General features: G+C 62.0%; 50 protein-coding genes (2 of these 50 running past the window's edge). 26 read left to right on the top strand and 24 right to left on the bottom strand.

The features are described 5' to 3' along the window. Positions 1 to 2,265, bottom strand: the 5' portion of a protein-coding gene (locus F3H98_RS12655; protein WP_149760515.1) for a DNA/RNA non-specific endonuclease. Its footprint begins 114 nt before the window's first position; only the first 2,265 of its 2,379 coding nucleotides appear in the window; the start codon lies at positions 2,263 to 2,265; its stop codon lies beyond the left edge, outside the window. Between the two features lie 348 nt (positions 2,266 to 2,613). On the opposite strand from F3H98_RS12655, the gene carB reads away from it, so the two are divergent. Further along, positions 2,614 to 6,102: a carbamoyl-phosphate synthase large subunit gene (gene carB, locus F3H98_RS12650; protein ID WP_149760514.1), complete on the top strand. Its 3,489-nt coding sequence runs from the start codon at positions 2,614 to 2,616 to the stop codon at positions 6,100 to 6,102. Positions 6,103 to 6,215: 113 nt separating this feature from the next. Here carB and F3H98_RS12645 read toward each other — a convergent pair whose 3' ends face one another. Further along, positions 6,216 to 8,111: an ATP-dependent nuclease gene (locus F3H98_RS12645; RefSeq protein WP_149760513.1), complete on the bottom strand. Its 1,896-nt coding sequence runs from the start codon at positions 8,109 to 8,111 to the stop codon at positions 6,216 to 6,218. 189 nt (positions 8,112 to 8,300) lie between these two features. Continuing rightward, complete coding sequence (locus F3H98_RS12640; RefSeq protein WP_149760512.1) at positions 8,301 to 8,756, bottom strand: GFA family protein; 456 nt, start codon at positions 8,754 to 8,756, stop codon at positions 8,301 to 8,303. 1,262 nt (positions 8,757 to 10,018) lie between these two features. On the opposite strand from F3H98_RS12640, the gene F3H98_RS12635 reads away from it, so the two are divergent. Next, a complete protein-coding gene (locus tag F3H98_RS12635) occupies positions 10,019 to 10,390 on the top strand; it encodes a nuclear transport factor 2 family protein (protein ID WP_149760511.1) in 372 nt (123 codons plus the stop codon). A gap of 134 nt (positions 10,391 to 10,524) precedes the next feature. On the opposite strand, the gene F3H98_RS12630 is transcribed toward F3H98_RS12635, so the two are convergent. Further along, positions 10,525 to 10,977, bottom strand: coding sequence for a hypothetical protein (locus F3H98_RS12630; protein ID WP_149760510.1), 453 nt, complete (start codon positions 10,975 to 10,977; stop codon positions 10,525 to 10,527). A gap of 280 nt (positions 10,978 to 11,257) precedes the next feature. Here F3H98_RS12630 and F3H98_RS12625 point away from each other — a divergent pair, with 280 nt between their 5' ends. Together F3H98_RS12625 and F3H98_RS12620 are read left to right on the top strand one after the other, a co-directional pair. After that, the gene (locus F3H98_RS12625; protein WP_149760509.1) at positions 11,258 to 11,902 is read left to right on the top strand and encodes a TetR/AcrR family transcriptional regulator; all 645 of its coding nucleotides are present in this window, start codon (positions 11,258 to 11,260) and stop codon (positions 11,900 to 11,902) included. 292 nt (positions 11,903 to 12,194) lie between these two features. Next, entirely contained in the window at positions 12,195 to 12,425 is a 231-nt protein-coding gene (locus F3H98_RS12620) for a hypothetical protein (RefSeq protein WP_149760508.1), read from the top strand. Between the two features lie 156 nt (positions 12,426 to 12,581). On the opposite strand, the gene F3H98_RS12615 is transcribed toward F3H98_RS12620, so the two are convergent. Further along, a complete protein-coding gene (locus tag F3H98_RS12615; protein ID WP_244621689.1) occupies positions 12,582 to 13,385 on the bottom strand; it encodes a lytic transglycosylase domain-containing protein in 804 nt (267 codons plus the stop codon). Positions 13,386 to 13,590: 205 nt separating this feature from the next. On the opposite strand from F3H98_RS12615, the gene F3H98_RS12610 reads away from it, so the two are divergent. After that, complete coding sequence (locus F3H98_RS12610; RefSeq protein WP_149760507.1) at positions 13,591 to 14,148, top strand: methylated-DNA--[protein]-cysteine S-methyltransferase; 558 nt, start codon at positions 13,591 to 13,593, stop codon at positions 14,146 to 14,148. Between the two features lie 15 nt (positions 14,149 to 14,163). Here F3H98_RS12610 and F3H98_RS12605 read toward each other — a convergent pair whose 3' ends face one another. Next, positions 14,164 to 14,493: a hypothetical protein gene (locus F3H98_RS12605; RefSeq protein WP_149760506.1), complete on the bottom strand. Its 330-nt coding sequence runs from the start codon at positions 14,491 to 14,493 to the stop codon at positions 14,164 to 14,166. Positions 14,494 to 14,795: 302 nt separating this feature from the next. Between F3H98_RS12605 and F3H98_RS12600 the strand changes: the two genes are divergently transcribed. Then, entirely contained in the window at positions 14,796 to 15,008 is a 213-nt protein-coding gene (locus tag F3H98_RS12600; protein WP_149760505.1) for a cold-shock protein, read from the top strand. A 250-nt stretch (positions 15,009 to 15,258) separates the two neighbouring features. Here the strand turns inward: F3H98_RS12600 and F3H98_RS12595 are convergent, their stop codons facing one another. Together F3H98_RS12595 and F3H98_RS12590 are read right to left on the bottom strand one after the other, a co-directional pair. Continuing rightward, entirely contained in the window at positions 15,259 to 16,137 is an 879-nt protein-coding gene (locus tag F3H98_RS12595; protein ID WP_149760504.1) for an EAL domain-containing protein, read from the bottom strand. Between the two features lie 221 nt (positions 16,138 to 16,358). Next, the gene (locus F3H98_RS12590; RefSeq protein WP_149760503.1) at positions 16,359 to 17,240 is read right to left on the bottom strand and encodes an EAL domain-containing protein; all 882 of its coding nucleotides are present in this window, start codon (positions 17,238 to 17,240) and stop codon (positions 16,359 to 16,361) included. A 216-nt stretch (positions 17,241 to 17,456) separates the two neighbouring features. Here F3H98_RS12590 and F3H98_RS12585 point away from each other — a divergent pair, with 216 nt between their 5' ends. Then, on the top strand, positions 17,457 to 18,659 hold the full coding sequence (locus F3H98_RS12585) for a pyridoxal phosphate-dependent aminotransferase (RefSeq protein WP_149760502.1): 1,203 nt from the start codon (positions 17,457 to 17,459) through the stop codon (positions 18,657 to 18,659). A gap of 75 nt (positions 18,660 to 18,734) precedes the next feature. Here the strand turns inward: F3H98_RS12585 and F3H98_RS12580 are convergent, their stop codons facing one another. Then, positions 18,735 to 19,130, bottom strand: coding sequence for a (R)-mandelonitrile lyase (locus F3H98_RS12580; protein ID WP_149760501.1), 396 nt, complete (start codon positions 19,128 to 19,130; stop codon positions 18,735 to 18,737). 203 nt (positions 19,131 to 19,333) lie between these two features. Here F3H98_RS12580 and F3H98_RS12575 point away from each other — a divergent pair, with 203 nt between their 5' ends. Then, positions 19,334 to 21,385 carry an elongation factor G gene (locus F3H98_RS12575; RefSeq protein WP_149760500.1) on the top strand — a complete coding sequence of 684 codons (2,052 nt, stop codon included), beginning with the start codon at positions 19,334 to 19,336 and terminating at the stop codon, positions 21,383 to 21,385. A 583-nt stretch (positions 21,386 to 21,968) separates the two neighbouring features. Here the strand turns inward: F3H98_RS12575 and F3H98_RS12570 are convergent. Then, complete coding sequence (locus F3H98_RS12570; RefSeq protein ID WP_149760499.1) at positions 21,969 to 22,865, bottom strand: LysR family transcriptional regulator; 897 nt, start codon at positions 22,863 to 22,865, stop codon at positions 21,969 to 21,971. A 25-nt stretch (positions 22,866 to 22,890) separates the two neighbouring features. After that, positions 22,891 to 23,865 carry a thioredoxin-disulfide reductase gene (trxB, locus tag F3H98_RS12565; RefSeq protein WP_149760498.1) on the bottom strand — a complete coding sequence of 325 codons (975 nt, stop codon included), beginning with the start codon at positions 23,863 to 23,865 and terminating at the stop codon, positions 22,891 to 22,893. 267 nt (positions 23,866 to 24,132) lie between these two features. On the opposite strand from trxB, the gene F3H98_RS12560 reads away from it, so the two are divergent. Both F3H98_RS12560 and F3H98_RS12555 read left to right on the top strand, forming a co-directional pair. Next, a complete protein-coding gene (locus tag F3H98_RS12560) occupies positions 24,133 to 24,615 on the top strand; it encodes an Lrp/AsnC family transcriptional regulator (protein WP_149760497.1) in 483 nt (160 codons plus the stop codon). Positions 24,616 to 24,624: 9 nt separating this feature from the next. Next, positions 24,625 to 25,422, top strand: coding sequence for a glycosyltransferase family 2 protein (locus F3H98_RS12555; protein WP_149760496.1), 798 nt, complete (start codon positions 24,625 to 24,627; stop codon positions 25,420 to 25,422). Positions 25,423 to 25,424: 2 nt separating this feature from the next. Here the strand turns inward: F3H98_RS12555 and F3H98_RS12550 are convergent, their stop codons facing one another. Together F3H98_RS12550 and greA are read right to left on the bottom strand one after the other, a co-directional pair. Next, on the bottom strand, positions 25,425 to 26,513 hold the full coding sequence (locus F3H98_RS12550; RefSeq protein ID WP_149760495.1) for a glycosyltransferase family 4 protein: 1,089 nt from the start codon (positions 26,511 to 26,513) through the stop codon (positions 25,425 to 25,427). Positions 26,514 to 26,535: 22 nt separating this feature from the next. Then, the gene (greA, locus tag F3H98_RS12545) at positions 26,536 to 27,009 is read right to left on the bottom strand and encodes a transcription elongation factor GreA (protein ID WP_149760494.1); all 474 of its coding nucleotides are present in this window, start codon (positions 27,007 to 27,009) and stop codon (positions 26,536 to 26,538) included. 300 nt (positions 27,010 to 27,309) lie between these two features. On the opposite strand from greA, the gene F3H98_RS12540 reads away from it, so the two are divergent. After that, complete coding sequence (locus F3H98_RS12540) at positions 27,310 to 28,449, top strand: PQQ-dependent sugar dehydrogenase (RefSeq protein ID WP_149760493.1); 1,140 nt, start codon at positions 27,310 to 27,312, stop codon at positions 28,447 to 28,449. Positions 28,450 to 28,499: 50 nt separating this feature from the next. On the opposite strand, the gene F3H98_RS12535 is transcribed toward F3H98_RS12540, so the two are convergent. Both F3H98_RS12535 and F3H98_RS31730 read right to left on the bottom strand, forming a co-directional pair. After that, positions 28,500 to 29,024 carry a tetratricopeptide repeat protein gene (locus F3H98_RS12535; protein ID WP_149760492.1) on the bottom strand — a complete coding sequence of 175 codons (525 nt, stop codon included), beginning with the start codon at positions 29,022 to 29,024 and terminating at the stop codon, positions 28,500 to 28,502. 100 nt (positions 29,025 to 29,124) lie between these two features. Continuing rightward, a complete protein-coding gene (locus tag F3H98_RS31730; protein ID WP_244621688.1) occupies positions 29,125 to 29,565 on the bottom strand; it encodes a tetratricopeptide repeat protein in 441 nt (146 codons plus the stop codon). 478 nt (positions 29,566 to 30,043) lie between these two features. Here F3H98_RS31730 and F3H98_RS12525 point away from each other — a divergent pair, with 478 nt between their 5' ends. The 6 genes from F3H98_RS12525 (at position 30,044) to F3H98_RS12500 (ending at position 36,003) form a co-directional block, all read left to right on the top strand. Next, positions 30,044 to 30,934: a DMT family transporter gene (locus tag F3H98_RS12525; RefSeq protein ID WP_149760490.1), complete on the top strand. Its 891-nt coding sequence runs from the start codon at positions 30,044 to 30,046 to the stop codon at positions 30,932 to 30,934. Between the two features lie 143 nt (positions 30,935 to 31,077). Continuing rightward, a complete protein-coding gene (locus tag F3H98_RS12520) occupies positions 31,078 to 31,503 on the top strand; it encodes a DUF3775 domain-containing protein (protein WP_149760489.1) in 426 nt (141 codons plus the stop codon). A gap of 364 nt (positions 31,504 to 31,867) precedes the next feature. Further along, on the top strand, positions 31,868 to 32,530 hold the full coding sequence (locus F3H98_RS12515; RefSeq protein ID WP_244621687.1) for an extensin-like domain-containing protein: 663 nt from the start codon (positions 31,868 to 31,870) through the stop codon (positions 32,528 to 32,530). Positions 32,531 to 32,976: 446 nt separating this feature from the next. Beyond that, positions 32,977 to 33,828, top strand: a complete 852-nt coding sequence (locus tag F3H98_RS12510; protein WP_244621707.1) for an extensin-like domain-containing protein — start codon at positions 32,977 to 32,979, stop codon at positions 33,826 to 33,828. Between the two features lie 114 nt (positions 33,829 to 33,942). After that, on the top strand, positions 33,943 to 34,599 hold the full coding sequence (locus F3H98_RS12505) for an LssY C-terminal domain-containing protein (protein ID WP_149760487.1): 657 nt from the start codon (positions 33,943 to 33,945) through the stop codon (positions 34,597 to 34,599). A gap of 96 nt (positions 34,600 to 34,695) precedes the next feature. Next, a complete protein-coding gene (locus tag F3H98_RS12500) occupies positions 34,696 to 36,003 on the top strand; it encodes a hemolysin family protein (protein WP_149760486.1) in 1,308 nt (435 codons plus the stop codon). Between the two features lie 821 nt (positions 36,004 to 36,824). Here the strand turns inward: F3H98_RS12500 and F3H98_RS12495 are convergent. After that, a complete protein-coding gene (locus F3H98_RS12495) occupies positions 36,825 to 37,430 on the bottom strand; it encodes an NADPH-dependent FMN reductase (protein WP_149760485.1) in 606 nt (201 codons plus the stop codon). Positions 37,431 to 37,516: 86 nt separating this feature from the next. On the opposite strand from F3H98_RS12495, the gene F3H98_RS12490 reads away from it, so the two are divergent. Further along, positions 37,517 to 37,933: a winged helix-turn-helix transcriptional regulator gene (locus tag F3H98_RS12490; protein ID WP_188130414.1), complete on the top strand. Its 417-nt coding sequence runs from the start codon at positions 37,517 to 37,519 to the stop codon at positions 37,931 to 37,933. A gap of 10 nt (positions 37,934 to 37,943) precedes the next feature. Here the strand turns inward: F3H98_RS12490 and F3H98_RS12485 are convergent, their stop codons facing one another. Beyond that, positions 37,944 to 38,339: an acyl-CoA thioesterase gene (locus F3H98_RS12485; RefSeq protein WP_149760484.1), complete on the bottom strand. Its 396-nt coding sequence runs from the start codon at positions 38,337 to 38,339 to the stop codon at positions 37,944 to 37,946. 194 nt (positions 38,340 to 38,533) lie between these two features. Between F3H98_RS12485 and F3H98_RS12480 the strand changes: the two genes are divergently transcribed. Both F3H98_RS12480 and F3H98_RS12475 read left to right on the top strand, forming a co-directional pair. Next, on the top strand, positions 38,534 to 40,150 hold the full coding sequence (locus tag F3H98_RS12480; protein ID WP_149760483.1) for a GMC family oxidoreductase: 1,617 nt from the start codon (positions 38,534 to 38,536) through the stop codon (positions 40,148 to 40,150). A 10-nt stretch (positions 40,151 to 40,160) separates the two neighbouring features. Continuing rightward, positions 40,161 to 41,372 (top strand): mandelate racemase/muconate lactonizing enzyme family protein, encoded by a 1,212-nt coding sequence (locus tag F3H98_RS12475; protein ID WP_149760482.1) that lies wholly within the window; start codon positions 40,161 to 40,163, stop codon positions 41,370 to 41,372. Between the two features lie 227 nt (positions 41,373 to 41,599). On the opposite strand, the gene F3H98_RS12470 is transcribed toward F3H98_RS12475, so the two are convergent. After that, positions 41,600 to 42,166, bottom strand: coding sequence for a helix-turn-helix transcriptional regulator (locus tag F3H98_RS12470; RefSeq protein WP_149760481.1), 567 nt, complete (start codon positions 42,164 to 42,166; stop codon positions 41,600 to 41,602). Between the two features lie 16 nt (positions 42,167 to 42,182). After that, a complete protein-coding gene (locus F3H98_RS12465; protein WP_149760480.1) occupies positions 42,183 to 43,055 on the bottom strand; it encodes a S1C family serine protease in 873 nt (290 codons plus the stop codon). Between the two features lie 164 nt (positions 43,056 to 43,219). Here F3H98_RS12465 and F3H98_RS12460 point away from each other — a divergent pair, with 164 nt between their 5' ends. Continuing rightward, positions 43,220 to 44,188, top strand: coding sequence for a S1C family serine protease (locus tag F3H98_RS12460; protein ID WP_149760479.1), 969 nt, complete (start codon positions 43,220 to 43,222; stop codon positions 44,186 to 44,188). Positions 44,189 to 44,333: 145 nt separating this feature from the next. Here F3H98_RS12460 and F3H98_RS12455 read toward each other — a convergent pair whose 3' ends face one another. Next, a complete protein-coding gene (locus F3H98_RS12455) occupies positions 44,334 to 44,999 on the bottom strand; it encodes a 5-formyltetrahydrofolate cyclo-ligase (RefSeq protein ID WP_149760478.1) in 666 nt (221 codons plus the stop codon). A 375-nt stretch (positions 45,000 to 45,374) separates the two neighbouring features. Between F3H98_RS12455 and F3H98_RS12450 the strand changes: the two genes are divergently transcribed. Further along, a complete protein-coding gene (locus F3H98_RS12450) occupies positions 45,375 to 46,856 on the top strand; it encodes a coiled-coil domain-containing protein (protein WP_149760477.1) in 1,482 nt (493 codons plus the stop codon). Between the two features lie 119 nt (positions 46,857 to 46,975). On the opposite strand, the gene F3H98_RS12445 is transcribed toward F3H98_RS12450, so the two are convergent. The 3 genes from F3H98_RS12445 to F3H98_RS12435 are packed head-to-tail and all read right to left on the bottom strand — an operon-like array spanning position 46,976 to position 49,936. After that, on the bottom strand, positions 46,976 to 47,869 hold the full coding sequence (locus F3H98_RS12445; protein WP_149760476.1) for an NAD-dependent epimerase/dehydratase family protein: 894 nt from the start codon (positions 47,867 to 47,869) through the stop codon (positions 46,976 to 46,978). Further along, positions 47,866 to 48,687, bottom strand: a complete 822-nt coding sequence (locus F3H98_RS12440) for a glycosyltransferase (protein WP_149760475.1) — start codon at positions 48,685 to 48,687, stop codon at positions 47,866 to 47,868. Before F3H98_RS12440 ends, F3H98_RS12445 begins: the two co-directional genes overlap by 4 nt. Before the next feature lie 28 nt (positions 48,688 to 48,715). Beyond that, a complete protein-coding gene (locus F3H98_RS12435; protein WP_149760474.1) occupies positions 48,716 to 49,936 on the bottom strand; it encodes an NAD-dependent epimerase/dehydratase family protein in 1,221 nt (406 codons plus the stop codon). A gap of 165 nt (positions 49,937 to 50,101) precedes the next feature. On the opposite strand from F3H98_RS12435, the gene mprF reads away from it, so the two are divergent. Both mprF and F3H98_RS12425 read left to right on the top strand, forming a co-directional pair. After that, the gene (mprF, locus tag F3H98_RS12430; RefSeq protein WP_244621686.1) at positions 50,102 to 52,756 is read left to right on the top strand and encodes a bifunctional lysylphosphatidylglycerol flippase/synthetase MprF; all 2,655 of its coding nucleotides are present in this window, start codon (positions 50,102 to 50,104) and stop codon (positions 52,754 to 52,756) included. Continuing rightward, entirely contained in the window at positions 52,753 to 54,126 is a 1,374-nt protein-coding gene (locus tag F3H98_RS12425; protein WP_244621685.1) for a virulence factor family protein, read from the top strand. The genes mprF and F3H98_RS12425 overlap by 4 nt, the downstream gene beginning before the upstream one ends. A 105-nt stretch (positions 54,127 to 54,231) precedes the next feature. Here F3H98_RS12425 and F3H98_RS12420 read toward each other — a convergent pair whose 3' ends face one another. Further along, entirely contained in the window at positions 54,232 to 54,792 is a 561-nt protein-coding gene (locus F3H98_RS12420) for a Kazal-type serine protease inhibitor domain-containing protein (RefSeq protein ID WP_149760473.1), read from the bottom strand. Positions 54,793 to 54,936: 144 nt separating this feature from the next. Here F3H98_RS12420 and F3H98_RS12415 point away from each other — a divergent pair, with 144 nt between their 5' ends. Then, positions 54,937 to 55,452, top strand: coding sequence for a hypothetical protein (locus F3H98_RS12415; protein WP_149760472.1), 516 nt, complete (start codon positions 54,937 to 54,939; stop codon positions 55,450 to 55,452). 83 nt (positions 55,453 to 55,535) lie between these two features. Continuing rightward, positions 55,536 to 57,278, top strand: partial view of an arylsulfatase gene (locus F3H98_RS12410; RefSeq protein ID WP_244621684.1) — the 5' portion only. The gene runs 669 nt beyond the window's last position; 1,743 of the gene's 2,412 nt are visible here — the first part of the coding sequence; it begins with the start codon at positions 55,536 to 55,538; the stop codon falls past the right edge of the window.

Here is a 57,278-nt window from a genome sequence, read left to right as displayed (position 1 = left end):
CGCCTCGGAACCGGCGCGAATATCGGCCTCGCGAAGTGCGGTCCCGAAATCCAGACCGGTCAGCTGTTCGATTTCCGCCACCGTCGAAAGGAACTCCGAGACCCGCGCCAGTTCCAGGGGGTCGTCGAAAGCCTCGGCTTGTGAATCGAAACCTTCCGGCATCACCTCGAGAACTGGCTTCTGGTCGGCAACAAGCCCTATCGAACGCAGATTGGAGCCATCGCTCCACGCCGCAATCTTCCAGAACTTCAACGGAATGCGGCTGTCGAAACGGTATGGGGGGTCGTCCTCGCGGAACACCGGCCCCGCGAAGACAGTTATCCGCCCACGCATCGTCACCGCATTGCGCAGCACATATGTCTCCACCGCGCGCCAGCGCAACTTGCCTTTGCTGCCAGGCCTGTTGAGGGCGCTGCCCTGGTTGAAGAACCCAACCTGCGGAGCGGCATTGGTATAAAAGAACGTGTCATGCTCCGCCGCCAGAGCCTCGTCGCTCGTTCCCCAGGCGGGATCGCCGCGCATGATGATATGGCCCTTTTGGAACATGCGAGCGATGCGCTCCTTGGATTGCGCGTCCGGAAAGCCGGGCACCTTCTGCTTTTCGTAGAAAGGCCTGTAAATCTGCTCGTTGAGGTCAATCCGGCGATCCGGGCTGAAATCGTCGCTCGCTTCGGCTCCTTCCGCTCCGATTGATTCCACGCCAAGATCCTTCAACGTCGGGTCGTCGATCACTGTCTTGTCTTCACGGTTGATCGCTTTGGTTCGAGAACCATCGATGTTGCAGGCAGTGAAATAGGCGAGCCGCCGATCGGCATTCATGACGATCGAAAAATGATGGTAGCGTAGCTCGAACTGGTCATTGCCGGCGTTAGCCAGCAGATTGCGCGCCGCCCGGCCCGGCGCCGCGTCATGATTTGGCAGGGGCAGCACGAAACCTGGAATGAAGCCCGGCTCGTAGCCGCCGCGGTCGCTGAAGTCTTCCTTCTGCCATTTCGCTGCCTCCGCTCGCCCGACACCGCCGCCCTTCGGCGCAATTGTTGCGAGGGGCTCACTCTCGATGATTGCCGGAAGGCTCGCCAGCGGCGCTCTGACACTGATTTCGATCGGAAAGGTCCAAGTGACCGAGCCATCTGCATTTGTCCGCGCACCGGGCGTTGCGGGCTCTTCGGCGATGCGAGCGTTCGGAGCGGCGTTGCCGCCGGCGGCTGGCGTTACCGGAGCCGCGGCCTCGCCCATACTACGAGCGGTCTCCTCCCAAAGCGCCAGCGCCTTCACGACCATCGTCCTTGTCGAGCCTTTCAAGCCTGCCACGCGGTCGCGCAGATCGCGCACGATTGCACTTATGCGGATTCCTTCGTTGATCTCGCGAGACAATGGCTGGCCGTCCTTACCCATCACTTCCCGCCATGGGCCTGCCCAATGATGCAGCGCGATCGGCTCCCACTCGTTGTTGAATACCGGAGAGCCGGACGAGCCTTGTTCGGTGTCGGCCACATAGTGCAGCACCTGGAGCGTTTCATCGCGCGCAACCAGGTGGTTTTCGCGCAGCACCACTTCTTTGAACCGCCCGTCGGGGTGCTGGATCACATTGGCGATCTCACCCAGCATGTGCTTGTCGCCGGCGTCGGAAAGCGAAATGAAGCCGAATTCATCAAGCTGCCGCGCGCCCGCGCGCCTTTCCCCCAGACCGATCAACGTGTAGTCCAGTCCTTCGATCCCATCGCTGACAAAGCAAAAATCGGGATCGAAGACGAAGTCCGTTGATGCGCGCGGGCGGTTGAAGCGGTCATATTCATAATCGAATTGAACCTGGAAGCGCGCCGCATCGGCCGGCGTCGAAATCACATGATGGTTGGTGAGAAAGAGCCGGGGCCCAACCAGAAATCCGGAGCCTTGCGGCCTTTCCTTGCGGAAGGCGACGCGCCCCACCGCATCGGCCGCGCGACGTCCCCGCTCCAGAAAAGCTATGCCGACGAAATCGAGGGTTGAACCGAGGATCGCTTCCGGTCCGGCCGCCTTCGCTGCCTCGGCCTTGCTGTCCTTGGCCGAAGCCATGTCGATTGCGGCCGCGATAATTTGCGCTTCGTCGCGCGACAGGTCGGCCTTGGCCTGCAAGCGGTTCACGCGCCGTATCGGACTTGGCTCGGACGCCAGGGGGTTGCCGCGGGCAATATGGCCAAGCGAGGTTTCAATTTCGGGCCGTGTCTTCGCCAGCCGCTGACGGACTACATTTTCGACTTCGGCGTAAGTGCGGATATCAACCATTTAGCGCCTCCACTTACTTTAAATAAACAGATAAAATTTGGAATAACTATGGCATGATCGCAGAATTTCTTCAATTAAACTAACAAGTGCGCAATTCTTTAATAAATTGCGATTTTATACACTGAACATCTCTGCCAAATGACGGTTTCCACAACGACTGGTCCCAGGGCCGCGATACCTGCAATTTCCGGGGTTCCCTAAGCCGCCTTGCTTCCCTATAAGGCCCTCCTAGCCTGACAACAGAATCTCTTCTGCGCCACCGGCCGGGGCTCCGCGACGCGTCAGCGCGTAAATGTGGAGAGTTCCGTCCCGGTTGTTCGCGCAAGCGCAAAGCCGACGGAACAACGCATGCCGAAACGTACCGACATCAAGTCGATCCTGATTATCGGGGCCGGCCCCATCGTCATCGGCCAGGCTTGCGAGTTCGATTATTCCGGCACCCAGGCCTGCAAGGCTCTCAAGGCGGAGGGCTACCGCATCATCCTGGTCAATTCCAATCCGGCCACCATCATGACCGACCCGGAACTGGCCGACGCCACCTATATCGAGCCGATCACCCCCGAGGTGGTCGCCAAGATCATCGCCCGCGAGCGCCCTGACGCGCTGTTGCCCACCATGGGCGGCCAGACCGCGCTCAACACCGCGCTGTCGCTGCGCCGCATGGGCGTGCTGGAGCGCTACAATGTCGAGATGATCGGCGCCGACGCGCAGGCGATCGACAAGGCCGAGGACCGCGCCCTGTTTCGCGAGGCGATGAAGAAGATCGGGCTCGAAACGCCGAAGTCGATGCTGGCCAACGCCACCGCCGTCAAGGAAGAGGACCGCCGCAAGCACGAGGCCGAACGCGCCAGCCTGAAGGCCGCCGCTCCCGCCGATCTCGACGCAGCGCTCGACGCGCTCGAGACCCGCTGGAACCTCGGCGAAGGCGACCGCAAGCAACGCTATATGAGCCACGCCTTGGGCGTAGCCGCGCAGGCGCTCGACACCGTCGGCCTGCCGGCGATCATCCGCCCTTCCTTCACGCTCGGCGGCACCGGCGGCGGCATCGCCTACAACCGCGCCGAATTCTACGACATCGTCAGTAGCGGCCTCGACGCCTCCCCCACCACCGAAGTGCTGATCGAGGAATCGGTGCTCGGCTGGAAGGAATACGAGATGGAGGTGGTGCGCGACAAAGCCGATAACTGCATCATCATCTGCTCGATCGAGAACATCGACCCGATGGGCGTGCACACCGGCGATTCCATCACCGTCGCGCCGGCGCTGACGCTCACCGACAAGGAATACCAGATCATGCGCAACGCCTCGATCGCGGTGCTGCGCGAGATCGGGGTGGAGACCGGCGGCTCCAACGTGCAGTTCGCCGTCAACCCCGCCGACGGTCGCCTGGTTGTCATCGAGATGAACCCTCGCGTCTCGCGTTCCTCGGCGCTTGCCTCGAAAGCCACCGGCTTCCCGATTGCCAAAATCGCCGCCAAGCTCGCGGTCGGCTACACGCTGGACGAACTGGACAACGACATCACCGGCGGCGCGACGCCCGCCTCGTTCGAGCCCTCCATCGACTATGTCGTGACCAAGATCCCGCGCTTCGCCTTCGAGAAATTCCCCGGCGCCGAGCCGGTGCTCACCACCGCCATGAAGTCGGTCGGCGAGGTCATGGCCATCGGCCGCACCTTCCAGGAGTCCCTGCAGAAGGCGCTGCGTGGCCTCGAAACAGGCCTTACGGGATTGGACGAGATCGAGATTCCCGGCCTCTCCCCAGCCGGCGGCCCCGACGACCGCAACGCCATTCGCGCCGCACTCGGCACGCCGACGCCCGACCGGCTGCGCATGGTGGCGCAGGCGATCCGCATGGGCACCTCGCTCGAAGACGTGCACGCCATGTGCCGCATCGACCCGTGGTTCCTCGAACAGATCGGCGGCATCCTTGCCATGGAGGAGCGCATCCGCGAGCACGGCTTGCCGCAGGATGCCGAAAACCTGCGCATGCTGAAGGCCATGGGCTTCTCCGACGCCCGCCTTGCCTCGCTGACCCGCAGCGAGCCGCAGGCGGTCCACGGACTGCGCGAAAAGCTCGGCGTCCACCCCGTCTACAAGCGCATCGACACCTGTGCCGCCGAATTCGCCTCGCCCACCGCCTACATGTACTCCTCCTACGAGGTGCCGTTCGCCGGCAGCCTCGCCGACGAGGCGCAGGTCTCGTCGCGCAAGAAGGTGGTCATCCTCGGCGGCGGCCCAAACCGCATCGGCCAGGGCATCGAGTTCGACTATTGCTGCTGCCACGCCTGCTTCGCGCTGGCCGAGGCCGGCTATGAATCGATCATGATCAACTGCAACCCGGAGACGGTCTCCACCGACTACGACACCTCCGACCGGCTCTATTTCGAGCCGCTGACGGCCGAGGACGTGCTGGAGATCCTGCGCGCCGAACAGGCATCAGGCGAACTGGTCGGCGTCATCGTGCAGTTCGGCGGCCAGACGCCGCTGAAGCTCGCCGCCGCCCTCGAAGCCGCCGGCATCCCGATCCTGGGCACCTCGCCCGACATGATCGACCTTGCCGAGGACCGCGACCGCTTCCAGAAGCTTCTCACCCGGCTCAACCTCAAGCAGCCGAAGAACGGCATCGCCTATTCGGTCGAGCAGGCCCGCCTCGTCGCCTCCGAGCTCGGCTTCCCGCTGGTCGTGCGCCCCTCCTATGTGCTGGGCGGCCGCGCCATGCAGATCATCCACGACGAGGGCATGCTGCAGAGCTACCTCCTCGACACCGTGCCCGGCCTGGTGCCGGAAGACATCAAGCAGAAATACCCCAACGACAAGACCGGCCAGATCAACACGCTGCTGGGCAAGAACCCGCTGCTCTTCGACACCTATCTGTCGGGCGCCATCGAGGTCGATGTCGACTGCCTGTGCGACGGCAAGGATACCTTCGTCGCCGGCATCATGGAGCATATCGAGGAGGCCGGCATCCATTCGGGCGATAGCGCCTGCTCGCTGCCGGTGCACACGCTTGCCCCCGACACCGTCGCCGAGCTGGAGCGCCAGACGGCAAGCCTTGCCAAGGCGCTCAATGTCGGCGGCCTGATGAACGTGCAGTTCGCCATCCAGGACGGCACCATCTTCATCCTCGAGGTCAACCCGCGAGCCTCGCGCACCGTGCCGTTCGTGGCAAAAACCATCGGCAAGCCGATCGCCAAGATCGCCGCGCGCATCATGGCCGGCGAAACGCTGGATGCCGCCTTCGCCGCTTATGGCGGCCTGCCGCTGCAGCCGAAGCGCCCGCACATCGCGGTCAAGGAAGCGGTGTTCCCGTTTGCCCGCTTCCCCGGCGTCGACATCCTGCTCGGGCCCGAAATGCGCTCCACAGGCGAGGTGATGGGGCTGGACTACGATTACGCGCTGGCCTTCGCCAAGAGCCAGCTCGGCGCCGGCGTCGACCTGCCGCGCGACGGCGCGCTGTTCGTCTCGGTGCGCGACGAGGACAAGGCGGGCGTGCTGCCGGCGGTGCAGCGGCTGGCCTCGCAGGGCTTCAAGGTGATCGCCACCTCGGGCACCCAGCGCTTCCTCGCCGAAAACGGCATCGTCGCCGAAAAGATCAACAAGGTGCTGGAGGGCCGCCCGCACATCGAGGACGCCATCCGCAACCGCCAGGTGCAGATCGTCTTCAACACGACGGACGGCCAGAAGGCGGTGTCGGACTCCAAATCGTTGCGCCGCGCCACGCTGATGCAGAAGGTGCCGTATTACACCACGCTCGCCGGCATGGGCGCGGTGGCCGAAGCCATCGCAGCACTCAAGGCAGGCAGCCTCGAAGTGCGCCCGCTGCAGGAGTATTTCTGAGCGTGATTAGCTTTCCTCTCCCCGTTCACGGGGAGAGGATGCCGGCAGGCAGGTGAGGGGCAGCGTCCCCTTGTCGTTTCAGGCCGAAACACTGCCGCGTGTCGTTTCCGGAGTCACGCCGACGATAACCTCTTCTCCAGTTCATCCAAAATTGCACCCGCCGTTGCCTCGCATTCACTTGTCAGCTTGACCTTAGTCTTGCTGGCCAATGATGTCTGAAAGAACGAAAGTATCTGCTTCTTTGAAGGAAGCTTCGTTGAGCCAACGTGCGATCCGATAAGCGCAAGATCAGCCGGCGCTAGTATCTTCTCGATTTCTTTTGCACCTGAAATGTCTCCAATCAGGAAGACTTCTTGATCGGATAGTCCAAGCAAGGTCAGATACCGTTCCCGCTCTTTCACACCAGCAGAATCAGAGTCGAGCATTACTCTAACCGGCAGTCCCCATCCCCTGCTTATCGCAATAAGAGCGTCCAGTGTTCCTGCTCCTAACCCAGGTAGCAACCGAAGCTGCTTCGACCAATGAACCTTGGCAAAATATTCAAGAATAAAATAGTCTGACTTTCCCTCTAATATGACGCTGGCCCTATCCATATCAAACCTCGACGGGACAACATCCAATCTATCGATAACCGGTTGAAAATAGCTGGTTTTCTTCGGATGTTCTGTAGCAAAGCGTCGATAGGGAACCGCTTGAACATCATAAGCATCCTCATCGACCGATGCTTGTTGCATAATCGAACTAAATTGATCGACAGGGTCGTTTTTGATGACGATCGTCTGCTCCAGCCAATGCGGGTTGATCATGTAGTGACTGTGGGTTGAATAAATGAGCGTATGAGGGTTGCGAGCAATCTCAGGGAAGCTGTCGATAAGTTTTTGCTGTGCTGCTGCATGCAAATTTGAGGCGGGTTCATCCAAGAGAAATAATATTGCCCGATCATCATTTCGCGCTGCCCGAAACTGTGTAAAAAGGAGAAAGGAAAAAAACCACCGGAATCCTAGAGAACGATCTTTAATCGGAAACCTCTTAACTCCATCCTTTACAAAAAACTCAATGTAAATATCATGATCCGTACTCTTCTCTTTCTTTACACCATCCTTAACTATATCCGGAGCCTCAGAAAGCGTAAATTCTATTACAACCTCCTTTCCAGATATATCTTCTCCAAATATCTTATTCCACCTTTCAAAAACAACATTTGTTACCGCGCGAGCAGCCCTATCAACTACTTGTTTTATTTTTTCAGATTCGTTTGATTTCGTATAAATAGGAAAAAACAAGAAAAATTCAACTTTATACTCATCCTTCCCTATCCTTTCTAATATATGAGTTTTAATGCTATGTCCTCTACCATCATAGTCAAGTATATCTTGAAAAAGCTTTCTATAAAAATCATTTACCTTATTAACATGACGATCAGATAAAAATATTTTATCCGGAAAATCAAATATAAACGTTGGAAAGTAAGCAATAACTGGAAATAATGATTCAATATAGTTTAGAATTGGCATCTCCTCAGATTTCCAATCTGGATCTCTAAGTGTCTTCTGCTTTCCACTCCTGACTTTCAGATTCAGCGAACATCCTCGGAATGGACCAACAAAATCGCCATCCTTGTAGCGTTGTATTCGTGAGTAGGTAAACTCATCGGTCAAACATGCGGGATCAATAGTGATACCCTTATTCCTTGAGAAGGTTATTATCTTATCCTTGTCTCCTTTATCCATCGTAAGTGCAGCAGATATAGAAATATCACCGGTAAAGTCGGATATTTTGTCTTTTGGAACTCTCTGGCGCCTCTGTTCTTCAATAGTAGAAACAGACCCAACCACTATTTGCGTATCTGCATCTGGGGAGAAACTATGAATTGCTTCCAGAATTGTTGTCTTCCCACTTTCATTTAATCCAACCAAAGAGTAAACTCTTGCATTTCCAAAAGGGTCGAATTCCAAAGTAGCGTTTCTAATTCCTTTGAAATTCTTTATTTCAAATTTCTTGTAGCGCATCTATGTTGCCCCTTCCTACGCATTCCTTTTATAGGTTTGCATAGGTGAAGATGATTATCCAGATACGATTTAAGCCCTTTCAATTCAGCAATACATGCAAACTATCTAATAAAAGCTTGGACACTCTCATCGCCGTTAAGGTTTTGGGAAGCGGATAAGCCCGTTTTTTCTGTTATGGAAGAAACACCCTCACCCCACCCACACCTTGTACTCCCCCATCAGCCCTTCCCACGCGTCCATCGGCGGCAGGGTTTCGAAGCTGTGCACCGCGCCGGTTTGGGCAAAGGCCAGTTTTTCCCCCGCAAAGGTGTCGATGAAGGGCGCAAAGCCGCTCGTGTCGTCGAGCATGGTCGGCCTGATGTTGACGAACCAGTCCATGCCCTCGGCCCTGGTGAACATCCACGACATGCAGTGGGGACAGAAATAATGGTGCGCGTCCGGCCCGTGCAGCCCGCCGATCACCGGCTCGCCCGCGGTCACCGCAAAACCCTCGGCGGGAATGGCGGCCGACAGCGAATAGGCCGAGGAACTCATCTTCTGGCAGCCGGTGCAGTGGCAGGCGGTGGTGGCGAGCGGTGGCGCAGTCACGGCAAAGCGCACCCGCCCGCAGCGGCAGCCACCCTCGCGCGGCAGTTTCCAGTCCATCGTCGTCCTCCCTGCTGAGGGCACAGGTCTAATGCATCGGCCCGGAAATCGGAATCGATTTTCGGGAGACCAGACGATGCGCGTCCTGCCCACCGCTCCTGTCATGACCGTCACGGCATGGATCCTCGGGTCAAGCCCGAGGATGACGAGGTCGAGAGGTTTTGCGCAGATCACCAACGTTGGCGATTGACGGCGACATCCTTCCCTTCGTCATCCACGGGCGGAGCAGGAGCGAAGGCCGTCGCGTAGACCCGGGGATCCATGCCGTGACGTTCGCGATGGATAGAACGGTGCAGAAAACACGCCTGCTGTTGAAACCCTCTCGTCCTGAACCGCTGCGACCTCGTTCAAGGCTGGATTCCCGACACTCTCCGCTCGTTCCTCGCTCACGAGGTCGGGAATGACGGATTTCGTTTTGGGACGACGCAAAAACGTCAATGCAGAGTTATACGGCGAGAGCCTCTGCGGCCTCGCAAATTTGGCGACGTGGGTTAAACACACCCGTCATTCCCGACCTCGTGAGCGAGGAACGAGCGGAGAGTGTCGGGAATCCATGCTGTGACAGGTCGGCAGTACGAAAGCGGTGCAGAACCAACCAGCCCGCCAGTCCAGCCATCCCCACATTGTCAGCATCTGTCAGCAGTCTTTCATTTTGTTTTGTCCACACCCCTTTGCCGCTGCCGCACACTCATCGGCAGTTTCTCCTGCGGGAACGCCGATCATGACGGTGGTTTGCGGGGAGGAACCGGCGCTTCGGGCAAGCGGCTAACGTGGCCGTGGAGACGGGGGGCTGTCCCGGAGTCTCTACGATTTCCCGCGTTGACGGGAACCAGGCGCGGTATGATCTGGCGCTGACACGTAGAAACCACCGGTGCATACCGGAAGGTCCGATGAAAACGCCGGCGGGGCGCTGGGAAGGCGCCAGATTACTTACTTACGAGGTGCTGACCCAGCGCCCCGCTTCCCACCTTTCTTTCAATGGCCAGACGCGAAAGCGGGCGTGGCAATGGAGAAGCTTGTGCTGATGAAAGGACCCCCTCTCCGTCTCGGCTTCGCCTCGACACCTCTCCCCCGCTTCGTGGGGGCGAGGAACCGCTGCCGCGATGCCAGCGCTTCTCCAGCTTGGGTTCCTCGCCCCTGCGAAGCGGGGGAGAGGTGTCGAGGCGAAGCCGAGACGGAGAGGGGGCGTTTTCAAACGAGGCAGCATCCCACCTGGAACCCACGCCCCTGCCCGGCTGTTTCCCCTCGAAGGAGGCCCAAAAATGTCCAGTGATCCAATCGCTATCGCCAAAAAATCCTACCAGGCCTATGTCGACAAGGACCGCGCCGCGATCGAGGCCGTCATCGCCGACGATTTCCATTTCACCAGCCCGCTCGACAACCGCATCGACCGAAAAACCTATTTCGAGCGCTGCTGGCCGAACAGCGAGACGATTTCGGGCTTCGAATACAAGCACCTGGTGCAGGAGGGCGACCGCGTCTTCGTCACCTATGAAGGCACGGGCACCACGGGAAAACGCTTCCGCAACACCGAGATCCTCACCGTTCGCGGCGGCAGGATCGTCGAGGCGGAAGTCTATTTCGGCTGGACCATCCCGCACGAGGCACGGGATGGCGGCTTTGTCGATGGCTGAGCGCCTGGCCGCGCGAGAGCGGCAGCGCTGCTTAGAGCATGATGCCAAAAAGTTGCAGATTTTTTGGATAACATCATGCGCCAAAACAACGGGTTAGAGCGGAAATGACGCTTCAGAACAAAGGCGCTTTCGCTCTAAGCGGCTGCCGATTGCGACCGGTGGTCCCAGTGATACTTGAATTTGCCCTCCACCGGCGTGCGCTGAATCTCGTGGCGCTCGAACATGGTGGTAAGCGCTGCGCCCACCTGGTTGACGTTGTGGGCGTGGCCCCGAGCTTCCAGCCCGTGCACGATGTCGCTGATGCCGCGGCGCTCGGCGAAAAAGCCTTCGTCGCGCAGCCGCTTCACCCGGTCGCGGCAGGATTCGCCCATCGGCGTCGGCGCCACCCGGCGCCTGGTGCGCGCCTTCGGCATGCCCTCCGCGTCGGGCGCGATCACCTCGCCATTTGCAATGATCGTTCCGGCGCCGAAGCGGGCGCGCTCTATGATGGGTATGAGCTTATCCAGATAGGTGCGGACGAAGGAGTCCTCACCCTCAAGCTCAATCGTTCCCGCTTGCGTGTTGATCAGTACTTTCGCGTTCGACATCCCATGCGTGCTCCCAAGCCTTCCCCAATGCAAATGTATCAAATAAATTCGCAAATGATAGTTTGCCGCGTCACAACTGTTATAAAACACTGTTTCGCTGCCTTTTACCCGTACCGATTTTGGCTGTTATTCTACCCACCGGCGAATTCACCAGCCGGCCTAGCTCCTTACGTTGCGTCAATCCTTTTCACGGCGCGTCGAATAGCTTCAACTTGTTGCCCGCCCGTACGGCGTATATAATTCGTGCAGGTACGAAAAAAGAATAGGCCGCCGGGGAGAAATGCCGATCACCGTTCAGACCCGCCGCGAACGTCAGAAGGCCGAGTTACGCTCAGAGCTGGTCGCGGCAGCGCACGCGCTGGTCAAGGAGGAAGGCTACGAAGGCCTGACCATCCGCAAGCTGGCCAAGCGCGTCGGTTATGCGCCGATGTCGGTCTATTCCTATTTTGCCGACAAGCAGGAGATCCTGATCGCGCTGGCCGAGGATGCGTTTGCGCAGCTGGCCGAGCGCGCCGGGCGCAACCAGCCTGCCGAGCCGCTCGACGCGCTGCGCCACGGCATGCGTGAATTCGCAGCCTTCGGCCGCGAGAACCCCAACGAATACCGAACCATCTTCATGACGCCCAAGGCCCACGAACACGACGCTGAAACGGCGGCCGAACTGGAGAAGAACAATCCGGCGCTGCTGTCGATGCGCAATTGCGTGCTGGCCTGTCTGGAGGCCGGCCTGCTGAAAGGCGACGAGCACGCCATCACCACCTTCCTGTGGACCACCGTGCACGGCGCCATCTCGGCGATGATCACTTTCCCGCAATATTCGTTCGGCGACCACAAGCACTATGCCGAGACCGTCATTGAGCTCGCGTTGACCGCAGTGCGAACCGAAGGGGCCGGGCCGCTGACGGCAGGCGCGAAATCCTGCTGACCGGCTTTTCCACGGGGCAACTGGCCGCCGTATAATCGGCGGCGTGACGATACCGGAAACCCCTCCCCCTCTCTTTTCTTCTCCTCTTTCCCCCGCCTCCGAGGGACGCCGAAGCGGCGAGGCTGATTGCGCCGGCGCGGCAGTCCTTCCCACTCCCATTTTCCATCACGAAAGGTTGTTCGAAAAAATTTTGTACGCGTACGATTTTCTATTGTAGGCACGCGAAACGGCTCGTATATGTACGTTGCAGCGTACACGTACATATTTTGAACGCCGCCAACGGAGAAAGACCATGAAGAAGATTGCTCTCGTGCTTGCCGCTCTTGCCGCCACCTCGGGCGCTGCTTTCGCCGGCGATTTCGCCGCGACGCTTCAATATCCCGAGGCGCCCCGCGTGAACCAGACGGCGCAGCAACTCGACCACAGCTCCACCGGCTCGATCCTGCGCAAGATCGTTTCGGGCAAGCCCGCAGCTGACGGCAAGACCGTCAAGAAGCCTGCAGCCGACGCGCTGAAGAACTGAACGTTCTGGTCCTGACAGCGAAAGCGCGGCAACTCGCATAATTCCTCAAATCGGAATCGATTTAAGGACAAAATTATGCAGAAAATCAAAGTGCTACAGCGAGCTTTGCGCGTCTGAAAAGACGCGCGGCGCTGTAGCGGCCGCCCTTTTTGTGGGTCAGGTGGGCGGCGTCATGCGCCGGCGCCGGTCCTTGCCAAGCCCCGTCTCGTCGAGCAGGCCCTTGCGTTTGGCGTCGTAATAATAGCCGCGCTGGTAAAGCCGGTCCGCCAGATCGTCATTGCCGTTGGCGACGAGCCAGGCGCCCTTCAGATATTTCACCGCATATTTGAGATTGGTCTCGGCATCGAGCAGGCCTTTTGCCGGGCCGTTGTAGCCCATGCCGCGCGCCGTCGCGTGCTTGATCTGCATCAGGCCCCAATGGCCGCGATTGTAGGCCTTGGGATTGAAGGTGCTCTCGCGCTTGACGACGCGCCGCACCAGGTCGACCGGCACCTCGTAGACCGCCGCATATTTGGCGATCAGGCCGTCGAGATCGCTGGCCGGCGCTTCGGCCTTGACGAAAGAATTGGGCGTGAAAACTGCCGGCGTCGCCGTCACATTGGCATCCGCGGGCGCCGCCTTGGCGTCGATTGCGGCCACCTGGACGCCCGCTGCGGCGGTCCGGGTTGCGGCCACCGGCGTTTTGGCGTCAGCCGCCTCAGGCATCGCGCCGGCAACAGTTGCATTCGCTTCGACCGCTGGGGCTACCTTGGCGGTAGCGGCGAAGGCTGACGGAGCGTCGGCATTGGGCGCGAAGGAAGTCGGCACCACCGAAACAGTGTCGGGCAGCGCCAGGTCGGCACTCGAGGCCATGGCGAGGCTTGCCGATACGTTGTCGCCGGTGGACGTCGACGTACAGCCCGACAATCCGATCGACGAAAACACGGCGCCAACCGCCAGGAAAACTCGAAGTTCGGGCAAAGCGCCCCCTCACATCCACCACAAATCAGCCGCTTCCGCCCAGACCTCCTTACATCATGCCCCCAATGTCAGCAACATGTCTGGAATCGGGTGTCGCAAAGCGCCAGCAAACCCTAGATTACCGAGTATGCGAATCCGGTCGGCGTTCTTGATTTGTGCCGCCGGCTCGGTTCATGATAAACAATCAGATCGTCGGGAATTTGCCATGTCTACTTCGCAAAACTACCACGTCTTCGAAACGCCGCTCGGATGGCTCGGCATTGCCTGGAGCGAGAACGGCCTGACCCAGCTGCAATTGCCTTCGCATGACCGCGCTGCGACCGAGCGGCGACTGCAGCGCCGCACGGTCGACGGCACCGAGGCTTCGCCACCGGCATGGGTCGCGGACATCGTCCAGATACTGAAACGCTATGCGGCCGGCGAGCAGGTCGATTTCTCTGAAGTGCCCGTTGATCTTGGGGGCGTCGACGCCTTCCGGCTCGCGATCTACGACGCGGCCCGCAAGCTCGGGTTTGGCGAGACCGTCACCTATGGTGAGCTGGCGGCCCGCGCCGGCTATCCCGGCGAGGCGCGCGACACCGGCCAGGCGCTTGGCCAGAACCCGGTGCCGATTGTGGTGCCATGCCACCGGATCCTCGCGGCGGGCAACAAGATCGGCGGTTTTTCAGCACCAGGCGGCAGCACCACAAAGGAAAAATTGCTCAAGATGGAAGGCGTACGCGTCGGCCCGCCGCCACCGGCGCAGGCAGCTTTCGGGTTCTGAGGCAGCTTGCCAGGCTCAGTCGCGCCGCAACCTCAGAATTGGGAAATCATCGTCGAAGTCGAATGTCTTGCACTCATAGACCGGGCAGGATTTGCGGTCGGCGGAAGGAATGAAGACGGTTTCGGCCATCTCCTCCTGCTGGCAGAAGCGATCGTCTCGCACATAGCGGCCATAGAGTTGCAGGGATGGATTGCGTTGCGAACGGTAACGCATGATCGCCGCACCATCCCGCCGGATGGTGGCCCTCACCTCGTCGCACCTCATGCTCGTCGAGTTGTAGCGCGTGATCGCGTGTGCCGGCATTGCCGAAAGAAATACGGTTGCCGCAAGCAGAAATCTCATCATCACCAACCTCCCTTTTCGGACGGCGTCACATTAATATACGAGCGGCGGCGCAAACTGTTTCATGGCCAGCATCTAGTCCGCGTCGCGTCATCCGCAATCCCGAGCCGAGGAATAATTTCCGTTCGCCCCTTGTGTTGGCTGGCTATCCGGCTTATATGCGTTCCGTTGATATTTCGGCCGATCGATCTAGTGGCCCCGCGGAACCCGCGTTTGCTGACGTCTATCTCCAAAATCTCGATACCAACCGGTCCGGCTTTCTTTGTCGGACTTACCACGTTGCAAACTTTGTAAGGAATACGCATATGGCTACTGGCACCGTTAAGTGGTTCAACAGCACCAAGGGCTTCGGCTTCATTCAGCCGGACAACGGCGGCGCGGACGTTTTCGTCCACATTTCCGCTGTCGAGCGCGCTGGCATGACGAACCTCGTTGAAGGCCAGAAAATCAACTTCGAGATCGAGCAGGACCGCCGCACCGGCAAGTCGTCCGCTGGGTCTCTCAGCAAGGCAGCCTGATTTTATCGCGCGCCCCGGTTTGACCGGAAGCGCGCGGCAAGTCACGGATGTACTGGCGGCCGCGCCAAGAGCGCGCGAACGCATGATGACGAACCGGAAATCGACGTAGCGGATTGCTGCCGATACCGGAACCGAGCATGTTACGATCAGGCTACCAAGCAGCGGAAGGCGGGATCAGTCCCGCCTTTTTTGCGTCTGCAGTGCCGCCAGCCTGTTCCGGCGCACAACGGTAGTGAACGGCGCGCCAGCGTCAGCCTTTCCGGTGTCGGCCAAACGGAACGATCTTGCGATCCTCCCGTGCAAGCAGCCTCGCGACCGGACGCGGGCTGTCGTCGACAACCGTGCCGACCAGAGCCGGGCCGGCCAACAGCCGCCCTTGCAGATAGTCGGCGCCCGCGTCGAGCGCGGCCTCCAATTCGGACGACGTTTCGATGCCTTGCACCAGAAGTTTCGCACCAAGGCCCTTGAATGCGGTCAGGACCGCCGGGAATAGCCTGGCCGTTTCGGCTTTGTCCTGCACGCCACGAAACCAGGCTCCATCGATCTTGATGACGTTGGGGCCAATCAGCGTGACGCGGTCGATGGCCGATTTTCCGGCCCTGAAGGCGGCGATGGAGATCTGCATGCCGCAGCAGCTGAGTTCGTTGGCGATGCCTGCAAGCCCGTCCATCGGGAGTTCGGGCGCATCGAGGATTTCGCAGATGATCATGGCCGGCGACAAATCGGCTTCTTCTGCAATCCTGGCGATCGAATCCAGCGATCCGACGCCCTGGTCGCGCATGTCGAGATCTGGGTCGATCGTCAGGTAAAGCCTGAGGTTTGCAACGTTGTCGACGCCGATGTTGCGATGATTGCGCAGGTGGAGAACCCTGGAGAGGGTTTCCACGAAACGCCGGTCGTCAGGCGCGACCTGTTCGAAGAATTCGGCGGCAGTGATCTGCTTGCCGGCAAGTTGCGGCGCCAAGCGGGCCTCAAGCGCAAACAGGGCGAGATTCGCTCCCTCGCGCCTGAAGATCGGCTGGTAGGACGTCTTCAACCGGTACTGGCCGTAAATACCTGTCTCCAGGCCGATTTCGTCGGCGAGGATAGCCTTTTCTACATCGGCAAGCCGCGGAAATGTCTCAGTCATGGCAGCCTGCTCCAGCCGCACGGCATGACCGGTGTTCGAAAAACTCCGTCGTCAGCGCCTCGAACGGATGCGCCGGGAGACCCGGATACTGATACACACGACTACCCTGTTTTTAGCTCTTATTCGGCTTTGTTCGAAGCCTAACAGGATGAGTTTGACCGCCAGTTAATGCGTCGGGGGTCGGAAAGCGATCCACCGGATATGGTAACCGGAATCCCAATCTATGGCGACTTGGTGCGCCGACCGAAAACGCCGCGGACTGGATCGGCCCGCCGATGCCTGCCGTTTTTCAACTGGTCGTCCGGCAACTCGACGAGGGTGGACGGCTTGCCGCTCGAATGGCGGCTGGGCGCCTGGCCGATCGAGGCAATCTGCGGTCTTGCCAGAACATAACCCTGCACCATCGACGCGCCGGATTTCTCGGCCAGTTCGAGCTGCCAGGTTTCCTCGATGCCTTCAAACACCGTCTTGATGCCTTGCTCGGCGAAGGCCGACACCATCGTCGACAGCAGTGCGAACCCCGGTCCGGTTTCCATGAGCCGTGTGATCCACTGCGCGTCGAATTTGACGATGTCTGGTTGCAAGCGCCTTATCCGGTCGACGTCGGAATCGGCGGAACCGTAGTCGTCGACGGCGATGCGAAAACCCTGCAGCTTCAGCGCCTGCACAAATCGGTGGAGCGCAGCCTCTGACGCGGATTTTTGTTCGGTGACCTCGCAGACAACACGGCGTGGATCGATCGCCGCTTCCCGCAGGACAAGCCGCATGTCGCGCAGGGCCGCATCGGCAACGCTTTTCTCGCCGAACACCGAAGGATCGAAATTGACGAAGATCGAGGTGTCGGGATCGAGGCAGGCGCCGGCATTACCCAGGTGCAAGGTGCGTGTCAGCGTTTCAACATGCAGCCGCTCGGCAAAGGGAACGGAAGCGAAGAAGGTGGCGGGCGGCACCGGCTCGCCGTCGCGGCTTGGCCGTATCAGCCCTTCGAACGCCACCACCGTGGCCCTGCCGTTGTAAAAAGCAAAGATCGGCTGAAAGGCCGACCGCAGCACATAAGGCCCCCACACGGCGGCGAAAGTGCCGTCGTCCTGTCGAATGATCATGCAAGGCCCATGGTGCCCGACAAACTGCTCTTGCTCCGGCCGTTCCGAGAAATTCGTGCGGCGAACCATAGTGGAGCAAGTTTTACCGCTCGTTAACGGATGGAGCGGCCTGGACGAACAAAGCCGTGCCGCCGGCCCTTGCGGAAGCGTTGATGTTCGGACATTAAGGCGCGCTGCTTGCGCAAGCGGCGCAAGCCTTACCTGGAGACAATCGTCATGGCCTTTCTCGCCGATGCCCTTTCCCGCGTTAAGCCTTCCGCGACCATCGCGGTCACGCAGAAAGCGCGCGAGCTGAAAAACGCCGGCCGTGACGTGATCGGGCTCGGCGCCGGCGAACCGGATTTCGACACGCCCGACAACATCAAGAACGCGGCGATCGACGCGATCCGCCGCGGCGAGACCAAGTATCCGCCGGTGTCGGGCATCGCGCCGCTGCGCGAGGCGATTGCGAAGAAGTTCAAGCGCGAGAACAATCTCGACTACAAGCCAGAGCAGACGATCGTCGGCACCGGCGGCAAGCAGATCCTGTTCAACGCCTTCATGGCGACGCTCAACCCTGGCGACGAAGTGATCATCCCGCGTCCCTACTGGGTCAGCTATCCCGAAATGGTGGCGATCTGCGGTGGAACATCGGTGTTTGCCGAAACATCGATCGAAAACGGTTTCAAGCTGACGGCGGCCGCCCTCGACAAGGCGATCACTCCGAAGACGAAGTGGCTGCTGATGAACTCGCCGTCCAACCCCTCGGGCGCCGCGTACACGCAGGCCGAACTGCGCGCGCTGGCCGACGTGCTCCTGAAGCATCCGAATGTCTGGGTGCTGACCGACGACATGTACGAGCACCTGACCTATGGCGATTTCGTCTTCAAGACCATCGCCGAGGTGGAGCCACAGCTTTACACGCGCACGCTGACCATGAACGGCGTGTCGAAAGCCTATGCCATGACCGGCTGGCGCATCGGCTACGCGGCTGGTCCGGTGGCGCTGATCAAGGCGATGGACATGATCCAAGGCCAGCAGACTTCTGGCGCCTGCACCATCGCGCAATGGGCTTCGGTGGAGGCGCTCAACGGACCGCAGGACTTCATTGCCAAAAACAAGGCGATCTTCCAGGGCCGCCGCGACCTCGTGGTGTCGATGCTCAACCAGGCGCGAGGCATTTCCTGCCCATCACCTGAAGGCGCTTTTTACGTCTATCCGTCCTGCGCAGGTCTGATCGGCAAGAAGACGGCGTCCGGAAAGGTCATCGACAATGACGAGACGTTCTGCTCGGAATTGCTGGAGGCCGAAGGTGTGGCGGTGGTGTTCGGCTCGGCCTTCGGGCTTGGACCCAACTTCCGCATCTCCTACGCCACGTCGGAAGCATTGCTTGAGGAAGCCTGCACACGCATCCAACGCTTCACCGCAAGCCTGAGCTGATCCGTCCAATCATTCGAAAATCAAAAAGCCCGGCAGCAATGCCGGGCTTTTTGATTGCATGGCGTTGGGTCGGACCTAGCCGCCATATTGCTCGTCGCTAACCTTTTCCAGCCATTCGACCGCAACGCCGTCGAGGGCCTCCTGCATGGCAATGTGAACCATCGCCGTTTTGGCGCCGGCGCCGTGCCAGTGCTTTTCGCCCGGCGAGAACCATATCGTGTCGCCAGCCCTGATCTCCTGGATCGGCCCGCCCCAGCTTTGCGCTCTGCCCGCTCCCGAGAGCACATGCAGTGTCTGGCCGAGTGGGTGCGTGTGCCAGGCCGTGCGGGCGCCGGGTTCGAACGTGACCGTCGTGGCGCGCAGCCGCGCCGGCGCTTCCGTTTCGATGATCGGGTTCTGCGTGACCCGCCCGGTGAAATAGGCATCCGGCGCAAGGATGGTTGGTACGTCGCCGCAAGCAATGATCTTCATGGGGTGGTTCTCCCTTTTCAGAAAGCCGACTGTGCAGCCTTTGTCGAACATGTGGAGCCGTCAGTCATCTATTTTCCTTGCCCTGCCTCCCAACCCATGTTTCGATGAATTCTGGCAGGTGGCTAAGCACCCTGCCCTGCGACGGCCGGAGGAGGCCGGCCGCCGCCTCAAGTGGTCATGCATGAGGAGGAGGTCGGGTTACCATGGGAAAACGCGCCGGAGGCAGGCTTGCGGGACCGAAATGCATCGCCATTGTCGGTCCCTTTGCCAGCGGAAAAACCACACTTCTTGAAGCAATCCTTGCCCGAACGGGCGCTATCCCACGCCAGAACCCAGTTTCGTCGGGCAATACCGTCGGCGATCATTCGCCGGAGGCCCGCGCCCACCAGATGAGCGTCGAGGCGGTCGTGGCAACCACCGAGTTCATGGGCGACAGCCTGACCTTCATCGACTGCCCCGGCTCCATCGAGTTTTCTTTCGAGGCCGAACCGGTTCTCGCAGCCTGCGACATCGCCGTGGTCGTTGCCGAAGCCGACGAGAAAAAAATACCCGCCTTGCAGCTCATCATGCGCAAGCTGGACGATCTCGGTGTGCCGCGCATCCTGTTCCTCAACAAGATCGACAGGGGCGACGCCGGCGTTCGCGAAACGCTTAAACTGCTGCAGCCGACGAGCAGCGCGCCGCTCCTCTTGCGTCAGATCCCGCTGCGCAAGGAAGGCATCATCATCGGCTCGATCGACCTGGCGCTGGAGCGCGCCTACATCTACCGCGAATATGCCGAGAGCGAGGTCGCCGAAATTCCAAGCGACGACAAGGCGCGGGAAATCGAGGCGCGCTTCTCAATGCTCGAAACGCTGGCCGACCACGACGACCTTCTGATGGAGCAATTGCTGGACGAGATTGAGCCGCCAAAGGACGAAGTGTTCGACGACCTCGCCGCCGACGTCCGCGACGGACTGGTGACGCCGGTTCTGATCGGCACCGCCGAAAAGGGCAATGGCGTTCTGCGTCTGCTCAAGGCCATTCGCCACGACGCGCCGGATGTGGCCGCGACCCGCAAGCGGCTTGGCGTGCCGGAAAACAACAACACCGTTGCGCAGGTCATGAAGACGCTGCACACGGCACATGGCGGCAAGCTGTCGATCTCGCGCATCCTGTCCGGCACGGTGACGGACAGCGCCGAATTCAATATCTCCGGTAGCGGCGTCGCCAAGGTTTCGGGCATCTACCGCATGCTCGGCAAGGACCAGACAAAACTCCCGTCTGCCAAGGCGGGCGAGACCGTCGCGCTGGGCAAACTCGACGACGTCAAGACCGGCGCCACGCTGAGTTCAGTCAAGGGCGGCATCCCGGCACTGATCGGGCTCGAAGTTCCGCAGCCGGTGTTCGCGCTGGCGCTGCGGTCGAAGGAACGCAAGGACGACGTCAAGCTTTCCGCCGCCATCCACCGCATCGCGGAAGAGGACCCGTCGCTGCGTGTCCAGCACCACCAGGATTCCAGCGAGATGGTCATCTCGGGGCACGGTGAGATGCATCTGCGCGTCACCGTCGAGCATCTCGAAGGCCGCAACCAGATCCCCGTCGAAGGCCATGCTCCGGCAGTTCCCTACCGCGAAACGATCCGCAAGTCGGTGTCGCAGCGCGGTCGCCATAAGAAGCAGTCCGGCGGCCACGGGCAGTTCGGCGATGTGGTGCTCGACATCAAGCCGCTGCCGCGCGGCAGCGGCTTCCAGTTTACCGATACGATCACCGGCGGCGTGGTGCCGAAGACCTACATCCAGTCGGTCGAAGCCGGCGTTCGCGACTATCTGAAATCGGGGCCGATGGGCTTTCCGGTCGTCGACGTGGCGGTCAACCTCTCCGACGGCTCCTACCATTCGGTCGATTCCTCCGACATGGCGTTTCAGATGGCCGCCAAGCTCGCCATGAAGGAAGGCATGGCGGCATGCTCGCCGGTTCTGCTCGAGCCGGTCATGAAGGTGGATATCTACACGCCCAACGACGCGACCGCGAAAGTGACGGCAATCGTGCCGCAGCGGCGCGGCCAGATCCTGGGCTTCGATGCACGGCCCGGCTGGCCGGGCTGGGACGTGGTGGAGGCCACCATGCCGCAATCGGCGATCGGCGACCTGATTGTCGAGTTGCGTTCGGCCACCGCTGGCGTCGCCAGCTACAGCGCCCGTTTCGACCACATGGCCGAATTGACCGGCAGGCTGGCGGATGAGGCGATGAATGCCAACGGCAAGGCAGCCTGAGAACCTGCCCGGAATAAAAAACGGCGTCCGGTCCCCGGACGCCGTTTTTTGCGGACCGTAACCGCGGGAGGCGGTACGGCAGGTCCGCCGCGGTGTGCCGCCTGGTCTCAGGCGGTCGAAAGAGCGGGACGCAACGGCTGCCGAGACCATCCTTCGAGTGATGCCCCCATCTCCCGAACGGATAACGTCGCGTCCTAGCGTCATGTTTAGCGGGTGGATTTGCCAGCCATAAGGTTACCCAGGGTTACATGTGACCGTTACGTCAAGGCATGCACGGGTTTTGGCGAACGTCGCCGCCGGGTCGCTGGCTGCAACGAAACCGTTACGTCTGCACGCCAATCGGGCAACAAAAAAGCCGGATCGAAACGATCCGGCTGAGTTGATTGGAAGTGCCTGTTAAGGCGAAACCTCCAGAGGGGAACACTCACCGGGAGCTAATGGGAGGAGGAACGCGCCCGGGAGATGATTGTGATATGGGCGTCTCCTGCCCAAAAAACAAGCTTCCTCCTTGCATTCCACCCATGCATTTTTGCATGAGTATTCATTTTCAGCAATTTACGTAGAAAAATTAGGCAGTTAGCCGTCAGAACGACCAGCTGCGCGCCTTCGAGAATACGAAGTCGCGGAAGGCCTTGAGCTTTGCCTGATTTTTCATCGCTTCCGGGTAACAGAAGAACGTATCGAAGGAGGGCACCTCGATCTCCGGCAGGATTTGCACCAAGCCTGAATCCTTGTCGGCCATGTAGTCCGGCAGCATTGCGATGCCGACACCCCGCTTGACCACGCGGCGCACCGACATCAGGTCGTTGATCTGCACCGTCGCCATGCGGCGGTCGCCTTCCGGGCGGCCGAGCGTCTCCAGCGAGTTGAGCTCACGCAGGAAGCCCGGCACCGGCTCGCCGAACGTCACGATGCGATGCTTGTCGAGGTCCTTGGTTGTGGCCGGTCGGCCATAACGCTCGAGATAGGACGGCGCGGCGAACAGATGCAGATGCACCGTGAATAGCCGGCGCTGGATCAAGTCCGGCTGCTGCGGCTGACGCAAGCGTATGGCGCAGTCGGCCTGGCGCATCGTCAGGTCGAGCTCTTCGTTGGCAAACACCAGCTGGAGCTGGATATCCGGATAGAGGTCGGTGAATTCCTGCACGCGGTCGGTCAGCCAACCGGTGCCGAGGCCGACCGTGGTGGTGACCCGCAGCACGCCGGAGGGGCGATCCTTGGCCTCGGTCAGCCGCGAGCGCACATTCTCCAGCTTCATCAAAACGTCGTGGGCGGTGCGGTAGAGGATCTCGCCCTGCTCGGTCAGCACAAGGCCGCGCGCATGCCTGTGGAACAGCGGCACACCGACATCGTTCTCCAGCGCACTGACCTGCCGGGAGATCGCTGATTGCGACAGCCGCAACGTCTCGGCGGCATGGGTGAACGACCCAGCCTCCGCCGCGGCGTGAAACACGCGTAACTTGTCCCAATCCAGCGACATGCCGACCCCTCAGTCTACCGGCGGCTTATTCTGCCGCTTCACGATGCACGTCCATTTCCGCAAGATATTTTTCCGCCTCCAGCGCTGCCATGCAGCCCAGACCGGCGGCGGTCACAGCCTGGCGATAAACGTCATCGGTGACATCGCCCGCGGCGAACACGCCAGGCACGTCCGTCTTGGTGGAATCGGGCGCCGTCCACAGATAGCCATTCGGTTTCTGCTTGAGCTTGCCGACAAAAAGCTCGACGGCCGGCGCGTGGCCGATCGCCACGAACACGCCGTCGACGGGGAGTTCGGAAACAGTTCCGCTTTTGGCGTTCCTCACACGAATGCCGGTGACCGACGGCGGCAGCGGCTTCTGGCCAGGAACGCCGGTAATCTGGTCGACGACCGTATCCCACAGCACCGTCACGTTCTCCTTCTTGAACAACCGTTCCTGAAGGATGCGCTCGGCGCGGAATTCACCGCGGCGGTGAATGACGGTGACGTGCTTGGCGAGGTTGGAGAGGTAAAGTGCCTCCTCCACGGCCGAGTTGCCGCCGCCGACCACCACCACGTCCTTGCCGCGATAGAAGAACCCGTCGCAAGTGGCGCAAGCCGAGACGCCGAAGCCCATGTAGGTTTGTTCGCTGGGGATGCCGAGCCACTTGGCCTGCGCACCGGTGGCGATGATCAGCGCGTCGCAGGTGTAGGTGGTGCCGGAATCGCCTTTAAGCCGGAATGGACGGTTCTGGATATCGACCTCGACGATGAGGTCGTTGACGATTTCCGTGCCGACATGCTCTGCCTGCTTCAGCATCTGCTCCATCAGCCAGGGGCCCTGGATCGGATCGGCGAAACCGGGATAGTTCTCCACGTCGGTGGTGATCGTCAGCTGGCCACCTTGCTGCAGGCCGGCGACGAGTACCGGCTTCAGCAAAGCGCGGGCAGCATAGATCGCCGCGGTGTAGCCGGCCGGGCCGGAACCGATAATGAGAACGGGCGCGTGCTTCACAGTCATGATGCTGCCTTCGATGTCGGCCGGCACCCAAGGTGCATCGGGCGGAAATGAAATCTGTTTGCCGTAATTTAGGTGCTGCTCTACCCCTCATGCAAGGCGACGAATTGTTCGTCCCCGGAAAGCTGCACCATTCCGGACCGTTCGCTGCCTTGCTTGCGGAAATCTCTTTCCAGAAAACGGCGGAACTTGGCCGGGTACGCATCTTCCGATAGTTTAATTTCACGCAGACGACAGATTCTTGCGCCTGGTACCATCGGAGTGAATTTAATGCCCCTGAAAGCAGACCTCGATTCCATCGATTGGAAGATCTTGAGGGAGTTGCAGGACGACGGCCGCATGACCAACGTCGAACTGTCAAAGCGGGTGGGCATTTCGGCACCGCCGTGCCTGCGCCGCGTCAAGCGGCTGGAAGACGCCGGCATCATTCGCGGCTACCGGGCGCTTCTGAACAGCAAGTCCCTCGGGTTCGACGTGGTCGCCTTCTGCCTCATCGGCCTGCACCATCAGTCCGAAGTCGAACTGAAGGCGTTTTCCGACCGCACCCGCAACTGGCCGATGGTGCGCCGCGCATGGATGGTTTCGGGCGAGTCCGATTTCCTGCTGCATTGCGTGGCAAGCGACCTCGGCACCTTCCAGAGTTTCGTCATCGAGGAGCTTACCTCAACGCCGAATGTCGATACGGTGCGCACCGCGTTGACCATACGCCAGATCAAGGACGAAGGGCTGGTCGCCATCGACGATCCGGCGTAGAGGCCTTCGATGAGCCGGTTCCACAGGCCGATCTCGGCCTTCATCATCTGCAAGGACGAAGTCGCGGTGCTCGGTGAGTGCATCGAAAGCCTCGACTTCTGCCGCGAGATCGTGATCGTCGATTCAGGGTCGACCGATGGCACGCTTGCCCTGATCGAGGCCTACGCCGCGCAAGGCTACCCGATTCGCCTGATTTCCAACGCGTGGCCGGGCTTTGCCAGGCAGAAACAGTTCGCGCTCGAACAATGCCGCGAGCCCTGGTGCCTCAGCATGGACTCCGACGAGCGGCTTGACCCGGCGGCGAAGGCATACCTTTCGGCCATGCCGCTGGACGACGCGAAGCTCTCTTCCTACGCAATCCTTCGCCGTGACTACCTGCCGGGCTACGGCTACCAGCCTGCGATCGTGCATGCCAAGGCGTTTCTCAGATTGGTCCGCAAGGGAACCGCCCGTTTCGACGAAAGCGCCCTGATCCATGAGTCGCTGATCGGACAGGGACCGGTCCATACGCTTCCGAAAGGCGCGATCCTGCATTTTCGCAACATGTCGATGAAGGAAGACACTGCGAAGACAAGCGCTTACGCGGATTTGAAGGCACGCGAGCAATTCGCGCGTGGTCGCCGCACGACTCCGCTGAAGCTGTTTTTCAAGCCTATTGGCTGGTTCCTGAAGAGTTACGTCGGGCACCGCAACTTCCTGTGTGGGGTGCCGGGTTTCATCTACGCGATGATGTTCGCGCAATATGCCTTCCTGGTGGAAGCAAAGCTCTACCGGCTCTCACTGGGTGACAAGGCGCCGCCGGAATAAGCTCAGCCGCGCGCCCACATCCGCTCGTAGACCTCGGCGATGGCGTTCGCCTCCCGTTCCAGCGGAAATCGCTCGATGACATCGGCAAGGCCTGCTTCGCCATGCCTGCGGGCAAGCGCGGGATCTGCGAGATATGGCCTGATCGCTTCACGCAGCGCATTGCCGTCGCCGGCAGGAACCACGGCTCCGGTCTTTCCCGGGACGATCAGTTCGGCATAGGCGCCGGCGTCGCTCGCCACCACGGGTGTCCGGGATGCCATCGCCTCCAGCGGGGTAAGCCCGAACCCCTCGTTGCGGGACGGCGCCACATAAAGCGAAACGCGGCGATACCAGACCTTCACGTCCGGCACTTCGCCCAAAAACACGATCCGTTCCGACAGGCCGGCTGCATCGACCTTCTTTTTCAGCTCGTCCGCGAACCCCCTATGTTCCGGCGTCACACGCCCGGTGATCACCGCCGTCCAGTCGGGGAACTGCGGCAACAGCGCAATCATTGCCTCGACGAAGAGGTCGGTACCCTTCTGGTGGCGAACGCGCCCGAAACAGCCCACGGCATAGCGGCCGGGCAGGCCTGTCGCGGCGAAATCATCGTCCGGAATGGCGGGGGGGCGGAATTGCCCGAGGTCGATGCCGTGCATGACCACCGTGTGCGGCACTGTGAGAAAACTGCCGGAACGGCCGCTGGTGGCGATCACCGCGTCCATCCTACGGATCAGCCACTTGGTGTAGGGCTTGTGATCGCGCTGCGCGGCGGAAGTGAAAAGCAGCTTTACCGGCGCGCGGAAAACATCGCGCAACACGATGCCGGCCAGCATTTCCGGGTTGCGGCGGGCATGCCAGATGCGGAACGGCCGCTTCTTCGGCCGTTTCAGCAGGCCGAAAAGCTGGCCGAAGCGAAGCTTCGGCAGCGTATCCGGCAGGCCCGGCCCGACGGTCGCGATGCCGAGAGTTCGCATCTGCACCGGCACCAGATGGATGATTGTTGTAGTGACGCCCGACAGCCGTCGCTTGAAGTTCGGCGCGATCACCTCAACCGCGCCGACATCGGCAACGGCCGGGCCGGCCGCTGCCCTGTTTTCCGTCGTGCTCATGGGGCGGGGTCGCCGATCCCTCTCAGATGAACTGGACCCGGACGATTTCGTAGCCGCGGGCACCGCCCGGTGCATTGACCTCGATGCTCTCGCCAACTTCCTTGCCGATCAGCGCACGGGCGATCGGCGAAGAGATCGAAATGCGGCCAGACTTCACGTCGGCTTCCTGATCGCCGACAATCTGGTAGGTCCGCTCCTCTTCGCTGTCCTCATCGACCACCACGACGGTGGCGCCGAACTTCACCTTTTCACCGGTCAGTTTCGACACGTCGATCACTTCGGCGCGGGCGACCAGATCCTCAAGCTCGTTGACGCGGCCTTCGTTAAGGCTCTGCTGCTCCTTGGCGGCATGATATTCGGCGTTTTCGGAAAGATCGCCATGCGAGCGGGCTTCCGAAATGGCCTCGATGATGCGCGGACGCTCTTCTTGCTGGCGCCAGCGCAGCTCTTCCTTGAGCGACTGGAAACCGCCTGCGGTCATCGGGACCTTGTTCATGATATCTTCCTTCCTGCCGCAGACTCCCTGCGGTCCTTTTCAGGTGTAAATTCACCGGTGAGACACAAAAAGAAAACGGTCCGGCAGCCTCGGCTAACAGAACCGTTTCACCTGAATTTCGCTGAATATAGCAATTCCCGCGCGATTTTCACGTCAAATTTTGCCGACGCAAGGGCATGTCACAATCTTGCGCGGGTCAACATTTCACCAGCTTGTGATCGCCCGCGCCATTCATTTGCCGGAGCTTTTCGTTTCCTTTGCGGTTGAACACAGGTTTGCAAACGACCCGACAGGACGAAAATGCCCCTTCATCTCGCTCGCTCCGCCTTTTTGTCGACGATCGCCGTCGCCGCCGGCGCTCCGACTGTGGTCGCTGGAGAGATCTTCGACACCAAAGATGCCCGCGTCGAAGCCGAAATCGTGACTGACCAGCTCGAAAATCCGTGGGGGCTTGACTTCCTGCCGGGCGGCGACGTCATCGTGACCGAACGCGCCGGCCGCATACGGCTGCTGTCGGACGGCAAGCTCTCTAAACCGCTGGCGGGCGTGCCCAAGGTCGCGGCAAGCGGCCAGGGCGGGCTGCTCGACATCGCCGCGGCGCCCGATTTCGAGCAGTCACAACAGATCTTCTTCAGTTTTTCGGAACCGGGCCGAGGTGGCTCCGGAACTGCCGTCGCGCGCGCGAAGCTCGTCCGCGACGGCAATCCACGGCTGGAGAACGTAGAGGTGATCTTCTCGATGGCGAGGAAATCCGGCACCAGCCGCCATTTCGGCTCGCGCCTGGTATTCGCCGGGGATGGCACGCTGTTCTTCACCATCGGCGACCGGGGACAGGGCGAACGCGCGCAGGACATGCAGGATCACGCAGGCGCCGTCCTGCGCATCAACACGGACGGTTCTATACCCGCCGACAACCCCTCGCCCGATGGCTCGAAGCACCTGCCGGAAATCTGGTCGAAAGGCCATCGCAACCCGCAAGGCGCAGCGTTAGACCCGATTGTGGGCGGCCTTTTGACCGTTGAACACGGCGCCAAGGGCGGCGACGAGATCAACAGGCCCGAAGCCGGCAAGAACTACGGCTGGCCGGAGATTTCCTATGGTGTCGACTATTCGGGCGCCAAGCTCGGCGTTGGCACGCGAGCGCCAGGCTTCGAGCAGCCGCTTTATTACTGGGACCCGTCGATCGCGCCATCCGGACTGGCCGTCTACGACGGCGACATGTTTCCGGAATGGAAAGGCGATTTGCTTGTGGGCGCGCTGAAATTCCAGTTGCTAGTCCGCCTCGACCGCGACCCCTCCGGCAAGATCGGCAGCGAGGAGCGTCTGCTGGAAGGCGAATTCGGCCGCATTCGCGACGTCAACGTCGCGCCGGACGGCTCCGTCTGGCTGCTGACCGATGAAGATCCCGGTGCGATCGTAAGGCTTTCGCGCGCCGACTGAACAAAGAGCCGGCAGCCTTGCGGCCACCGGCTTTATTTCAAGCCCACAGATCAACCTTTCACGTAGGCGTCGATCTGGCTTGCGAGTTCGGTGTATTCGCTGCAGCCCTTGCCGCAACGCTTTTCGATCTCGCCAAGCTGCTCCCTGGCGGCTGTGACATCGCCGAGCTGGAGTTGCGCCTCGCCCATATATTCGCGCACCAGCGTGTAGTTCGGGTCCTGCCGCAAGGCTTCCTGATAATAACCGAGGCCAACGAGCACGCGGCCCTCCTTGCGGTGTGAGTAGCCGAGATAGTTGAGGATGCGCGGGTCGGTCTTGTCCTTGGCCATGCTGAGAATGTCGATCGCTTCGCCGTAGCGGCCTTCCATGGCAAGCGAACGGCCAGTCTCGTAGATGCTGTCGTCATCGACAGCACTGGTCCTCGGCACGCATTTCTTGGATTTCGTATCGTAGACCTTGCCCTTGGCGCAGCTTGGCGCTGGAGCCGTTCCCCCACCAGCAGAAAAGGCGGGCGCCACCAGCAAAGGTCCGGCAACCAGCATGGACGCCAAACTGACAATCAAACGTGCTCGCATCAAGATTCTCCTCGAAAAACGCTCCGCTATTGTAACGGCTTTGCAGATACGTTTCTTCCCGACGATAGTTTATCAGCCTTTGGTCTCGATCACTTCGGCGTTACAGCGCATCCTCCGGAGATGCGCCCAGCGCACTGGCGGCCTCTGGCGGCGACCAGCCGCCACCCTTTAGGAAAAGCCCGATCTGGGCCGACAACCTGCTGTATTCGCTGCAGGTCGTGCCACAGCGAAGGCTGATCTCGCCGAGCTGCTCTCGCGCCGCGCCGAGGTCGCCCAGTTGCAGATAGGCTTCACCCATGTATTCGCGGGCCGGGACATAACCGGGATCCTGAATCAGCGCCTCCTGGTAGTAGCCGAGGCCGACGAGCACACGGCCCTGCATGCGGTGCGAAAACCCGAGATAGTTGAGGATGCGCGGATCGGTCTTATCGGTTGCCAGGCTGAGCACGGTAATCGCCTCACCATAACGCTTGGCCACCGCCAACTCCCGACCGGCTTCGTAGATGCTCTCGTCATCCAGCATGCCACTTTGCTGGGCCATGCACCTTTTCCGGCGCATGTTCCATGCCTGGCCACGCTTGCACTTGGTGATTGTAGCGTTGTTGTCGCGGCTGCCCGCGCTACCGCCGCTGTTACCTCCACTCCCACCTCCGCTACCTCCACCCGCACTTCCGCCACCACTTCCGCCTGAGTTTCCGCCCCCACCGCCGCCACCCCCTCCGGCGGCATAGGCCGGCGCCGCGGCCAGAGGCAGCGCCACGAGCAATGAAAGCAATCTGATGGCAAGACGTGTTCGCATGGGAATCCTCCTCAAGCCACGCCCATGAGATGAACGCCTCGGCGGCGAAATTCGTCCGGCCCGGAGCCCATCGCGCAGCCCAAACCGATCACATGCGCGTGACATCTCGGCCAAACCCGCCGCTCGTGTCAGACGCATGGACCAATTCCCGCCCTGATCGCGGCTATTGCAGGCAGGAAACGGGGTGCTAGGAGAAGCGGCGTCGCTTGCCAGGAAAACCATGACCCGCATCCAGGCCAATCTCGTTCTGCTCACCGTCGGCGCCCTCTGGGGCATGGGCTTTGTCGCGCAATCGACCGCGATGGAAGCGATCGGACCGTTCTTCTTCGTCGGGCTGCGGTTTTCCGTCGCTGCGCTTTCGATGCTGCCTTTCGCATTGCGCGAGACAAGCCGCGCCGAACAGGCGCTATCAGTCGCGAACTGGCGTGTTTTCGCCTTCATCGGCGTTCTGCTGTTCGGCGGCATGGCAGCGCAGCAAACCGGCCTGATGACCACCACCGTCACCAATTCTGGCTTCTTGACCGGGCTTTACGTCGTCATGGTGCCGCTTTTGGCGGTGACGCTTTTCCGCCAGTCGCCGCATCCCGCGGTCTGGCCGGCAGCCCTTCTGGCGCTCGCAGGCATCTGGTTTCTGTCCGGTGGCGAGATCGGCGCGCTCACGGTGGGCGATTGGCTTACCGTTTTGTGCGCCGTCTTCTGGGCCCTGCAGCTGATCTTCATCGCCCGCCATGCCAGCCGGACCGGCCGCCCGGTGACGCTGGCTGTGGTACAGTTCGCCGTCTGCGGCGTGCTGGGACTGGCCGTCGCCTTCTCCTTCGAGACGGTCGACTGGAGCGCTGTCCGGCATGCCGCGCCTGAAATCCTCTTCACCGGCATCTTCTCAGGCGGCATCGCCTTCACGCTGCAAGCGGTCGGACAGCGCTATACCACGGCTCCGCAGGCAGCGATTTTCCTCGCTTCCGAGGCGGTGTTTGCCGCGCTGTTCGGCATCTGGCTGCTCGGAGAGCGGCTGCCAGCCAGTGGGTTCCTCGGCTGCGCGCTGATCCTTGCCGCAATCCTGATCGTCGAACTCGCACCGACGATCAGGCGGAAGAAGCCGGTCACCACTTGAGATCAGTGCCGCGCCTGCTTTTCGGCCAGCCATTCGGCCTTTCAATGCGCCAACAATCAGATGAAACGACCTCTCCGCTCGATTTTTCTCCAGTTGCGTGCATTATGGGCTGCGACCAACACGCGCCCTCCTGGAGGATGTTCGTGCAGAAGCGAGTGGAGAAGGAATGGGATCTGGCGATCGATCCCGATACCGTGCGGTTCTTCATCCTGAAGGCCAAGGCGATCAGTGCTGCCGTCAACGACGATTACGCCGACGGCAGCGAGCACGAGGTCGAACTCGACAGCCAGTCGCGCGATTCTCACCTGCATGACGGGCTGGCCGAAGAGGCCGAGGAAAACCTCACCGAGGAAGAACTCCGCGAATTGATCAACGACCTCAATGTCGACGAAGCCGCCGAACTGATCGCGCTGGCCTGGATCGGCCGTGGCGACTACGACGCCGCCGAGTGGACCGAGGCGGTCAACGAGGCGCGCCAGCGCACCAACAAGCGGGTTTCCAAATATCTGCTCGGCATGCCGCTGCTGGCCGACTGGCTGGAGGAAGGCCTCGAGGCGATCGGCGCCTGACCGCCCCTCGACATCATCGGTAATCCATCGTGAAGGCGGGTCTGGTTGTCGCGCGATACTGCTGCGCCATCTCCACGGAATGGAATTAGCGCCGCCAGACAGTTCTTTCCGGCAAGGCCGTCTGCGCGCCCTGCTTTTCTCAGCGGCTTTTTTCGTTTCCGGCGCGTCCTTCGGCGAGAGCCTGCCTGCCAAAGCGCCCCCGCCTGAACCGCGCGAGCGCACCGCCAAGCAGATAGTTCCTGCCAAACCCGCTGACACTCCGCTTCCCGCGCCCCGCCCGGCAATCGAGCCTTCCGAGCAAACCGTCCCTTCAAAAACCGCGAAAAAACCAACGCCCAGGCCGCAGCCGGAGGAACCGGCAACGGTGGATGGGAAACCGACGCCACGCCCGGAAACCGGCAAATCGCCGGCCGAAGGAACCGAGGAAAAGGACGGGAAGACCGACAAGCAGCCAAAGATGGAAATTCCACCGCGACCCGTCACATCGCCGGCCGAGGAAGCCGCGTGCCGGCAGCGGCTCGGGGCGCTAGGCGCGAAATTCGAGGAACGTCCACCGCTCAGCGATGCAACCGGCTGCGAGCTGCCCCAGCCGCTTGTCGTGAAAGCGTTGAGCGACACGATCGACGTCCAGCCTGAAATCGTCATCAATTGCGCGACCGCCGAGGCAGTGGCGAAGTTTTCGACCAATGTGGTTTCAAAGCTTGCCGAGCAGGAACTCGGCTCCGGCCTGAAATCGATCACGCAAGCGTCCGGGTATGTCTGTCGCCCCCGCAACGGGACCCACAAACTGTCCGAACATGCTTTCGGTAATGCTTTCGACATCGCAGCCTTTACGCTGCTGGACGGGACTGTGGTCGAGGTGACCGCGACGCGCAATCCAAAGCAATCGCAGTTCCTGTCGAAGCTCCGCACCGCCGCCTGCGGCCCGTTCAAGACGGTGCTCGGGCCCGGCAGCGACGCCGACCACGCGACCCATTTCCATCTCGATCTTGCAAAGCGCCGCAACGGCTCGACCTTCTGCCAGTAGAGCCGCATTTGTGCGACGCCAGGCGGTTCGACCTGTCTGCAAAATGCTCTGGCCGGCCGGATTTCCGCCGCAGGGGTAAACGCCGGCGCTGAACTTTCCTTTACCCTTGGCATCTATCCTGCCCCACGGGGACAGGACGCTGTTTGATGCTGCCAGAATTTCGCAAGGCGCTTGCCGCTCTTATGCCGGCAATCTCCGCACACCGGACGCGGGCCGCGCTGGGCTTCGCCGGTGCGATCCTGGTTTCGGCTTGCACCAGCGAAGCCGTATTGCGCCCGGATGTCGACGTCGGCGCCCAGACATCGGCGGTATCGCCCGCCTATGTACCGGTAGCGGAGGCAACGCCACAATTTGCTGCGCAGCAGCCGGAACCCGTGCCGGACTACGGCAGCGAGGCCGATCTTGCGTCGCGGCAGCCGCGCAGCCTTTCCGAACAGGCGCAGGCAATAGATCAGCAGCAGGCCGCGATCAACCCCGATCCCGCGCTGGAGCTCCCTGCCCCCGCAACCGAGGAGCAGGCGCCGGAGCCCGTCTATGGCGCCGAAGAGCCGACATCTGCACCCGTCTATGGCACCGAGGGCGACGAACCCGCCCCGCAGAGCGACATTGTCACCGCGCCCGAACCGGAGCCGGAAACCCGCGTTGCCATGGCCAATCCCGGTCCGGGATTGCAGCGGCTGGTGCCCTCGAACCCCTATCTGGCGGGTTATCCCCGCATGGAAAAGCCGCTGGCCTCGCCGCCCGGCTCCATGCCCGCCGACGAAATAGCCTGCCGCCGCGATCTGAAGCGGCTCGGCGTGAAATACCGCGACCTCGCGCCCATACGCGACAGCAACGCCTGCCGGATCGACTATCCCGTATCGGTTTCGGGCCTGTCCGGCGGCATCCAGATGAAACCAGCGGCGACGCTGAATTGCGAAATGGCGGCGACCTTCGCTCGCTGGACCAGGAGCGAGCTCGCTCCGGCAGCGCGCTACCGCTATCTGACCGGCGTCAAGACCATCCACCAGGGCTCGAGCTATTCCTGCCGCAAGATCGCCGGCACCCGCACGGCGTCGGAGCATTCGCGCGGCAACGCGCTCGACGTGATGCGGATCGAACTGAAGAACGGCCGCGACATCGATGTGAAGAAGCCCGGCTGGTTCGCGTTTCGCCAACGCGGCTTCCTCAACACTGTGCGGGCCGACGGCTGCGACTATTTCACCACAGTGCTCGGGCCCGGCTACAACTACGATCACCGCAACCATTTCCATTTCGACATCAAGCCGCGCAAGAACGGTTACCGCGCCTGCAAGTGACAGGCTTTGCTTTGACGGGCCACGGCTGTGTAGTGTCTGGCCATGCAAGATGAGGCCAACCCGGGCCGGGCCACTAAACACCGACGGCTGCGATCGGCGACACGCGCGCTGGCGATGCTCGCCGCGCTTTACCTCGCGCTTGCCTACGCATTTCTGCCGACATTCTGGACCTGGTGGGACGACAAGGAGTCCCCTGCCTCGACCTACATGCTGACAGTGACGCCCCAGGGCATTCCCGGCGACCCGATCAATGTCGGTCTTGTCGGCTCCAAGGAGCAGGTACTGCGCGCTTTCGCGGCGGCGAAATGGGACCCTGCCGACGCCATAACCTTGCGCAGCAGCATCGAAATCGGCGCCAGCGTGGTCCTCGACCGGCCCTACCCCGACGCACCGGTGAGCACCTTGCTCTACGACGGCCGCCACCAAGACCTCGCCTTCGAAAAGCCGGTCGGCAAGAGCGCCGACCAGCGCCACCACATCCGGCTATGGCTTGTCTCTTCCGATGGCGAAGATAATCGTCCGATGTGGCTGGGTTCGGCCAGTTTCGATCGCGGTGTCGGCCTCAGCCATGACACCGGCCAGATCACCCACCACATCGGCCCGGATGTCGACGCCGAACGCGACAATGTGATTCTCGACCTCGCCAATGCGGGCGTGCTGTCGCGGCAATACCAGATCCCCGGACGCGGACCGACCAACAGCGGCCGCAATGGCGGCGGCGACCCCTATTTCACCGACGGAATGGTCACGGTTGGCGTGCTGGTGCCCTGACGACGCTGGGTTCCAACCCTTTGCGAGCCGTTCAATCGGCGTCCGGGCCGATCTTTGCGCTTCAATTGTGGCGGGCCGTGATGCTAAAGGTTCCGCATGCTTTACGTGGAAATTGCTACGGTCGTCGTCCTTATTCTCGTCAACGGCCTGCTGGCGCTGTCTGAACTGGCAATCGTTTCCTCACGTCCAGCCCGCCTCAAGGCGATGATTGACCGCAAAATCAAGGGTGCCGGCCGCGCCCTGGCGCTTGGCGCCAACCCCGGCCGCTTTCTCTCCAGTGTCCAGATCGGCATCACGCTTGTCGGCGTCCTGTCGGGCGCCTTTTCCGGCGCGACGCTCGGCGAGCGTCTGTCTTGGCTGCTTACCGACTATGGCGTGCGCATCGGCCTTGCCCATGCGCTGGGCGTCGGCATCGTGGTTGCGCTCATCACCTATGGCTCGCTCATCATCGGCGAACTGGTGCCCAAGCAGATCGCACTGCGCAACCCAGAAGCCGTTGCAGTCAAGGTGGCGCCGGCGATGACCATCCTCGCCAAGGTGGCAGCTCCTCTGGTCTGGCTGCTCGATGTTTCCGGCCGCGCTGTCCTTCACCTGCTTGGCCAGAAGGAGCAGAGCGAGGAAAAGGTCACCGACGAGGAGATCAAGATGCTGGTCGCCGAGGCGGAGCATCACGGCACCATCGAATCCGACGAACGCCGCATGATCGCCGGCGTCATGCGGCTTGGCGACCGCGCGGTGCGTGCCGTCATGACCCCGCGCACGGACGTCGACTGGCTGAACCTCCAGTCCGACGAAGCGGCGACACGCAAACTGCTGATGGATGCGCAACATTCGCGGCTGCCCGCCGGCGAGGGCAGCGTCGACGCGATGGTGGGCGTCATCCAGACCCGCGAGGTCCTGGCCGCGATGCTCGCCGGAAAGAAGTTCGACCCGGCGCAACACGTCCGCCCCGCTCCCATCGTCCACGACCAGGCCGACGCGCTCGACGTTCTCACCACGCTCAAGGAATCGGATGTCCCCGTGGCGCTGGTGCACGACGAATACGGCCATTTCGAAGGCATCGTGACGCCAGCCGACATACTGGAAGCCATCACCGGCGTGTTTCGCGCCGACATCGAGGCGGGCGACCAGGAACTGGTGCAGCGCGACGACGGCTCCTGGCTTCTGCCCGGCTACATGCCGGCCGACGAAATGGCCGATCATCTGGGTTTCGATCTGCCGGAGAACCGCGACTACGAGACGCTGGCCGGTTTCATCCTGTCGCAGATGCACCGGCTGCCGGGAACGGGCGAATCCGTTGACGCCAACGGCTGGCGTTTCGAGGTCGTCGACCTCGACGGCCGCCGCATCGACAAGGTAATCGCCAGCCGGTTGCCGGGTAGCCGGCGCGAAGCGCGCCGCTAGCGGAGCGAAGGCAGCGCTGCCTTTCACTGTGGTTTCTCCCCGTGACCCCTTCGACAAGGCACTGTCGTAAAGCACCCCCTCTCCGTCTCCCCTTCGACAAGCTCAGGGTCGACACCTCTCCCCCGCTTCGCAGGGGCGAGGAACCCAGCTGGAGAAGCGCTGGCATTACGGCAGTGGTTCCTCGCCCCCATGAAATGGGGGAGAGGTGTCGAGGCCCCATGAAATGGGGGAGAGGTGTCGAGGCGAAGCCGAGACGGAGAGGGGGTTCTTCATCGGCACAAGCGTCTCCGTCGCCACGCCCGCTTTCGCGTCTGGCCATTGGGCTTTCCTGTTGCCCACGACTCGCTTTCTCGACCTGGTTTCGCCAGTCGAGGCGGCGTGGGTAAAGCGGCGCCTGGGACCGTGCCGTTTCAAATTTATACGAGGCCCGGTCTCCCAGCGCCCCGCCGGTGTTCTTGCCCGACCGCGGGGAGCGCGGGTTCTCAGGCCCGCGAACCAGCCTCGGTCAGGGCCCGGACCTACGGGTTCATTCCCCAGCAACGCCACCGTAGCGCTGCCGATCCGGCACCGTCGCCCTCCCTGATAACCGGTGCGCACCAGGTTCCCGTGAGGGCGATGGCAGCATTATGCGGGAGGGACAAAGGGGTGTGGATAAAAGGCCGACGAAGACTGCTGACAGATGCTGACAATGTGGCAGGGAGGTCGACGACCCCGACGGCCGCCGCATCGACAAGGTGCTCAGTCGACCGCTTCGATGGTTTCATAATAAAAGGGCGGTGCAAGCGCACCGCCCTCTCTAACTCTGCTTGAGGTGCTGCCCCTCAGGCGGCCTTGATGTCGGCGGCCTGCGCGTCGGCCGCACGCGCCGTATTCAGCGCCCTGGTCCACCAGACGAGCTGATCAAGCATGTCGCTCGCCGCCTTGTTGAGGTGGGCGAACTCGCTGAGCTTCTTGCCTTCGCTCTTGGCCGCAAGCATGTCCGGCCAGAGGATGTGAACGCCGGAACGGATGGGCGCCATCTGCAACTCGACGGCATGGAGGCGAAGCTGCTCGACCGCCCGCGCGCCGCCGACGCCGCCGTAACCCAGGAAGGCGACTGCCTTGTTGTTCCACTCGTTGTAGGCATAGTCGAGCGCGTTCTTCAGCACGCCGGTCGGCCCGCGATTGTATTCGGCCGCGAGCACGACATAGCCGTCAAGCCCGGCGATCTTCTTCTGCCACTTCTGCGCGACCTCGTTCGTGGTCGGCGTGTAGGCGAGACCGCCCGCCTCGTCAAAGAAAGGCATGGGATAATCGCGCAGGTCCAGCACCTCGACCTCGATGTCGCCGCGCGCCCTGGCGATATCGCGAATCCATTCCGCGGGCTGATCGGCGAAACGGCCTGCACGCGTGCTGCCGATTATGATACCTATCTTTGGCTTGGCCATTCTTCTCTCCTTTGGAAACTGTGGTATCCGTTGGATACCTGAGCTATATAGGAGAGCGAAAAAGCAGCAGGCAAGAGGGCACTTTTTTGAAACCTGGTCTCCGTCACGAAACCGAAGACTGCCGCGCGGTCAGCGATATTCTGGGCCGGGTTGGCGATAAATGGACCGTTCTCGTGGTCGGCTTTCTAAGCAGCGGCCCGATGCGTTTCAGCGAACTGCGCCGCAGCATCGGCGGCATATCGCAGAAAATGTTGACCACGACGCTGCGCGGCCTCGAGCGCGACGGCTTCGTCACGCGTACCGTCTTCCCCAGCATCCCGCCACGCGTAGACTATGAATTGACCGATCTCGGCCATGAACTGCGCGTTCCGGTGAATGCGCTGGGCGAATGGGCCCGGCTCAACATGGCGCGGGTCAAGCAGGCGCGCGAGCGCTTCGATAACGCACCAAGCGAGCAATCGACGCCCGTCGCCCGGACGGCGGCACGCCAAGCGACACGGTAAGCGCTGGCGGCTATTTCTCTTCCGGCACCGGCTTCGGCTTGCCTTTCTGGTCGAGCGCCACCATCACGAAATCGGCGTCGGTGACCTTTTCCATCAGGTCGGACAGATAACGCTGCGCCCACGCCTCGACCTTCAGCGTCATCGACGTGCGGCCGACGCGGTTGACATGGGTATAAACGCAGAGCGTGTCGCCGATCTTCATCGGCTTGGCGAAGGACATCTCCTTGACCGCCGCGGTCACCACGCGCCCCTTGGCGCGCTCGGCAGCCCGGATGCCGCAGGCCAAATCCATCTGCGCCATCACCCAGCCGCCGAAAATATCGCCGGCAGCGTTGGCGTCCGACGGCATCGCCAGGGTGCGCAATGTCAATTCGCCGGTGGGACTGCCTTCCGCATAATGAACCATGTCTACCCTTGTCGCTCGCATTCGGTGCAGCATGGATGGCAGCAACCGGTCCTTCCGGCAAGGCCGAGGGGGTGACAACAGCGCGCGGCCGGTCGCTTTTTTCACAAGCGGTGACGGAAGCCCGGATGTGAGGAGAGGGATGCGACGTCTAGGTTAAGACGAGGCGACATTTCGAGCGGCATCAACAGGCACCCATGCAAACTTATGATTTCATTGTCGTGGGCTCCGGTTCCGCCGGCTCGGTAGTAGCCGAGCGCCTCTCGGCGAACGGCCGATTCTCTGTGCTGGTGCTGGAAGCGGGAGGCACCGACCGGCGCTTCTTCGTGCAGATGCCGCTCGGCTACGGCAAGACGTTTTTCGACCCTGCGGTGAACTGGAACTACAAGGCCGAGCCCGATCCGGGCCTCGCCGGCAATGCCGACCACTGGCCGCGCGGCAAGCTCCTGGGCGGCTCCAGCTCGATCAACGCCATGGTCTGGATACGCGGCCAGCGCGAGGATTTCGACGATTGGCGCGATGCCGGAAACCCCGGCTGGGGGTTCGACGACCTTTTGCCGGTGTTCAAGGCGATCGAGGACAACGAGGCCGGCGCCGACGCCTGGCGCGGCCGTGGCGGGCCGCTGCATGTGACGGACTGCTCGGCCAGCGTCCATCCCCTCACCCGGCGCTACCTGAAGGCCGCGCAGGAAGCGGGCCTGCCCTTCAACCCGGATTTCAACGGCGCCAGCCAGGAGGGCGTCGGCGTCTACCAGATATCCACGAAGAACGGCCGCCGCATGTCGGCCGCCCGCGCCTTCCTGCGGCCGGCGATGAAACGCGGGAATGTGCGGGTCGAGACCGGCGCGCTGGCAACGCGCATCCTCTTCGAGGGAAGACGCGCGGTCGGCATCGAATATGAAAAGAACGGCCGCAGCCAGAGTGTCCGCGCCGCGCGAGAGGTGATCATCAGCGGCGGTTCGGTGAACTCGCCGCAACTGCTGCAGCTTTCGGGCATCGGCCCGACCGACCTCCTGAAGTCGCTCGGCATCGAGGTGCTTGTCGGCAACGACAATGTCGGCGCCAATCTCCAGGATCACGTCGGCATCAACTACACGTTCAAGGGCAAGGAGCCGACGCTCAACCAGCTGCTGCGGCCATGGTGGGGCAAGCTGCTGGTCGGCGCGCAATACCTGCTTTTGCGCAGCGGCCCGCTGTCGCTCTCGATGAACAACGCCGGCGGCTTCTTCCGCACCGATCCGGCGCTGTCGCGGCCGAACATGCAGCTCTATTTCCAGGCCTTCTCGACCGTCATCCCGAAGAGCGGCGAACGGCCGATCCTCACCCCCGACCCATGGCCGGGCTTTTCGATCGGGCTTTCCAATTGCCGGCCGACCAGCCGGGGCTCGATCATGATCCGCTCGAACAATCCGCGGGATTACCCCAAGATCGTACCGAACGCCTTCTCGACCGAAACCGATGTCGCCGAGATGCTGACGGCCGTCAAATTCCTGCGCAGGATCGCCGCGATGCCGTCGATGGCCGAGATCATCGTCGAGGAGGTTTTGCCTGGTCCTTCAATAACTTCCGACGCCGACCTGATTCAGGATTTCAGGAAGCGCAGCGGCACCGTCTACCATCCGGTTTCGACCTGCCGCATGGGCCCGGACCCGGCAACATCCGCGGTCGATCCAAAGCTCAGGGTCCACGGTATCGATGGGTTGCGCGTCATCGACGCATCGATCTTCCCCAACAATGTCAGCGGCAACACCAATGCGGCTTCGATCATGACCGGCGCCAAGGGCGCCGATCTCGTTCTCGCCGATCACGCATGAGAGGGACGCCATGAAAATCACCGACGTCAAAACCTTTGTGGTCGGCAATCCGCCGCCCGGCATCGGCGGCAAGTATTTCATCTTCGTCAGGCTCACCACCGATGGCGGCGTGGTCGGTTATGGCGAGGCCTACAACGCGACTTTCTCGGCACATGTCACGGCACGCATGATCGAGGACATGGCCGAGCGTTATCTTGTCGGCCACGATCCACACGACGTCGAGACCTTCTTCCGCCGCTGTTATTCGTCGGGCTTCACCCAGCGCCCCGACGTTTCCGGCATGGGCTGTTTCTCGGCGCTTGAAATGGCCTGCTGGGACATCATCGGCAAGGAGGCCGACAAGCCGGTCTACAAGCTGCTCGGCGGCCAGGTGCATGAGACGCTGCGCTCCTATACCTATCTCTACCCGCATACAGGCAGCGTCCACTCGGAGGATGCGCGCGGCAAGAACGTCTACAACGACCCCGACATGGCGGCCGCCTGTGCGCTCGAATATGTCGAGCAGGGCTTCAACGCGGTGAAGCTCGACCCGGCCGGCCCCTACACCGCCTTCGACGGCCACCAGCCCCGGCTGATCGACATCGACCTGTCCGCCCGCATGATCAAGGTGATCCGCGAGGCGGTCGGCAGCCGCGCTGACATCCTGTTCGGCACGCACGGCCAGTTCACCGCGTCGGGTGCGCTGCGCATGGCGCGCGCCATCGAGCCCTACGATCCGCTGTGGTTCGAGGAGCCGGTGCCGCCGGACATGCCCGAGGTGATGGCGCAAGTGGCCCGCCAAACCTCGATCCCGATCGCCACCGGTGAACGGCTGACGACGAAATTCGAATTCGCCCGCGTCATCGAGAACCGGGCGGCGACGATTCTGCAACCGGACCTCGGCCGCTCCGGCGGCATCCTGGAGACCAAGAAGATCGCCGCGATGGCCGAGGCCTACCACATCCAGATCGCGCCGCACTGCTATTGCGGGCCGATCGTCGGCGCCGCCAACATCCAGCTTGCCGCGACGCTGCCGAACTTCCTGATCCTGGAATCGCTGAAGCAGTGGGACGGCTTCCACGCAAAGCTGCTGAAGAAAAAGATCGAATGGCAGGACGGCGACGTCATCCCCTCGAAGGAACCGGGCCTCGGCGTCGAGCTCGACGAAGCCGTCTGCGAGGCGCACCCTTATGACGGCAAGGAACTGCATCTGCAGATGATGCAGACGCCGTTGATGCCGTAAGCTGACGGGAAACACGCCGTCGGTATCGGTAAGATTATCCTGCAATTCCAGCGGCTTGCAGGCGCTCGATGAATCCGATCCGCAACGCGCTGAATCAATGTCTCAGCGCATTGAATCAGTTTGTGAGCTTGCAGGTTCTTGGGGGCGCCAGCCCGCCGCAATTTCTGGGCAACGCCAACCGGCTGGTATCCCAGCCGCGAATACGGAGGGGATCCCCGAGCGCAGCCTTACAGGTAAAGCAGGCCCTGCCTGACCCCGATGGCGACCGCGTCGGCGCGGTTCTGCGCATGAAGCTTGGCGAGCACGGCGGCGACGTGGAACTTCGCCGTGTGCACCGAAATCCTGAGCTGGCGGGCAATCACCTTGTTGGACGCACCGTCGGCAAGCAGCGACAGCGTTTCCATCTCGCGCGGCGTCAGCGCGATGGACGAATGGGCGTTTGACACAATGCCGTCCGCCTGAACCGTGTCGACGCCATTACCCGCCTCGCCGCGCTCGAGGCGGTAGCCGGCCGCCGCGATCCGCACCGCGGCACCGACAAGTGCAGCGTCCGCCGAGAGCGGCAACACGGCGCTAACATTGGCAGCGGCAACAGTCTGGCCCAGCACGACATGCGGCGTTTCCCCGTCGAGTGGTTCGCCATCGGTGACGATGGCATCGACGTGGCCCGGCGGCTCCAGTTCGGATGGCATCGCCACGATCATCCCGTCGTGCTCGGCAAGCATATGCGCGAGTTCTTCCGCACGCTCCGCGTCCGAGAGCGCGACCATCACGGTAAGCGGGAACTCAGCCATCCATCCTCGCTGCCATTCAGGAACGCGGGCGCGCGCCGATCGTCACTTCCACGCGGTGCGGGCCGCCGCCCCGCAGCAGGCCGAGCGCCACCGTCTTGCCGACGCTGTCGGGGCCGAGGCGGCGGATCACATCGCGCACCCCTTCGATGTCTTCGCCGTCCCAGGACGTAACGATGTCGCCAAGCAGCAGGCCCGCCTTCTGTGCTGGCCCGCCCTCCTCGAGGTTCATCACCATGGCGCCATGGGCACCCGCCTGGTGTACCGGGTGCAATCCGGCCCCGAGATAACCGCGCGGCATATGCCCTTTCTCGGCAAGCGTTGCGGCAACGCGCTCGACCGTTTCGGACGGGATGACCAGCGCCCGCCGGCGCGGGCCAAACAGCACCAGCCCGACAAAGCCGCCGCGCGCGTCGATCGCCGCACCGCCCTCGGCGCGGCCATCGAGGCTTGCGGAAAGCCTGATACGGCGGTCGATCAACCCACCCCGCATGCTGCGCCAGGCAGGTCCCGCTTCCGAGACGATGCCATAGCCGGCAAGCACCGATCCATCTCCCCGGCCGACGGCGATCACCAGGTTTCCGGCTTCGACCGGATCAGCGGATTTCAGAGCAGGTGCGCCTGCCGGCGCCTCGGATTTCAATATGGCAATGCCGGTCGTCGGATCGCGCCCCACAAATTCGGCCGGCGCGGTATCGCCGGACGGCAAGGTCAGGGTAATACCGTCTTCGGTTTCGATCGTCTCGCTGGCGGCGACGAAAAGGCCGTCGCGCCAGTGAACGGCGCTCGACGCATGGTGGCGGCGGGCATGGACGGCGGCGATTGCCGGCGCGGTGGCGGCGACGAGGCCGGCGATTTCCCGAGAGAAATCCGCAAGGCTGACATTCGGCATGATCATTCTCCTCAAATGCGATGCGAGGAATCTCGTCGATTTCGCCAGCCGGTCCAACTCGCCGCACGGCTAGGTTCGGCCTGTACTGGCCATTCGGGCAGGTCGCGCCGGGCCTGGCCGAAAACTCATATAAGCATCGACAACCGCCGACGCAGGAGAATGCGATGCTTGACCGAGCGGACAATACGAACAATTCCGAAAACCCCGGCGACGGGCTGCTGCTTGACGCCTACTCGTCGTCGGTAGCGAACGCCGTGGAAACGGTGGGCCCAGCGGTCTGCCGCGTCGAGACGCCGGCCGGCCGCCGCGCCGGCCTCGGTTCGGGCGTGGTCATTTCCTCCGACGGACTGGTCGTCACCAACAGCCATGTCGTCGGCCAGGCAAACACGGTGAAGGTCATCGTCCCGGATGGCGCGACAGCCGAGGCGCGCGTCCTCGGTCGCGATCCGGACACCGATATCGCCCTGCTTCGCGCCAATTCGAATTTTTCGGCGGTAGCCGAACTGGGTGACAGCAAATCGCTGCGCCGCGGCCAGATCGCCATCGCGATCGGCAATCCGCTCGGCTTCGACTGGACAGTCACGGCGGGCGTGGTCTCGGCCCTTGGCCGCAGCATGCGGGCCTCGACGGGACGGCTGATCGACGACGTCATCCAGACCGACGCTGCACTCAATCCCGGCAATTCGGGCGGACCGCTGGTGGCGACCAACGGCAAGGTGATCGGCATCAACACTGCCGTCATCCAGGGCGCGCAGGGCATCGCATTCGCCGTCGCCGCCAACACCGCCCGCTTCGTGGTCTCGGAAATCATGCGCCATGGGCGGGTGCGGCGCGCCTTTGTCGGCATTTCGGCCGACACGGTGCCATTGCCGAGGCGGGCAGCGCTGGCAGCCGGCCTCGCAACCGCAAGCGCCTTGCGGGTCCGCAGCATGGAGACCGCCGGCCCGGCGGCTCAGGCTGGCGTCGCGGTCGGCGACCTGATCCTTTCGGTCGACGGGCACGCCGTCACCGGCGTCGACGATCTGATCCGGCTGCTCGACGGCGAACGCATCGGCAAGAAAGTCGAGCTGACGGTCGTGCGAGCAGCCAGGATTACCTCTCTGGTGGTAACCCCGATCGCTCGCGTTTCCTGACCGGCTCGTGCTGCCGGCGGTCCGGCAACGCACCTGCGGAAAATCTAGAGCAGTTCCGGTTCTTTCAGAACCGGTAACTCGCTCTGACTATTTGTTTTGCCGCATTTGTGCGGACGCCAAATGATTCCATTTGGCTGCAAAATGCTTAGTCCGTGACGATCGCGCTCATCGGGATGTCGTGCGGCTGCGGGTAGATCGTCGGGATCGCGGCCATCCTGTAGCCCACGCCGATCACCAGCGGCCTGGCGGGCATCGCGGCCAGGGTGCGGTCGAAAAACCCTCCGCCATAGCCCAGTCGGTATTTTCCCGGATCAAAACCGACAAGCGGCGCGATCACGACCGTTGGCTGCACGGGCTGGCCCTCAGCGGGAACCGGGATGTTCCAGACACCCTTTTCGAGCTTGTCGCCCTGGCGCCAGGCGCGAAAGATCAGCGGCTGACCCTTCTCGATCACCACCGGCAAGGCGATGCTGCCGCCGCGCTCGAATACCGTTTCCATCCAGGGCCGCAGGTCCGGCTCCCCGCGGAAGGGCCAATAAAGACTGATCAACTGGTTGGAAACATTGCCGATTACCTTGTCGAGCCCATCCGCGATGCGGCGCGCCATTGCAGCGCGTTCGTCTGCGGGGATCGCCAGCCGGGCGGCGATGAGACGCTCCCGTTCGGCCTTGCGCCAGCGCATGACGTCGGCCCGCGCCTGGGGAGCGCTTGGCGCATTCGTCGAGAAGCCCGGCTGCAATTCGTGCATGAAACATGGCGGCGAAGCATAGGCCGCCACACCTCTTTCCTGCTCGTCATCGGTATCGGACATGATTGTCGCCCCTCAGTCTTTCACACAAACCTAGCGCTTGGAGCCACGAGACACCTTCCTTGAAACGACGGCCAGGACAACTTTGACGCCAAGCCAGCATCGATGCACACCGGAGACGAGCAAGGATAGGGAAGACGTCAGGCACGCGCATCCCGGCTGGCGAGAGCAGGGCAAATTGGGATTAGAACAAATTTCTTAAAATCGAAATCAATACATTTTCGCAAAAAAAGAGTTGCGACAACCAAAAACACAGCGATTTACTATACTTAGTTTTGATGCTTCAAGGACGCTTCCCCATGGGAATGCCAGGATGTTAAGATAGGTTACCAAACAATGAAGAGAGAGTGCTTAGTTCGTTAACGCGGGGTACCAGTCATGAATTTCATGGGTCTCATGAAACGCGGCGAAAAAGAAGACAAAGCTTTCGAGGAATTACAGGACGAGATGGCGGAAGCCCTCGACGAAAGCCTTTTCATGGAAGATATCCAGCCGGCAGCCGAGGCCACGGAAGACGCGGAAGCTTCGGAGTCGCTGGAAGACAATTTGATCTCGGTGGAGGAGCTGCTGGCCGGCGACGAGGATGCCGAGCCGGAGGAAAGCGAACCGGCCGATGAGAATGCGCAGCCGGCGCGGCGCCTGACCTCGCACACGCAAAACCGGCTGGCGGCCCTGGCGTCGTTCGACGAGCTCTATCACGACGCGCAGCAATGTCTGCAGGAAATCAATGCGAAAGTGGCCGAAGTTACCACATCGCATCACCTGACCCGCGAATTCTTCAACATCATTCACTCCGACATCCATCGCGCCAACGAGCAGGAATTCACCAACACCACGCTGATGGCCGAAAACAGGAAGCTCCACGACCAGCTTCACGAAGCCGGCCGCCGGCAGCAGGAGCGCGATAACGCCGTCGAAATGTTGCAGTATCGCGAAACCGCCCTGCTCCAGGACAAGGAAAACCTGCGCAACGCGCTTTCGGCGGCAAAACTGGAACTGGTCGAAGCGACCAACACGATATCGCGCAACGAGTCCGAACTGGGCGATCTGGTGAAGACCTTGTCGACAAGGACCGTCGAGGCGGAGAGGCGGCTGCGCGAAAACGAGGTGCTGCGCGAAAAGCACGTCAATCTCTCGATCGACCTCGACAACGCGCTGAAGCGCGAAGCCGAGGCGCGCCGTAAGCTGGACGAGATTTCGACGATCCACGCCAATGAGGCTTCGCGTTATTCCGAACTGCTCGCCACGCTCGCCAAGAGCGAAAAGGAGGTCATGCGGCTTCAGAAAGTCCACGAAGGCGCGCAGATGAAGCAGGCCGAGATGCTCGAAGCCGCCCGCAATGCCGACGCGGAACGGGACTCGGAGGCGCAGCGCGCCGCAGCCGAAATGCGCGGACTGAAGGCGGAAATCCAGAACCTGCAGTCGCGGCTCGAACTGGCGGCCGACGAACGGGCCGAAACCGCAAACGATGTCGCGCGGCTGAAGGTGCAATTGAGCGACGCCCTGGCCGAACGGCAGGTCGCCGAACAGAAGCTCGCCGCGCTCCGCAAGGAGAACGAAAGCGACAAGCTGCATCTTTCGGCCGCCAGCGCCAACATTTCGCAGCTGTCGCTCCAGCAGGCTTCGGAGCAGATGCAGCTCGATATTCACAAACAGGAATGCGAAGACCTGCGCGCCGAGATTGCCACGCTCAACGACCGTATTAAGGAGTTGCTGCCATTCGAGCGGCTCTACCGCGTGGCCAAGGCAAGGCAGCGCGAGGCAACCGGCACACCGGAAGTCGGCGGCGCCGCGATTGCCGATGCGGCGAGAGGCGCCGGCAGGCGGACCAACGGCTCAAACCGCCGCCGCGCCAGCTGAAAGCCTCAGGACGGCTTCCAGGGCGGTTCCGGTTCTTTCAGAACCGGTAACACGCTCCAACTATTTGTTTTGCCGCATTTATGCGGACGCCAAATGATTCCATTTGGCTGCAAAATGCTCTAGCCGGCCGCTTGCGACCGGACGAAGTTTTCGAGCGATGCGACGCCGCCGGGACGCCAGCCGAGCGCCCGTATTTTCGCGGTGGCCATGACATTCGCCGCGGAATGGTCGGCGCGGTCCGGCAACGGATGCAAACTTCCGGCGCTATCGCGAAGCATCGACAGCAGATCGTGGCGGTCGACAAGCAGGTCCGAGACGTTGAAGATTTCGCCCGACACCTTCGGTTCGGGCGCCTCAAGCATCAACCGCACCGCCGCGCCGACATCGTCGCCGTGAACCTCGGTTCCCGCGCGTGGCAATATCGGCCGGCCAGCGAGATAGTCGCGGAAGAGATCCGCCCATTTGTCCTCGCGGCCGTGGCCGCCCGGTCCGTAGACGCCGGTGACGCGCAGGCTGGCGCCGCAGAAATCTGCCCCGCTCATGGCCTTCAGATCTTCTTCGCTCGCCAGTTTTACCTGGCCGTAGAGCGTATCGGGATGCGGCGGCGTCTCTTCATCGAGCAACGCGCCGGCCGGCTGGGTGCCGTAAACGGCACGGCTCGAAAGAAAGACCGCGCGGCTGACGCCCCGCGCCTTCGCGGCCGCGAACAGTGCTGCCGAACCCTCCCTATTGCGGAAGCGAAAGCCGGCCGCGTCGTCGCCCTCCCCGCCACGGTATTTTCCCGCCACATGATCGAAGGCGGCGTGAATGAAGCAATCGATGCCGTCGAAAGCAGCGGACTGGTCACGCGACGGGTCAAGCGTCCCTTCGACAAAACGCACCGGTGCCGAAAAGAAACCCTGCGGCGGCGCGGTGCGGCCCATCACGGTGACTGCGTGCCCCGCCGCCAGCAGGTTTTCGACGATGAAGCGGCCGACGAAACCGGTGCCGCCGGAAACCAGCGTCGCCGTCATCTGGCGGGCGCCGGATTGTCCAGGCTGGCGATGTCGGGAATGCCTTCGCCACTGTGGAAGGCGTGCCAGAGATCGATCAACGGCTTGAGCTTCTCCGCCTTCGGATGATCACGTTCCCACGGCTTTTCATACTGGTAGTGCACGACGGCGATCGACTTCCAGTCCCACAGTTCCGGCAGGTTGAACCAGACATATTGCAGCATGTTGGAAAACACCGGCAGGCCATGCCAGTCCGGGAAAAACTCCTGCAGGAAACTCTGGTCGGTGCGCTTCCAGAAAGCGCCGGGCCGGTCGAGCTTTTCAAGCATCGCGGCAAATGTCGTTTCCGAAGGCGCGGCGACGAACACTCCGGAATTCAGCCGGTGAAAATCGGCCAGTGTTTCATAGACATTGGGCGCGGCGGAAAATTCGGGGTAGCCGAACAGCCTGTCGATGTTTTTCAGCACCAACGCGTCGGCGTCGATGAACACGCATTTTTCGTATTCGGTCAGCTGCCAAAGCCGCAGCTTGGCGAAATTGTCGAGCGGCGTGTGGAACGCCGGCTTGTTGCCCTTGGTGAATGGCGCCTCGGCATGCAGCCTGGCGCGTGCATGCCGCTCGTTGAAGGCATCCGATGTCGGCAGGAGTTCCGCGAGGATCAATCTGGCGCCGAGGCCGGCCAGCGGCGTCAAATCGTCGGCGACCACGCCGCCGGTGTGCAAAACGACGATATCCGCCTGCGTGCCGGTCAAGCGCAGGGAGCGGACCAGCGCCAGCGCACCCATCGCATAGTCGCGATTGGTGACGAGCGTCACATAGGCGTGGCGTCCGGCGCTCAACGAATTTCGAATCCGGGCCGAACCGAAGTCACGACACGCTCTTCAGCCGCTTGCCCTCTGGATCGCGCTCGATGGTGGCCGCGATATCCTTTGTCCAGGCCGAAACCGCCGGCACGCGGTTGCGGTCGACGCGATAGGCGTATTTCTTCGCCACGTCGACCACTTCCGAGAGCAGGCCTGTCTCCAGCGTGATCGGTTCGAGGCCGAGTTCGAGGAACTGCTCATTATGCACGACGAGGTCGTTCTCGGCGGCTTCCTTGCGCGGATTGGGCAGGTAAGCGACCTTGGCGCCGGCCATGCCGGCAACCAGTTCGGCCAGATCGCGCACCCGGTGCGTTTCGGTCATCTGGTTAAAGATCTTGACCTTTTCCCCGCGCTTCGGCGCATTCTTGAGCGCCAGTTCGATGCAGCGCACGGAATCCTGGATATGGATGAAGGCGCGCGTCTGGCCGCCGGTGCCATGCACGGTCAACGGATAGCCGATGGCCGCCTGGATCAGGAAGCGGTTGAGTACGGTGCCATAATCGCCGTCGTAGTCGAACCGGTTGATCAACTGCACATGCCGCCTCGTCTGTTCCGTGTGCGTGCCCCAGACGATGCCCTGATGCAGGTCGGTTATCCTGAGGCCGTCGTTCTTGGCGTAAAACTGGAAAAGCAGTTGATCCAGGCACTTGGTCATGTGGTAGATCGAGCCGGGATTGGCCGGATAGAGGATATCCTGCTTCACCGTCTCGCCGCCGATGGTTTCGATGCCGACCGGCAGATAGCCTTCCGGGATCGCCGCGCCGACAGTCGAATAGCCGTAGACGCCCATCGTGCCGAGATGGACGAGATGGGCGTCGAGATCGAGCTCGACCAAGGCATTGAGCAGGTTGTGAGTGGCGTTGACGTTGTTGTTGACCGTATAGTTCTTGTGGCGGTCGCTTTTCATCGAATAGGGGGCTGCGCGCTGTTCGGCGAAATGGATAACGGCGTCCGGGCGGTTGTCGCCCAGCCAGCGCTTCAGCACTTCGTAGTCGCGCGCCAGGTCGATCAGATGGAAATGGATGCGGCGCCCGGTCTCCTGGTGCCAGATGCGGGTGCGCTCCTGAATCGAGTCCATCGGCGTCAGCGACTGCACGCCGAGTTCCGTGTCGATCCAGCGCCGCGACAGATTGTCGAGAATGTGGATCTCGTGGCCCTGGTCGGAGAGATGGAGAGAGGTTGGCCAGCCAACGAAACCGTCCCCACCGAGAATCGCAATCTTCATCGAATCACTCCGCTCAATGCGCCCTGGCCACCATCGGATATCCGACATTTGTGACAGAAATGAAATACCAATGAACCGGCGGAAGACAGCCCGAACATATCTCAAACATACTTCATTTCGCGGCGATGTTGTCGAAATCCGGCCTTGATCGGGGAGCAGAGAGCCATGAAATCTGCTGCATCGATCGATGTTCAAGCCATGTCCACTGCCGAAGGATCTTCAGCCGCATTAGCGGGACGTGATGACGAACCCGCCACCGCCAGGCGCACAGGCCTGCCCGTGAAACGTTTCCTGTTGCCCGTCCTCGGCGTCGCCATCGTCGCCATCGCGGTGTATGTGCTGCACCAGCTGATACACGGCATCTCACTGTCGGGCGTGTTCGATGCTGTCGGGCAGATACCCACCCTCCACCTGGCCTATGCGATCGGCTTCACGGCGCTGAGTTTCGCCGCGATCGCACTTTACGACGTGGTGGCGGTTGAAACGGTAGCGCGCGGCCGCATTCCGCGGCACGTTTCGGCGATGGCTGGCGCAGCCGGCTATGCCGTCTCCAACGCGCTCGGTTTCTCGCTGCTCACCGGCGGTGCGCTGCGCTATCGCATCTATGCGGCCGAGGGCATCCCGGTTCAGGACATCGGCCGCATCATCGGAACCTCCTGGCTTTCGATCTGGATGGCATTTGCTGTTCTCGTCGGCATTGCGCTGCTTGCCGATCCGCAAGACCTGCCCTGGCTGTCGCAACTTGGCCCCGGCATCGATATCGCGCTCGGCGCGGCCATCGTGGGCGGCATGGCGCTTTTCATTTTCTGGCTTTCCGGCGGCGAGCGCACCTTGACGATAGGAAAGGTTTCGGCGCGGCTGCCGAGCTCGCGCGGCGCAATGATCCAGATCGCCGCCGGCATAGTCGACATCTCGGCTGCCGCTGCCACCCTTTATGTGCTGATGCCCGACACTGTGACGACCGGCCCGATCGTCTTTGCCCTGGTCTTCGTGCTGGCCACCGTCGTCGGCATCGCCAGCCATTCGCCCGGCGGCCTCGGCGCATTCGAGGCGACGATCATCGCCGCGCTCGGCATCGGCCGCAACACCGAGGCGCTGGCGGCCCTGCTCGCCTACCGCGCCATCTACACGCTGCTGCCCTTCCTGGTCGCGACGCTTGGGCTCATCGTCTCCGAGATCATCCGCCATCGCGAACATGTCGGCAAAGGCGTGCGCACCACCGCGCGGCTGCTCGAGCCGCTGGTGCCGCCCGTTTCGGCCGGCATAACATTCCTCGGCGGCATCATTCTTTTGTTTTCGACGGCTACTCCCGCGGTCTCCGACCGGCTCGAATTCCTGGCGGATTTCATTCCCTTGCCGTTCATCGAGCTGTCGCATCTGGGCGCAAGCTTTGTGGCCGTCGCCATGCTGATCGTCGCGCGCGGATTGGGAAGGCGGCTGAGACGCGCCTGGGTCGCCGCCCTCATCCTGTTCGGCTGCGGCGCCGTGCTGTCGATCTTCAAGGGTTTCGATTGGGAAGAGGCGATGCTGCTCTGCCTGCTCTCGGGCGCGCTTGTGGTCTTCCGCGACTCCTTCTACCGCGGCAGCGCCAGCCGAATTCTCGATCTTTCCTGGGGGTGGCTGGCGAGCGTCGGCACGACAGCGCTTGTGGCGCTCTGGATCGGCCTCTTCGTCTATCGCCATGTCGAATATTCGAACGTGCTCTGGTGGCAGTTCGCACTGCAGGCCGATGCGCCGCGTTTCCTGCGCGCCGCCGTCATGGTCGCGCTGGTCATCGCCGCCGTCGCGCTCGATACCGCCATCCACAGCCGCGCCGACCGCAAGCATGTGGCCGGGACGATACCGCCGGTCGTCCCGGATTTGGTCGCCCAGGCCCACGATACCTCGGCGGCGCTCGCCCTGCTCGGCGACAAGCAATTCCTGATGGCGCCAGGGGACCGCGGCTTCATCATGTATGCGCGCTCCGGCGGCAGCCTGATCGCAATGGGCGAGCCCGTCGGCGATCCCGAAACCCGCGTGGAACTCGCCTGGTCTTTCCGGGAGATGGCCGACCGGCTCGCCGCTCGCACGGTCTTCTACGAGGTCGGCCCCGACAGCCTGCCGCTGTTCCTGGACATGGGGCTGATCGCGCTGAAGCTCGGCGAGGTCGCGCGCGTCGACCTCACCCAATTCTCCCTCGAAGGGCCCCGCCGCCAACCATTGCGTTACGCGGCGCGCCGCGCCGAGAAGGACGGGCTCGTCTTCGAGATCGTGGACAGGGCCCGCGTCCCGGCGATGCTGCAGGAGTTGCGGGCGGTGTCGGACGCCTGGCTGGAGGGCAAGGGTGGCAAGGAGAAGGGTTTTTCGCTCGGCTTCTTCGACGAGAACTACGTCAGGCATTTCGATTGCGCAGTCATGCGCAAGGGCGACGAGATCGTCGCTTTCGCCAATGTCTGGCGCAGCGGCGACCTCGAAGAGTTCAGCGTCGATCTGATGCGCTCCAAGCCTGGGGCGCCCGCCGCCACTATGGAAGCGCTTTTTGCCCGGCTGCTGCTCGCGGCGCGCGATGAAGGCTTTCGCTGGTTCAATCTGGGCGCGGCCCCGCTGTCTGGCCTGTCCGACAGCCGGCTCGCCTCGCGATGGAACCGCTTCGGCTCGTTCCTCTACCGGCGTGGCGCCGATCTCTACAATTTCGACGGCTTGCGGGCGTTCAAGAACAAGTTCGATCCGGTCTGGACGCCACATTACCTGATCTGCCCGCCCGGGCTCGACACGCCCCGCGCCCTGATCGACGTCACCACTTTGATCAATGGCGGCCCATTGGAGATGATGCGCAAATGACCCTGCGAAAACTGCTCATTCCAGGCGCAATCGCCGCCGTCGCCGCGGCCGCCTGCGGGTTCTATTTCCAGGATGCGATTGCGCGCCTCTACGATCCCGGCCCCGCCGTGACCGTCGACGGCGACCAGTTGGAAGCTATCCCCGTAATGCAGCCGGACGGCCCCGCGACAGGGCTCGTAATCCTCGTTTCCGACAAGGGTGGGACAAAGAAGGCTGACCGCGACTTTGCCGAGGCGCTGAAAAAGCGCGGCCTGATCGTTCTGCCGATTGATCTCGAAATGTGGCGCAAGCAGCTCGACGCGGACGACGGAGAATGTGTCTATCTCGGCTCCGACATCGAAGAACTGGCGAAGGAAGCGCAACGCACCCTTTCGCTCGACAGCTATTTCCATCCCGTCGTCGCCGGCCTGGGAGAAGGCGGAACACTGGCCTATGCGGCAGTGGCCGACGCGCCGGCGGCAACCGTTGCCGGAGCAGTCGCGCTCGATCCCGCGCCTGTGCTGCGCACCCGACTGCCAGTCTGCGAAGGCGCCAAGCCAACGCCCGAAACGGGCGGCGGCTTCTCCTACGCGCTCGATGCGCCGCTTCCGGCGACGGCCGTGCTTGTGAGCGAACAGCCGCTTGCCGGCGAAAGTGCCGTCGGAGACGAGCGGTTCAACCGTACTATCGGCAAGACCTCCGCCGATCCCGCGGCCCGAATGGCCATGGCGCTCGACGCGATCTCCGAAGCAGCCAAGCATGACGCGCTCGCCCAGGCCTTGCCGATCGTCGACATCCCAACGACCACCAAGCCGCAGGCGCTTGCCCTTTTCTATTCGGGTGACGGCGGCTGGCGCGACATCGACAAGTCGGTCGGCGACTGGCTGGCCCAGCATGGCGTGCAGGTGGTAGGCGTCGATTCACTCCAGTACTTCTGGTCGGAACGCTCGCCGGAAAGTGTCGCCAAGGACGCCGCCGACATCATCGCGCGTGCCGATCCTTCGGGAAAACTGCCCCTGGCGGTGCTCGGTTATTCCTTCGGCGCCGACACATTTCCTTTCGCCTGGCCGAAACTCCCGCAGGAACTGCGCGACCGCATCCGGTTCGTCGGACTGCTCAGCCCCAGCACTTCGACGCGCTTCCAGGTGACGGTGGGCAGCTGGCTCGGCCTCGACGGCGACCATCCGGTCGTACCGGCAATCGCGGCGCTTCCGCTCGATCGCGTGCTCTGCGTCTATGGCGAGGACGAGGAGGATGACACCGCCTGCGTTGATCCCGCTCTTGCCGCGATGCGGAGGTTGAAGGTTGCCGGCGGCCATCACTACGACGAGGATTACGGCGCGCTTGCCGCCAAGCTGCTTGGCTTGATCACCGCGCGCGAAGGCGCCTGAAGCTCCCGCTCAGAGCGGTTCCGGTTCTTTCAGATAACTCGCTCCAACTGCTTGTTTTTGCCGAAGCCCCGCGCAAGCGGGGCTCCGATGTGATTGAAGGCTGCCTCAGCAGGGGCCGTCCGCGACGACCCTGTAGCCGGCATTGTCCGCCTCGCAGGAATTGGAGAAGGTCTGGCGTTCACCGCCGCGACGCCCGCACACCGGCGCATATTCGCGGGTGCAGAAGCGCGGTTCCTCGCCACCGCCGCCACCTCCACCGCCACGGCATTCGCCGCCGAAGATGACGCGGAAACCGGCGTTCTCCGCCTCGCAGGAGTTGGAGAAAGTCTGCCGTTCGCCGCCGCGACGCGCGCACACCGGCGCATATTCGCGGGTGCAGAAGCGCGGTTCCTCGCCGCCGCCACCGCCGCCGCGGCATTCGCCGCCGCGGATCACCCGGTAACCCTGCGCCTCTGCCTGGCACGCGTTCGGGAAGGTCTGGCGGTCGTTGCCGCGCCGGGCGCAGACCGGATCGTATTCGCGGGTGCAGAACTGTGGCCGCTCGGGCGGCAGCGGGCGCGGTCCGGGCCCCGGCCCGGGAACTTCCTCGACCACGCAAGCCGAAAGCAACGTGCCGAACAGCAGCGCCAGCGCCCCCAACCGGAAAAACGAAGCGAAAAATCTCATAAATAATCTCCCTCGGCCCCACCCACCGTAACCGCTGTAGCCCGAAGATGCGCTGCCCGCCACGCCAAACGCAATCGCCATCTTGCGAAACATCCGGTTCGTTGCGACGATGCCGTCGTGATGGCCGGGCAGGAAACCCATTCCGTGCTTGTTTTCGATACGCCGAAGAAACTGCGCCGCTTCCATGTCGCGGCCATGGTGATCGACGAAGAGAACAATTCCGTCTGGGTGGGCGGCTTCCTCAACTGGCCGGAGCGGCCGGAGGCGGAGGACCTTCTGGAGCATTACCGCGCCGACGCCATCGCCGCTTTCGCCCATCAGGACATCGACGATGCAAGGCCGGCGACGATCCACGTGGCGCAAGTGCACGAACTGCCCGATGTGCCGCGCACGCCCGTCGGCCCGCCGCCGAAGCACTGGCATATCGATCTCGATTTCGTTTGCCACAACGTGAAATTCGGCATGCTGCTGGAAGCGGTGTTTTCGTGGCCGGAAGAGCCCAGCGGCGACACGCTTTCGGCCATGACGCACGTGATGATCGCCGACGCGCTGTCGGTGCGCGGCGAAGGCCCTTCATGGGCTGACGAGGCCGAAATCGTTACCATCGCCGTGCGCGAGACCGACGAACCGACGACCTATCCGGAACTTCCGGCGGCTTGATGCGTGCCGATATTGGTCACATGGCCAGCAAGTCAAATTGACGCATTGCTGACGATAAGGCCCCTACAACCGGTAGTAGATGCTTGAAATTCGTCCCGTGGCAGGCGATGCTCCTAATTCTTCGAGTAGGAGCGTTGGTCATGCATCGTAGGTCTCTGTTTGCGGGAGCGCTAATAGTCAGCAGCGCACTATTCGGTTGGCAAATTCCCGCTATCTCACAGCAGTCCACTTCCGCGCAGACCCCATCCGTGCTGCCTCGGCCCGACTACCGGTTCAAGGGCGAGATCGGCCGCACCGTTTCGGACTCCGATCCAGCGCAGTTCCCGCCCCCCGTCACCGCGCCCGCGAACGCACCGAATGTGGTGCTCATTCTGCTCGACGATGTGGGATTCGGACAGTTTGGCACCTTTGGAGGAGCCGTCCCCACGCCGGGCCTCGACAAGCTGGCCAACGAAGGTCTTCGCTATAACCGGTTCCATACCACGGCTATATGCTCCCCGACCCGAGCAGCCTTGCTCACCGGTCGCAACCACCACGTCGCTGCGACTGGAGGTATCGCCGAATCCGCTACCGGTTACGACGGCTACACGATGACCATACCGAAGAGGACAGGCATGGTGGCTGAAGTGCTGCGCCAGAACGGCTATGCGACCGCCTGGATCGGAAAGAACCACAACACCCCCAACTGGGACATCAACCCCAGAGGCCCATTCGACAACTGGCCGAATGCCTGGGGCTTCGACTACTTCTACGGATTCATGGGCGGCCAGACCAGCCAATGGAACCCAATGCTGTGGGAGAACCACAATCTGGTCCCGTCCTCGCCCGATCCGAACTATCATCTGACAACCGACCTGGTGGACCGTGCGATTGGCTGGGTCGACAACGTGCAAGCCGTCCCTGGCAGACCGTATTTCCTTTATCTCGCGCCGGGGGCGACCCATGCGCCACACCAAGCGCCGAAGGAGTGGATCGACAAGTTCAAGGGCAAGTTCGAAGGGGGCTGGGATAAATATCGGGAGGAAACCTTCGAGCGGCAGAAAAAGCTCGGCGTGATCCCCGCCGACGCCAAGCTCACGCCACGGCCAAAGGAAATTCCGGCATGGGATTCGCTCGAGCCCGACCAGAAAAGGCTCGCCTCGCGCATGATGGAAGTATTTGCGGGCTTCACCGCACAGACCGACTATGAGATCGGCCGTTTCCTCGATGCCCTTCGCAACCGGCCGGGCTGGGAGAACACGCTTGTCGTCTACATTGTCGGCGACAATGGCTCCAGCGCGGAAGGCGGCTTGATCGGAACGATTGACGAGATCAGCTACTACAACGGCTTCGAAATGCCGTGGCAATCCGCATTGCCCAAGATCGATGAGATCGGCGGACCGACCTTGCACAACCATTTTCCGGTCGGGTGGGCCTGGGCGATGAACACGCCCTTCCAGTGGACCAAGCAGGTGGCCTCTCACTTCGGAGGAACGCGAAATCCCATGGTGGTGTCCTGGCCGGCGCGCATCAAGGACAAGGGCGGGTTGCGATCGCAGTTCCAGCACGTCATCGACATTGCGCCAACGATCTACGAAGCCACGGGCATTACTCCGCCCGAGGTTCTGAACGGCGTGAACCAGGATCCGATTGAAGGTAAAAGCATCGCTTACACGTTCGACGACGCGGCGGCGAAGGATCGCCGCCGGACGCAATATTTCGAGATCTACGCCAATCGCGCCATCTGTCACGACGGATGGTGCGCGGCGTCGCTGGCCAACGTCCCGTGGCTCGCGCAGAAGGAACCGGTTGATGTGGATAAACTCCCCTGGGAGCTCTATAACATC

It is taken from the genome of Neomesorhizobium albiziae (genome assembly GCF_900114255.1).
Taxonomy (GTDB): domain Bacteria; phylum Pseudomonadota; class Alphaproteobacteria; order Rhizobiales; family Rhizobiaceae; genus Neomesorhizobium; species Neomesorhizobium albiziae.
This window is presented reverse-complemented; position numbering and strand designations above follow the sequence as displayed.

Excerpts from the sequence above, each read along its gene's own strand:
- F3H98_RS12620 (WP_149760508.1), top strand. The coding sequence starts at position 12,195 with ATGAAGAAGATTGCTCTCGTGCTTGCCGCTCTTGCCGCCACCTCGGGC.
- F3H98_RS12610 (WP_149760507.1), top strand. The coding sequence starts at position 13,591 with ATGTCTACTTCGCAAAACTACCACGTCTTCGAAACGCCGCTCGGATGG.
- F3H98_RS12570 (WP_149760499.1), bottom strand. The coding sequence starts at position 22,865 with ATGTCGCTGGATTGGGACAAGTTACGCGTGTTTCACGCCGCGGCGGAG.
- F3H98_RS12560 (WP_149760497.1), top strand. The coding sequence starts at position 24,133 with ATGCCCCTGAAAGCAGACCTCGATTCCATCGATTGGAAGATCTTGAGG.
- F3H98_RS12635 (WP_149760511.1), top strand. The coding sequence starts at position 10,019 with ATGTCCAGTGATCCAATCGCTATCGCCAAAAAATCCTACCAGGCCTAT.
- F3H98_RS12475 (WP_149760482.1), top strand. The coding sequence starts at position 40,161 with ATGAAAATCACCGACGTCAAAACCTTTGTGGTCGGCAATCCGCCGCCC.
- F3H98_RS12555 (WP_149760496.1), top strand. The coding sequence starts at position 24,625 with ATGAGCCGGTTCCACAGGCCGATCTCGGCCTTCATCATCTGCAAGGAC.
- F3H98_RS12600 (WP_149760505.1), top strand. The coding sequence starts at position 14,796 with ATGGCTACTGGCACCGTTAAGTGGTTCAACAGCACCAAGGGCTTCGGC.
- F3H98_RS12575 (WP_149760500.1), top strand. The coding sequence starts at position 19,334 with ATGGGAAAACGCGCCGGAGGCAGGCTTGCGGGACCGAAATGCATCGCC.
- F3H98_RS12550 (WP_149760495.1), bottom strand. The coding sequence starts at position 26,513 with ATGAGCACGACGGAAAACAGGGCAGCGGCCGGCCCGGCCGTTGCCGAT.
- F3H98_RS12425 (WP_244621685.1), top strand. The coding sequence starts at position 52,753 with ATGACCCTGCGAAAACTGCTCATTCCAGGCGCAATCGCCGCCGTCGCC.
- F3H98_RS12595 (WP_149760504.1), bottom strand. The coding sequence starts at position 16,137 with ATGACTGAGACATTTCCGCGGCTTGCCGATGTAGAAAAGGCTATCCTC.
- F3H98_RS12580 (WP_149760501.1), bottom strand. The coding sequence starts at position 19,130 with ATGAAGATCATTGCTTGCGGCGACGTACCAACCATCCTTGCGCCGGAT.
- F3H98_RS12590 (WP_149760503.1), bottom strand. The coding sequence starts at position 17,240 with ATGATCATTCGACAGGACGACGGCACTTTCGCCGCCGTGTGGGGGCCT.
- F3H98_RS12605 (WP_149760506.1), bottom strand. The coding sequence starts at position 14,493 with ATGATGAGATTTCTGCTTGCGGCAACCGTATTTCTTTCGGCAATGCCG.
- F3H98_RS12485 (WP_149760484.1), bottom strand. The coding sequence starts at position 38,339 with ATGGTTCATTATGCGGAAGGCAGTCCCACCGGCGAATTGACATTGCGC.
- F3H98_RS12525 (WP_149760490.1), top strand. The coding sequence starts at position 30,044 with ATGACCCGCATCCAGGCCAATCTCGTTCTGCTCACCGTCGGCGCCCTC.
- F3H98_RS12480 (WP_149760483.1), top strand. The coding sequence starts at position 38,534 with ATGCAAACTTATGATTTCATTGTCGTGGGCTCCGGTTCCGCCGGCTCG.
- F3H98_RS12455 (WP_149760478.1), bottom strand. The coding sequence starts at position 44,999 with ATGTCCGATACCGATGACGAGCAGGAAAGAGGTGTGGCGGCCTATGCT.
- F3H98_RS12540 (WP_149760493.1), top strand. The coding sequence starts at position 27,310 with ATGCCCCTTCATCTCGCTCGCTCCGCCTTTTTGTCGACGATCGCCGTC.
- F3H98_RS12500 (WP_149760486.1), top strand. The coding sequence starts at position 34,696 with ATGCTTTACGTGGAAATTGCTACGGTCGTCGTCCTTATTCTCGTCAAC.
- F3H98_RS12495 (WP_149760485.1), bottom strand. The coding sequence starts at position 37,430 with ATGGCCAAGCCAAAGATAGGTATCATAATCGGCAGCACGCGTGCAGGC.
- F3H98_RS12460 (WP_149760479.1), top strand. The coding sequence starts at position 43,220 with ATGCTTGACCGAGCGGACAATACGAACAATTCCGAAAACCCCGGCGAC.
- F3H98_RS12470 (WP_149760481.1), bottom strand. The coding sequence starts at position 42,166 with ATGGCTGAGTTCCCGCTTACCGTGATGGTCGCGCTCTCGGACGCGGAG.
- F3H98_RS12505 (WP_149760487.1), top strand. The coding sequence starts at position 33,943 with ATGCTCGCCGCGCTTTACCTCGCGCTTGCCTACGCATTTCTGCCGACA.
- F3H98_RS12625 (WP_149760509.1), top strand. The coding sequence starts at position 11,258 with ATGCCGATCACCGTTCAGACCCGCCGCGAACGTCAGAAGGCCGAGTTA.
- F3H98_RS12585 (WP_149760502.1), top strand. The coding sequence starts at position 17,457 with ATGGCCTTTCTCGCCGATGCCCTTTCCCGCGTTAAGCCTTCCGCGACC.
- F3H98_RS31730 (WP_244621688.1), bottom strand. The coding sequence starts at position 29,565 with ATGGCCCAGCAAAGTGGCATGCTGGATGACGAGAGCATCTACGAAGCC.
- F3H98_RS12640 (WP_149760512.1), bottom strand. The coding sequence starts at position 8,756 with ATGGACTGGAAACTGCCGCGCGAGGGTGGCTGCCGCTGCGGGCGGGTG.
- carB (WP_149760514.1), top strand. The coding sequence starts at position 2,614 with ATGCCGAAACGTACCGACATCAAGTCGATCCTGATTATCGGGGCCGGC.
- greA (WP_149760494.1), bottom strand. The coding sequence starts at position 27,009 with ATGAACAAGGTCCCGATGACCGCAGGCGGTTTCCAGTCGCTCAAGGAA.
- F3H98_RS12450 (WP_149760477.1), top strand. The coding sequence starts at position 45,375 with ATGAATTTCATGGGTCTCATGAAACGCGGCGAAAAAGAAGACAAAGCT.
- F3H98_RS12630 (WP_149760510.1), bottom strand. The coding sequence starts at position 10,977 with ATGTCGAACGCGAAAGTACTGATCAACACGCAAGCGGGAACGATTGAG.
- F3H98_RS12645 (WP_149760513.1), bottom strand. The coding sequence starts at position 8,111 with ATGCGCTACAAGAAATTTGAAATAAAGAATTTCAAAGGAATTAGAAAC.
- F3H98_RS12535 (WP_149760492.1), bottom strand. The coding sequence starts at position 29,024 with ATGCGAGCACGTTTGATTGTCAGTTTGGCGTCCATGCTGGTTGCCGGA.
- F3H98_RS12420 (WP_149760473.1), bottom strand. The coding sequence starts at position 54,792 with ATGAGATTTTTCGCTTCGTTTTTCCGGTTGGGGGCGCTGGCGCTGCTG.
- mprF (WP_244621686.1), top strand. The coding sequence starts at position 50,102 with ATGAAATCTGCTGCATCGATCGATGTTCAAGCCATGTCCACTGCCGAA.
- trxB (WP_149760498.1), bottom strand. The coding sequence starts at position 23,865 with ATGACTGTGAAGCACGCGCCCGTTCTCATTATCGGTTCCGGCCCGGCC.
- F3H98_RS12435 (WP_149760474.1), bottom strand. The coding sequence starts at position 49,936 with ATGAAGATTGCGATTCTCGGTGGGGACGGTTTCGTTGGCTGGCCAACC.
- F3H98_RS12465 (WP_149760480.1), bottom strand. The coding sequence starts at position 43,055 with ATGCCGAATGTCAGCCTTGCGGATTTCTCTCGGGAAATCGCCGGCCTC.
- F3H98_RS12445 (WP_149760476.1), bottom strand. The coding sequence starts at position 47,869 with ATGACGGCGACGCTGGTTTCCGGCGGCACCGGTTTCGTCGGCCGCTTC.